Below are 55,400 nucleotides of genomic sequence, written 5' to 3'. Positions count from 1 at the left end.
GGTGCAGGGCGCGAAGCTCAAGACCAAGCGGGAAATCCGCGTCGCCACGCTGTTCCGCGACTGTGCGCCGGAATTCCTGAAGATGATCGTGGTGCACGAACTGGCCCACCTGAAGGTGCGTGACCACGACAAGAGCTTCTACGCGCTGTGCGAGCACATGGAGCCGCGCTACCACCAGTACGAATTCGACCTCAGGCTGCACCTGACCTGTCTCGACCTCGCCGGCCGCGCTGCGTGAGCGGCGCCGGCGCTACACTGCGCCGATGGACATGACCCAGCGCGCGACCACCGTTTCCCTCGTGCTCGGCTCCGGCGGCGCCCGCGGGCTGGCCCACATCGGCGTCATCCGCGAACTGCAGGCGCGCGGCTACGACATCCGCGCCATTTCCGGCTCGTCCATGGGCGCGGTGGTCGGCGGCATCCACGCCGCCGGCGGGCTGGATGCCTACGAACAGTGGGTGACCGGGCTGGCGCAGTCCGACGTGTTCCGGCTGCTGGACTGGACCCTGTCCGGCGGCGGACTGATACGCGGCTCGCTGCTGATGAGCCGGCTGCGCGATCTGGTCGGCGACTGCGACATCGAAACCCTGCCGCTGGCCTATACCGCGGTGGCGGTCGATATCGAGCGCGGGCGCGAAGTGTGGTTCACCGACGGCCCGCTGTTCGAGGCGATGCGCGCGTCGTTCGCCGTGCCGTCCATCTTCACGCCCCACCCCTACCGCGGCCGCATGCTGGTCGACGGCGGCCTGCTGAATCCGGTGCCGGTGGCACCCACCCAGCGCACGCTGACCGACCTTACGGTGGTGGTAGACCTGAATGGCGAGTCGGTCGAGCCGCCGCCGCTGCGCAAGACCGCCGGTGACGATGCGCCCGGCCTGCTGGCGCGTCTGCGCGCCTATCTGCCGGGCAACGGCGGCGACACGCAGGTCGCGGCAAGCCGGCTCGCGGTGTCCGACGTGCTGATGCGTTCCCTCGAAACCATGCAGTCGGCCATTACCCGCCAGCATCTGGCCTCCTTCTGGCCGGACGTGGTGGTTTCGATACCGAAGAACGCCTGCGCCTTCCACGAATTCCATCTGGCCGCGCCGCTGATTGCGCTCGGCCGAAAGCTGGCCGTCGACGCGCTCGATGCGTTCGAGCGCGGCCGCGCCCGCAACGGTCACGCGCCACTGCGCACCGACCGCGCGCAATGATCCGGAGACTGGCGATGAAGGCGATGCATGCCCTGATGCTGGCCGCGCTGTGCTCAGGCTTCGCACACGCGCAGCAGGTGATCGATCCGGCGCACGCGAGCTGGTTCACCCCGCCGCCGCTGCCGGCGGTGAAGGCGGCCTGGCTGGCCGGCAGCGAAGCCGGCGCCGCCCCCTACCTGCTGCGGGTGCGTCTGGCAGCCGGCGGGCGCATTCCGCCGCACACCCATCCGGACAGCCGCTACACCACGGTGCTGTCCGGCACGCTTTACGTCGGCTTCGGCGACGCGATGGACGAGACGCGGGCGGTCGCGGTGCCGGCCGGCGCGGTGTACGAAGCGCCGGCCGGTGTCCGCCACTGGGTGTGGGCGAAGGACGGCGACGTGGAATACCAGGAATCCGGCGTCAGCCCGACCGCCACCCATTTTCCGCACTGAATCGGCTCATCGCGTCCGGCGACGCGGCGCCCTGAACCCCGCCCGATCAGGACAAAAAGAAGCCCGGTTCGGCTTCGAACCGGGCAAGCGCAGGGAGGAGGATGGCGCCCCCAGGAGAGAAGGCGCCAGATGAATCCGGGCGGGGCAGCCCGATGCGTTACATCTTTTCCTGGACGTTGCGGGCCGCGTCCTGAACCTTCTCGCCGCCGGCCTCGATGTCCTTGCCGGCGCCGGCGATCGTGTTGCAACCTGCCAGCGCGAAGCCGGCGCACATCATCAGCAGCGTGATCAGTCGTTTCATGAGGGTCTCCTGTCAGTCATTCGGCATTCAGCTTCAGGTCCGGCTGCGCAGCTGCGCAGCGGTCGGGCGGAAATCGCCCTCGTCATCGATGTCCAGCGTCAGCATCAGGCCGTCCTCGACCGGCTGCAGCCGGTAGTCCGGTACCGCCAGCCTGAGCCCGGCATCGCTGCCGCGGGAGATGCGCACCATCGCGTAACGGGCAGCGCGGTCGCCGTGGCGGGCGGCGATGGTCTGTTCCACCACGCCCACGGTGGCGCCATCGGCGTCGAACACCTCGCGTCCGTCCATCGCGGACTGCGCAAGGACGGCGGCCGTGGGGACGGGCTCGGCGCTCCGGTTGCCGCGGCCCAGCTGGTAGGCGGCCAGCAGTGCGATCACCGCCAGGGCACCGGCCAGTGCGGCCAGGAACATGCGAACTTTCATCGTCGGCCTCCGTCTTCACGACACGATGTCAGTATGCGAACTCCATCCTTCCCCGCCTGTCGTCCGGCGCGGCGGGACGATGTAGGACAAATCCTGCACGGCCGGGCCGCGCTAGCATGGCCCTTATTCGACGAATGCCGGGCCGCCGCCCGGCCGGAGGCTGGACGGATGGCGGCACTGATTGCAGGACTGTTGCTGGTGATTGGCGTGCACGCGCTGCGCCTGGTCGCGCCCGATCTGCGCGGGCAGGTGATCGCGCGCCACGGTGCGTGGCTGTGGCGGGCCGCGCATTCGCTCGCTTCGCTGGCCGGTTTCGCGTTGCTGGTGTGGGGTTACGGCCAGACCCGGGCCGATCCGCTCTGGCTGTGGCTGCCACCGCCGTGGTCGCGGCATGCCACCGCCGCACTGATGCTGCCGGCCTTCGTGCTGCTCGCGGCGTCTCTGCTGCCCGGCTCGCGCATCGCAGCCCGGCTGCGCCAGCCGCTGGCGGCCGCGGTCGCGCTGTGGGGCGGCGCCCACCTGCTGGCCAACGGCACGCTGGCCGACCTGCTGCTGTTCGGCAGCTTTCTGGTCTGGGCGCTGGTCGATTTCGTGCTGCTGCGCCGGCGGGAAAGCGATGACGCGCGCGCGGCGCCTGGCGTGGTGCGCGATCTGCAGGTACTGCTCGTTGGCGTGGCCGGCTGGGCCGCGTTCGCATTCTGGCTGCATGGCCCGCTGATCGGCGTGCGGCCTTTCTGAAGGAGTGTCCGCTTCATGATGACCGTGCATATCGAAAGACTGCGCCCGGGCGACGACCTGCGCCGCAGTCTGGAAGCGTGGGCCAAGCGCCAGGATCTGGGCGCCGCCTTCGTGCTGTCGGCGGTCGGCAGCCTGTCGCCGGCCCTGCTCAGGCTGGCTGGCCGCGATCGCCCGACCGTGATCGACGGCGACAGCGAACTGCTCACGCTGTCCGGCACGATCAGTGCGCAGGGCGTGCATCTGCACATGTCGGTGGCCGATGCCGATGGCAACGTGACCGGCGGTCATCTGCTGGCCGGCAGCATCGTGCGCACCACGATGGAACTGGTGCTCGGCATCGCCAGCGGCTGGCAGATCCGGCGCGAGATCGACCCGGTCACCGGCTATGAGGAAATGGTGGCCGAGAACCATGACGAACTGCTGGGCGCACGCGGCCCGGACTGAGGCACCAGGCGGTCGCGCCTGCCCCGGCCGGACACCGCCACGCAATTATTTCGTCACCGCTGCCCAATAAATAGGCAACACCGTTGACATCGGCCCCCGGCGGTCGATTGCTGCGGCTATACATTTTTCGCTCACACAGTTGTCCACAGATGCTGTGGATGGCGCCTCCGCCGACCCGCATCGTCATGCCGTCCGCATCGCTGCCTGTGGATGAATGCGGACACGGTGGTGCCGGAGCACCCGCTGCCTAAAAATGAGGCAACCCTATTGACTCCCGCCTCCGGCGCGGGTGACGTCGTGTGCGGGTGCATCTTGTCCACAGAAGTTGTGGATAAGAAAAGGAGGCGGGGCAGCGGGGGGGGTGCCCTCCGGTCTCCCCGAGGCGATACGGTCGGGCTGCGCCGCGGCCCGGGCGCCGCGTGTAAGCTCGCGGCTTTCCGAATCAGGACTTCCGGACGTGGCGAAAGTCATTCCCGACGGCTGGCGCGAACTGGCGTCTGCCGATGCCGGCGGTGCCGCCGAGCGCGAACTGGCCACGCTGGCGCTGCTGGAGCGCGGGCTGCCCGCCGACTACACCGTCTATCACGGCGTGCACTGGACCCGGCTCGACGAAGGTGGCTTCTCGATCTACGGCGACATCGACTTCGTCGTGGTCAATGCCGCCGGCGACCTGCTGGCCATCGAACAGCGCAGCGGTTTCCTCGAAGAAGGGCCGCACGGCCTCAGTTCGCGCCGGCGTGGCCGTGACCGCAATGTCGCGGTCGGCATCGCGCGCGCGCGGCACGCGCTGTCTACCCGGCTGGCCGCCCGGCTGGGCGGCAGTGCGCCGCGCATCGAATACCTGCTGTACTGCCCGGACCATTTCGTCCGCCAGGCGCACACCGCCGGCATCGACGCGGAACGCATCGTCGATGCCGCGGTGCGTGACCAGTTCATTCCGCGCATACGCGCCATCCTGCCGCCGGGCGAGCACAGCGGCCACGGGCCGGAGGTGCACCGCTTCCTGCGCGACGAAATCAAGCTGGAGCCGGACGTCGCCGCACGGCTGGGCATGGCGCGCGAACGCATCACCCGCGTGTCCGGCGGCCTCACCCAGTGGGCGCGCGCGCTCGACTTCCAGCCCTACCGGCTGCGCGTGGTCGGCACCGCCGGCTCCGGCAAGACCCAGCTCGCGCTGGCCGAATACACCGCGGCGATCGAGGCCGGCCGGCGTCCGCTCTACGTGTGCTTCAACCGGCCTCTGGCCGACCACCTGGCGCAGATCGCGCCGGAAGGCGGCCTGGCCTGCACCTTCCACCATCTGTGCGAACGGGTGCTGGCCGCCCACGGTGAGCGCCCGGACTACGCCAAGCCGGACGCCTTCGACGCGATGATTGCGCGCGCCGGAGAACTGCCGGTGCCGGACGACCTCATGTTCGACGCCCTCGTCGTCGATGAGGGCCAGGACTTCAATGCCGACTGGGCCGACCAGCTTTGGCGGCACGCGCGCGACGGTGCGCGCCGGCTGTGGCTGGAAGACCCGATGCAGAATCTCTACGCGCGTCCGCCGGTCGAACTGCCCGGCTGGGTGACGTTGCACGCGCACAGCAATTTCCGCAGCCCGCGGCCGGTGGTGCGCATGCTGCAGACGCTGATGGAAGGCGTGATGCCGGGCGCCGAGCGCATCGAGGCGGCGTCGCCGTTTGACGCCGACGAGGTGGCGGTGCTGGCCTACTCGCAGGCGCACCCGCTCACCCAGCGGGTGAAGGAGGCGATACGGCTGTGCTTCGCCGCCGGCTTCCACGCGCAGGACGTGGCCATCATCAGCTGGCGCGGCCGCGACCAGTCGGAACTGCTGCGCCACGACCGGCTGGGCGCCAATGCGCTGCGCAGCTTCACCGGCCAGTACGACCTGCTGGGCCAGCCCGAGTACTCGGGCGGCGAGGTGCTGATCGAATCGGTGTATCGCTTCAAGGGCCAGTCGGCGCCGGCGGTCATCCTGGCCGAAATCGATTTCGACACGCTGGACGAACGCACGCTGCGCAAGCTGTTCGTCGGCGCCACCCGCGCCATGATGAAGCTGGTGCTGGTGGCCAGCGAACGCGCCGCCGACACGCTGGCGGAACGGCTGGGGCCGCAGGCATGAGCGGAGCGATACCCAAGGCGCTGATGATCCAGGGCACCACCTCGGACGCCGGCAAGAGCACGGTCGCCGCCGGCCTGTGCCGCAGCCTGCACCGGCGCGGTCTGCGGGTGGCGCCGTTCAAGCCGCAGAACATGGCGCTGAACAGCGCGGTCACCGCCGACGGCGGCGAAATCGGCCGCGCCCAGGCGCTGCAGGCCCAGGCCTGCGGGCTGGCGCCGCACACCGACATGAATCCGGTGCTGCTCAAACCCAATTCCGACACCGGCGCCCAGGTCATCGTGCATGGCCGCGCGCTGGCCAATATGGAAGCGCGCGCCTACCACGACTACAAGCGGGTCGCGATGGAGGCGGTGATGCAGTCCTGGCAGCGGCTCACCGCGCAGTACGACTTCGTCGTGGTCGAGGGCGCTGGCAGTCCGGCGGAAATCAATCTGCGCGACCGCGACATCGCCAATATGGGTTTCGCGCTGCCCAACCGCTGCCCGGTGGTCATCGTCGCCGACATCGACCGCGGCGGCGTGTTCGCCCATCTGGTCGGCACGCTGGACTGCCTGTCGGACGAGGAGCGCGCGCTGGTGCGCGGCTTCGTCATCAACCGCTTCCGCGGCGACCGTGCGCTGCTGCGCTCCGGTGAGGACTGGCTGGAGCGGCGCACCGGCCTGCCGGTGTTCGGCGTGCTGCCCATGCTGAAGGGCCTGCACCTCGACGCCGAGGACGCGATACAGACCGGTCAGTCGTCGGCCGGGCCGGGCGCGCGGCTGCGCGTGGTGGTGCCGGTGTTCCCGCGCATCAGCAACCACACCGATGTTGACGCGTTGCGCGCGCATCCGCAGGTCGATCTGCTGTTCGCACCGCTGGACCGTCCGCTGCCCGCCTGCGACCTGGTCATCCTGCCCGGCAGCAAGAGCGTGCAGGGCGATCTGGCGGCGCTGCGCGCCCACGGCTGGGACACGCAGATCGCCCGCCACCTGCGCTACGGTGGCCGCGTGCTCGGCATCTGCGGCGGCATGCAGATGATGGGCCGCATGCTGCACGACCCGCTCGGCCTCGAAGGCGCGCCGGCCAGCGTGGCCGGACTGGGCCTGTTCGACTACGACACCACGCTGGCGCCGGAAAAGCAGTTGCGCGTGGTCGAGGGCCGGCTGCGGCCGGGCGGCCAGCCGGTGCGCGGTTACGAAATCCACATGGGCGTGAGCACCGGCCCGGCGCTGGCGCAGCCGGCGGTCGATCTGGCGCACGGCCCGGACGGCGCCCGCTCGGCCGACGGCCAGCTGATGGCCACCTATGTGCACGGCCTGTTCGACGCACCGGACGCCTGCGCCGCGCTGCTCGACTGGGCCGGGCTGCAACAGGCGCAGCCGCTCGACCTCGCGGCGCTGCGCGAAGCCAGCCTGGACCGGCTGGCCGACTGCCTGGAAGCGGAAATCGACATCGACCGGATGTGCGGCCGCGCCTGAGGGCGCGGGTGGAGCGCCTGGGGCTTCGGTGGGAGCGGCGACCCCGCCGCGATGCGGCCTTCGGTTACGCGCGGTCTCCGGTTCAACGTCGCCATCGCGGCGAGGCGCCGCTCCCACGGATCTTTGTCCGGTCTCCGCATCGAGCGCAGCCCTCCGCCGGTTTGGGCCTTCTGCCGCCCGGTGGTATCGTGCGCGGCTGTTCCGCCTTGGCGGAACCCGCATTCGAGGTGCCCGACGCCGTTCCGGCCGAGGGTTGAACGGGAAGCAGGTGCGCGAGCTCCGCTCGCAAGGCCTGCGCTGCCCCCGCAACGGTAAGCAGATGACGCGCATCGACACGCCACTGGGCTTCATGCCTGGGAAGGCGGTGCGCCGCGACGGTTCCGCCGTCGCCCCTGCGAGCCCGGATACCGGCCCCGGATGCACGAGCGGTCATGCCCGGGGTGCGGCATCGCGACGGAGGCGTGCTCGCCTGCGTGGTGTGCGATCCCCGTCATGGCTTCATGACATCGCGGTCGTTCGGGGACGGACGGCCGCTGCAGGGAGCACAACAGCAATGCCTCGCCTCACCCCGGTCGCCGCGCTCGTCGCGGGCGCCGCCACGCTTCTTTCCCATTCCGCAGCCGCCCAGCAGACGATGCATCCGGTGGTCATCACCGCCAACCGCGTCGAGCAGCGGGTACAGGACACGCTGGCCGACGTGACCGTACTGGATCGCGAACAGATCGAAACCGCCGCCCAGTCCACGCTGACCGAACTGCTGGCCCGCCAGCCGGGCATCCAGATGACCAGTCAGGGCGGCCCCGGCGCCAGCACCGACTTCTTCATCCGCGGTGCCGATACGCGCCAGAGCGTCGTGCTGATCGATGGCGTGCGGGTCGGGTCCGGCTCCAGTGGTACGGCTGCGCTGCAGTACCTGCCGCTGTCGCAGATCGAGCGCATCGAGGTGCTGCGCGGTCCCGCGTCCGCGGTCTATGGCGCTGACGCGATCGGCGGCGTGATCCAGATCTTCACCCGCCGCGGCGAGCCCGGTCTGGACTTCGACCTCTTCACCGGCGCCGGCAGCTACGGCACCAGCGACAGCCGGGTCGGCCTGCGTGGCGGCAACGGCGTGATCGACTTTTCGCTGGCCGGCAGCCTGTATCACACGCGCGGTTTCAGCACGACCAATCCGGACATCAATCTGGGCGTGGCCGCCTCCCGCCGCAACTACAACCCGGACCGCGACGCCCACCTGAACCGCAGCGTGAGCGGCTCGGTCGGCGTCACGCCCCAGGCCGGCACCCGCCTGACGGTCAGCCTGCTCGACAGCGAGGGCTACAACGAATACGACTCCGGTCTGGCCTTCGTGAATACCCGCAATGTGTTCAACAACAGCGTGCTCACCGCCGCCGCCGAACACGCGTGGACCGACTGGCTCACCACCACGCTGCGCTTCGGCCGCAGCATCGAGGACTTCACCAGTTACGCGCGTACCTCGCCACTGGGCAACGGCTTCCGCACCGAACAGACCACGCAGGCGCTGGAGGCGCGGGTGAAGCTGCCGCTGGGCACGCTGTTCGGCAGCATCGAGCGGCTGGAGCAGGACGTGCTGTCGGTAACGCCCACCGCGGTGAACCTCGACCAGACGCGCCGGGTCGATTCCGGCCAGCTGGGCTGGACCGCACAGATCGACCGCCACCTGCTGCAGCTGAACACCCGGCACGACCGCTACACCGGTGGCTCGGGCAAGGCCACCGGCAATGCCGGCTACGGCTATCGCCTGACCGACGACCTGACCGCACGCGTCGCCTACGGCACCGGCTACCGGCTGCCCACCTTCAACCAGCTCTACTTCCCGAACTTCGGCAATCCGGATCTGAAGCCGGAGTCGTCGACCAACCGCGAGATCGGTCTGGCCTGGCAGCGCAAATCGACGCGTTTTGCGGTTACCGCCTACGACAACCGGGTGCAGAACCTGATCAATTCGCGCGCCCCGCTGGTGAACGTGGCCGAAGCGCGGCTGAAGGGCGCCACTTTCGAGGCGGCTACCTATGTGTTCGGCCACACCGAAGTGCAGGGCAGTGTGGACATCCTGAGTGCGCGTGACGAGGACACCGGCCTGCGCCTGCAGCGTCGCGCCGCACAGACCGCCACGGTGACGGTGCAGCAGCACATGCTGGCCGGGCGGGTGGGGGTCGAGGTGCAGGCGGTGGGTGACCGCTGGTCCGAGCCGGGCGAGCTGCGCCGCATGGGCGGCTATGCGCTGCTCAATCTGTTCGGCGTGTGGAAGGCCTCGCCCGAGGTGTCGGTCGAAGCGCGGGTGAATAACGTGAACGACCGCCGCTACACCTCGGTATTCGGTTACGAAACATCGGGCGCGAACGCTTTCGTCGGCGTGCGTTACACGCCGCGTTTCTGAGCCTGTCGCCGCCGCTGGGTACACTGCCTGCATGAGCCGCCATCCCCCCGCCGCTGCCCTGCCATCGCCTGCCGCCCTGAGCGCGGGTCGGCGGCGTGCGTGGGTGCTGCCGGCGCTGCTGCTGGCACTGGTCGCCGCCTTCGCGCTCACGCTGGCGGTGGGCAGCGTGACCGTCAGTGCGGCCGAGCTGTGGCAGATCGTGACCGGGGGTGACGCCGGCACCGCAGGGGCCATCGTCACCTCGCTGCGTCTGCCGCGTGCGCTGGCCGCGGCCGCCTGCGGCGGCCTGCTGGCGCTGGCCGGTGCGCTGATGCAGGTGCTGCTGCGCAACCCGCTGGCCGATCCCTATGTACTGGGCATTTCCGGCGGTGCAGCGGTGGGCGCGCTGCTGGCCATGCTGGCCGGTGTGGCCGGCATGCTGCTGGAGCTATCCGCCTTCGTCGGTGCGCTGGGCGCGATGGCGCTGGTGTTCGGGCTGTCGCACGGGCAGGGCAGCCGCACGCCCACCCGCCTGCTGCTGACCGGCGTCATCGTGTCTGCCGGCTGTGGCGCGGCGGTGTCCTTCATCCTCGCGGTAGCGAGCGAACAGTCGCTGCGCGGCATGCTGTTCTGGCTGATGGGCGACGCCAGCACCGCCAGCCGCCCGGGCGTGGCGGTGGGTGCGCTGGTCGCCGGGCTGATCGCCTGTGCGCCGCTGGCGCGTGACCTCAATCTGCTGGCGCGCGGCGACGCCACTGCGCAGACGCTGGGCGTGCCGGTCGCCCGCCTGCGCCTCATGGTCTATCTGCTGGCGTCGGCGCTGACCGCGATTGCGGTCACCACGGTGGGGTCGGTCGGCTTCGTCGGTCTGGTCGTGCCGCACCTGATCCGGCTCGCCTTCGGCAACGACCAGCGCTTGCTGCTGCCGGCCAGCGCGCTGGCCGGTGCCACGCTGCTGCTGCTGGCCGACACCGCGGCGCGCACCGTCATCGCGCCGGCCCAGCTGCCGGTCGGCGTGCTGACCGCGCTGCTGGGCGTGCCGGTGTTCCTGTTCCTGCTGAACCGCAACCGATGAGCGCTGTCGCCCGCACGCCGCTGCTGTCCGCCCGGGGCCTCGACGTGTCGGTGGCCGACCGCGCGCTGTGCACCGGCCTCGATCTGGACGTGCGGCCGGGCGAACTGCTGGCCATCGTCGGCCGCAACGGCATCGGCAAATCGACGCTGCTCGGCACGCTGGCCGGGCTGCGCGCACCGTCGGCCGGCAGCGTGGCGCTGGAGGGCCGCACGCTCACCGACTGGCCGGCGCGCGAACTGGCGAAACGGCGCGCGCTGCTGGCGCAGTCGCACGAGGACCACTTCGCCTCCACCGTGCTCGACACCGTGCTGGTCGGTCGCCATCCGCACATCGGCCGCTGGTCGGACGAGAGCGATGCCGATGTCGACATCGCGCTGGCGGCGCTGGCGGCGGTCGCGCTGCGCGGCTTCGAACTGCGCGAGGTGCGCACGCTGTCCGGCGGCGAGCGGCAGCGCGTGGCGATCGCAGCACTGCTGGCGCAGCAGGCGCCGGTCTGCCTGCTGGACGAGCCGGTCACCCATCTCGATCTGGATTACCAGATCGAAACGCTGGCGCTGTTCGCAAGGCTGGCGCGGGAAGAAGGGCGGGCCGTGGTGGCGGTGCTGCACGACCTGAATCAGGTGCTGCGCTTCGCCGACCGCGCGCTGCTGCTGACCGGCGGCGGTGAATGGGTGTGCGGGCCGGTGGATGAGGTGCTGCAGGCAGAGGTGCTGTCGCGCGCTTTCTGCCATCCGCTGAAGGAATTGCGCGACGACGGCCGGCGCTATTTCGTGCCGGCGTGAGCGAGAGAAGTGAGTGAAAGGAATGAGGAAACCGTCATGAGTGATCTCGACGAGCGCCATGAAACGCGCATGAAGCGCAAGAAGGAGGTGGTCGATCAGGCCATCGCCGCCGCCAAGGTCGAGCGCGGCGTGCTGGTGGTGAACACCGGCACCGGCAAGGGCAAGTCCAGCGCCGCTTTCGGTGTGGTCGCGCGGGCGCTGGGCCACGGCATGAAGGTGGGCGTGGTGCAGTTCATCAAGGGCCGCTCCGACACCGGCGAAGAAGCCTTCTACCGCCGCCAGCCGGACGTGCAGTGGCATGTGTCCGGCGAAGGCTTCACCTGGGAAACCCAGAACCGCGCGCGCGACGTCGCCACCGCCGAAGCGGCCTGGGACCAGGCGCGTGCCTTCCTGCGCGATCCGGCCATCGGGCTGGTGGTGCTGGACGAACTGAATATCGCGCTGAAGTACCACTACCTCGACGTTGCCGCCGTCATCGCCGACCTGCAGGCGAGGCCGGCCATGCAGCACGTCATCGTGACCGGTCGCGCCGCGCCGCCGGAACTGGTCGAGGCCGCCGACACGGTGACCGACATGACCATGGTGAAACACGCCTTCAAGGCCGGCGTGAAGGCGATGCCGGGGCTGGAGTGGTGAGCGCGGCCGCGGACACGCGTCGCTGTCCGGCGCTGATGGTGGCGGCGCCCGCCTCCGGTCAGGGCAAGACCACGGTGGTCGCCGCGCTCGCGCGGCTGCACCGCTCCCGCGGCCGCCGGGTGCGCGTGTTCAAGTGCGGACCGGACTTCCTCGATCCGCAGATCCACGCGCTGGCCAGCGGTGCACCGGTGTGCAATGTCGATCTGTGGATGACCGGCGACGCCGACATCGCCGCCCGGCTGTACGAGGCGGCGGGCGACGCCGATCTCATCCTGGTCGAGTCGGTCATGGGCCTGCACGACGGCAGCCCGTCCAGCGCCGACATCGCGCGCCGCTTCGGTCTGCCGGTGCTGGCGGTGATCGATGCGCGCGCGATGGCGCAGACCTTCGGCGCGCTGGCGCACGGCCTGAAGCACTACCGCGACGGCGTGAACCTGACCGCGGTGATCGCCAACCGGGTCGGCTCCGCCCGCCACATCGACATGCTGCGCGACAGCCTGCCGGCCGACATCGCCTGGTACGGCGGCCTGCCGCGCGACGAACGCATCGCGCTGCCGGAGCGCCACCTCGGCCTGCTGCCGGCGGCCGAGATCGAGGGGCTGGACGCCCAGCTCGACATCGCCGCCGAACTGCTCGGCGCCTCGACCACCGCCGACCTGCCGCCGGCGGTGGATTTCGCCCCGGTCGAACAGACGGCGCTGCCGCGCCTGCTCGACGGCGTGCGCATCGCGCTGGCGCGCGACGACGCCTTCTGCTTCATCTACCCGGCCAATCTCGACTGTCTGCGCGCGCTTGGCGCCGAGCTGGTCGAGTTCTCGCCGTTGAATGACGCCGCGCTGCCGGTCTGCGACGCCGTGTGGCTGCCCGGCGGCTACCCGGAACTGCACGCCGCGCGCTGGGCCGCCAACACCGCGCTGCACGCCGCGCTGCGCGCCCATGTCGATGCTGGCCGGCCGCTGCTGGCCGAGTGCGGCGGCATGATGAGCCTGTTCGACACGCTGACCGACAAGGCCGGCGTCACCCACGCCGGCGCCGGTCTGCTGCCGGGCGCGGTGCGCATGCAGACCCGGCTGGCCGCGCTCGGCCTGCAGCAGGTCGAGCTGCCGGAAGGCCGTCTGCGCGGCCACACTTTCCACTACTCCACGGCCGACACGCCGCTGGCCGCGCTCACCCACGCGCGCACCGCCGACGGACGCGACGGCGAGGCGGTGTATCGCCGCGAGCGGCTCACCGCCAGCTATGTCCATCTGTACTTCCCGTCGGACCCGCAGGCCGTGGCGGCGCTGTTCCGGAGCTGACGGGTGACGCGCGTGCTGCGCCTGCTGATGTCCTGCCTGCTGCTGCTCTGCGCGGGGCAGGCGCTGGCCGCCACCGTGTTCGGCGTGCTGTCCGAACGCGCGGCGCCGGACGTGGCCGAGGCGGTGCGTGCACTCGGCCCGGCGCTGCGCGGCCACACCTTCAGGCTGCGCACGCCGTCGCAGGTCGAGGCGCTGTCGCCGGCCGAACTGAGGCGCGAACTGGAGCGCGCCGACACCGTGTTCGCGGTCGCCGCCTTCGGCGAATCCGGCCCGCGTCTGCGCGCCGCGCTGGAGGACGTGAAGCGGCCGCAGGCGGTGTTCGCCTTCAATGCCGAAGGGCCGGGCGCGCTGGCCACGCTGAGCCGGCGCGGCGATGCACGGCTGGACCGCTACAGCGCCGACGAACTGGCGGCCCTGCTGCGCGGCACGCCCGATCCGGCGCTGGCCGCGCGCGCCGGTGCCGACCCGCTGTTGCGCGAATGGCAGGCGCTGCGTGCGCTGTGGCAGGCCGGCGGGCCGGACAACCTGTCGGCGCTGCTGCGCCACTTCCTGCAGCCGGGCGCGCTGCCGGCGCCGCAGCCGGCGCCCGACCTGCTGTGGCGGGTGGCCGGCCGCAACCTGCCGGACGCCGAGCGTCTGCCGTTCGCGTCCGGTGCACCGGTGGTTGCGGTGATCGATCTGGTGAATCAGGACGCGCGCATCGCCGACGCGCAGTGCGCCGCCATCGCTGCCCGCGGTACCGGCTGCGTCGCGGTGCTGGCGCGCTGGGGCGAGCCGTCGCGCCGTGCGGTCGACGCGCTGGCCGCGCGCATTTCGCCGGCGCGCCTGGTGTCGGCAGTGGTGCTGCAGGATTTCGTGCTCGGCGCCGCCGAGGGCCGCGAATCGGTCACCCGCGCGCTGCAGGCGCTGGACGTGCCGGTGTTCAAGGCGGTTCGCATGCACGACCGCAGCCGCGCCGAGTGGGCGCTGTCGGCCGACGGCCTGCCGGCGCCCAGCGTGCAGTACCGCATCGCGCTGCCCGAACTGCAGGGCATCGGCCAGCCGCAGGTGGTGGCGGTCGCGGGCGCCCAGCGCACCGATGCGCTGACCGGCGTGGCGCTGCGGCCGCCCGAGCCGCTGGCCGACGAAATGCAGCGCCTGGCCGCGCGCGTCGCCCGCTGGCAGGCGCTGCGCGCGAAAGCCAACGCCGACAAGCGCATCGCGCTGGTCTATTACAACCACCCGCCGGGCCGGCAGAACATCGGCGCCGACAACCTCGACGTACCGGCTTCGCTGCTGCAGATGCTGCGCGCCCTGCGCGATGCCGGCTATGACACCGGCGAACTGCCGGACAGCGCCGAGGCGCTGCTCGACCTGCTGATGGACCGCGGCGTGAACCTGCCGGAAAACGGCGCCGAACTGGCGCGGCTGGCGCGCGAGGTGCCGTCGCTGCCGGCCGCCGACTACGCGCGCTGGTACGACACGCTGCCGCTGGCCATCCGGCTGGAAGTCGCCGAAGGCGCGCCCGGCCGCATCCACGGCGACGTGATGGCGGCGCGCGAAGCCGGTCTGCCGGCCACCGGCCGCGCGCGCATCGCGCACGGCGTGGCCGAACTGCGCCACCTGCTCGAAGGGCTGGACCACCCGCGCCGCGACCGCGCGCTCACCCTGCTGGCGAAGATAGAAACCGCGTGGAACCGCTGCGTCGCCCGCGAGCCGGGCGAACACTGCGCGCAGGCGGCGAATCTGCGCCGCGCCATCGTCGCCCTCGGCATCCCCGGCCTGCGTGGCTGGGGTCGCGCGCCGGGCAGGGTGATGGTGCAGGCGTTGGGGGGAAAGGACTCAGGAGAACATGGCGGGCGCCTGCTGGTGCCCGGCCTGCAGTTCGGCAAGGTGTGGGTGGGCCCGCAGCCGCCGCGCGGCTGGGAGGTGGACGAGGAGCTGCTGCACGCCAACACCAGCATTCCGCCGCCGCACCAGTACCTCGCGGTGTACCGCTGGCTGCACGCGGTGTTCCGCGCCGACGCGCTGGTGCACGTCGGCCGCCACTCGACCTACGAATTCCTGCCGGGCAAGGCGGTCGGGCTGTCCGCCACCGACTACCCCTCGCTGATTGCCGGCGACCTGCCCGGCATCTATCCCTACATCGTCGATGGTGTCGGCGAGGGCACGCAGGCCAAGCGGCGCGGCGGCGCGGTCATGGTGGACCACCTGACGCCGCCGCTGGCCGCCACGCCGCTGTATGACCGCCTGCTCACGCTGCGCCAGCTGGTCGAAAGCTTCGAAAGCTCCAGTTCAGACGAACTGCGCGCGCGCGCCGCGAAGGAAATGCGCAGCCAGGTCGAGGCGCTCGAACTGCGTGCCGAGCTCGAAGCCAGCATGGCCGACGTGCTCACCGTGCGCGGCCTGCGCTTCGAACAGGTGGACGACGAACTGCTGGCGCACGAGATCGGCCACTACCTGACCAAGCTGCAGGAGAAGTTCATGCCGCTGGGCCTGCACGTGTTCGGCCGGCCGTGGTCGGCACAGGCGATCGACACCATGATGGGTTCGATGGCGCGCGGCGACGACGCGGAGCCGGTGCGTGCGCGGCTGATCGCGTCGCCGGCGGCCGAAATGGCCGGCCTGCTGGCCGGGCTGGACGGCCGCTACATCGAGCCGGGCAAGGGCAACGACCCGCTGCGCGCACCGGACGCGCTGCCCACCGGCCGCAACTTCCACGCGGTCGATGGCGATGTGCTGCCGACCCGGCTCGGCTACGCGCTGGGCCGCGAACAGGCCGGCCGCGTGCTGGCGAAGCCCTCGGCCGGCGGTTCGGAAGGCGTGGTCATGTGGGCGTCGGACGCGGTGCGCGACGAAGGCGTCATGCTCGCCTTCAGCCTCGCGCTGATGGGTGTCGAGCCGCAGTGGAACGCGCGCGGCGTGGTGCAGGGGCTGGCGCTTGCGCCAGCGCCTGAAGGCGGCCGCCGCGACGTCATCGTCACTACTTCGGGGCTGTTCCGCGACCTCTATCCCAATCTGGTGAACATGCTGGACCGCGCCGGCCGCATGGCGCTGGCCGCCAGCGCCGGCACGCTGCTGGCGGACGACGCCGCGCTCGCACCGGCGCTCGACGCCGCGCTGGCGCCGCTGCCCGAGCTCGCACGCGGCACTGAGCCGCTGGCTGGCAATGCGGTGGCGCTGCAGTGGCGGGCGCGCGTGGCGACGCTGCTGCAGGCTGGCCACACGCCGGAGCGCGCCGGCCGTGAAGCCGCCTGGCGGGTGTTCGGCGACGCGCCCGGCGCCTATGGCGCCGGCGTGAACCGCATGGCCGAACGTTCCGGCAGCTGGACCGCGCGCGAACAGCTGGGCCGCGTCTATCTGCGCCGCATGGGCCACGCCTACGGCATGGATGCCGGCGGCGAGCCGGCGCACGCCGCTTTCGACGCCGGCGTCGTGCAGCTGGCGCGCACCTATCACGGCCGCGCCAGCAATCTGTACGGCCTGCTCGACAACAACGACGCCTTCGACTATCTCGGCGGTCTCAGCCTGGCCGCCGAAACGCTGACCGGCCGCGTGCCGGACGCGCGCGTGCTGTACAACGCCGACGCCGCGCACGCCAGCGTCGAGCCGCTGGAAAGCGCGCTGCTGTCGGAACTGCGCGGCCGCTACCTGAACCCGGAATGGATACGCCCGCTGATGGGCCACGGCTACGCCGGCGCCCGTACCTTCGGCCAGGAGTTCATGGAAAACCTGTGGGGCTGGCAGGTGACGCGGCCCGACCTGATCCGCGACTGGGCGTGGAACGAGGTGAAGCGCGTGTATATCGACGACGGTCACGGCCTCGGTCTGCCCGCCTTTCTCGAACGCGGTCACAACGGCCACGTGAAGGCGCAGATGCTGGCCATCATGCTGGTCGCCGCACACAAGGGTTTCTGGAAGACCGACGCCGCCACGGTGCGCGATCTGGGCACGCAGCTGGTGCGCCAGATCCGCCGCACCGGCCTGCCGGGCAGCGGCCACACTGCGCCCGACCACGCGATGTGGGACTGGCTGGCGCCGCAGCTGTCGGCGGACGACGCGCAGGCGCTGCGCGCGGTGCTGGCGGGTGCGCAGATCGACGCCGTGCAGCCGCTGGCCGCTCCCGCCGCACCGGCGCAGGCGACCGTGCCGGCGGCGCCACCCGCGGACATCACCGCTGACGCGACGGCGGCGGACGCCGCACCGGCGCGCTGGAGCGAACTGAAGGCGGTGGCCGCCGCCCCCGCGGCCACGCCGCCCTGGGCCGCATTGCTGGCCGGTGCTGCGCTGCTGTTCGCTGCCGGTCTGCGGCGTGGCGCGCGCGCCGCATGAAGAACACGCAACAATGAACAGGTGAGGATGAGGACATGACCGATCTGGGCTGGGTACACGAAGGCGTCAAAATGCTGCTGCTGCCGGTGATCGCGGTGCTGCTCGCCGCCTGCGCCGCGGCGCTGCTGGAAGCCGGGCTGGCGCTGGGCGAACGTCTGCGCGGGCTGGCCGCACTGCGCCGGAGTGGCGACGCGCAGGCGATCGAGAAGCTGGCGCGCCGCCGGCTCGAACGCGCGGACCTGCTGGCGCGGGTGCCGCCGATGCTGGGCCTGATGGCCACCATCATTCCGCTCGGCCCGGGTCTGGCCGCGCTCGGCCGCGGCGAATCGCAGGCGCTGGCGCAGGCGGTCACCGTGGCCTTCGACGCCACCGTGCTCGGTCTGATTGCCGGCATCGTCGGCCTGTGGGTGGGCCGGCTGCGCCGCCGCTGGTACGAAGAACTGCTGGACGAGATCGAAACCGCCGGAGCGGCACGGTGAGTCTCGGTCGCAGCCGCCGTCGCCTCGGTTCGCGCTTCGACGGTGCCGACGAGGATCCGCGCGCCAGCCTGGTCAATCTGGTCGACGTGATGCTGGTATTCGTGTGCGGCCTGCTGGCGGCGCTCACCGCCGGCGGGCAGGCGGTGCTGCGCCCGGTCGAGGTCGAGCGCGGCCGCGAAATCGCGCCGCCGGATCAGGGCGCCCAGGTGCAGGGCGCCGGCATGAAGGCGCTCGGTCAGGTCTATCTCGACCCGCAGACCGGCAAGATGATCCTGATCGAAAGCCCCGCCGGAGCCCAGCGATGAGTGACGCCACCGCAGCGCTGCCCTACGACGACGACGCGCGCGCGGCGGTCTATCGCGTCATCGCCGAGCGGCGCGACATGCGCCACTTCCGCCCTGACCCGGTCGATCCGGCGGTGCTGCGCCGCCTGCTGTGGGCCGCCCACCACGCGCCCAGCGTCGGCTACATGCAGCCCTGGCGCTTCGTGCGCGTGACCGACGCCGCGCTGCGCGACGGCATCCACACGCTGGTCGACGAGGAGCGCATCGCCACCGCGCGCGCGCTCGGCGAGCGAGAGGAAGCCTTCATGCGGCTCAAGGTCGAAGGCATACGCGAATGCGGCGAACTGCTGGTGGTCGCGCTGTGCGAAGGGCGCGAGCGCCACGTGTTCGGCCGCCGCACGCTGCCGGAAATGGACCTCGCCTCCTGCGCCTGCGCAATCCAGAACATGTGGCTGGCGGCGCGCGCCGAAGGGCTGGGCATGGGCTGGGTGTCCATCTTCGATCCGGACAGGCTGGCGGCGCTGGTCGGCATGCCCGAGGGCGCGCGGCCGGTCGCGGTGCTGTGCATCGGTCATGTCGAGGCCTTCTACCCGGCGCCGATGCTGGAACTGGAAGGCTGGGCCTCGCGGCTGCCGGAAGACGTGCTGATCGGCGAGAACCGCTGGCCGGAGGGCGGCGCATGAACTTCGGACTGGTGCTGGCGGCGGTCGCCGCGGTGGTGCTGGACCGCCTGCTCGGCGAGCCGCGCCGCTTCCATCCGCTGGTCGGCTTCGGTGCGCTGGCCGCGCGACTGCAGGCGCTGCTCAATCCGCCGCTGACGCAGGGCGACCCGGCCACCCGGCTGCCCGGCCTCATCGCCTGGGCGCTCGCGGTGCTGCCTTTCGTGCTGGTCGCGCTGTGGCTGCGCAGCGCCGGCGGCATGCTGCAGGCGCTGGTCGATGTCGGGCTGCTCTATCTGGCGATCGGCGCGCGCAGCCTGAGCGAGCACGCGCAGGCGGTGTCGCGTCCGCTGGCCGCCGGCGATCTCGACCAGGCGCGTGCGCGGGTGGGCTGGATGGTGAGCCGCGACACCACGCAGCTCGATGACAGCGGCGTGGCCAAGGCGGCCACCGAATCGGTGCTGGAAAACGGCAACGACGCGGTGTTCGGCGCGCTGTTCTGGTTCTTCCTGCTGGGCGGGCCGGGCGCGCTGCTGTTCCGGCTGGCCAACACGCTGGACGCGATGTGGGGCTACCGCACGCCGCGCCTGCGCTATTTCGGCTGGGCGGCGGCGCGCATCGACGACCTGCTCAATTTCGTGCCGGCGCGGCTGACCGCGCTGAGCTATGCGCTGTGCGGTTTCAGCCGCGCGGCCACCGCACGCGCGCTGGCCTGCTGGCGCGCGCAGGCGAAGGCCTGGGACAGCCCGAACGCCGGCCCGGTGATGGCGGCCGGTGCCGGCGCGCTGGGCGTCGCGCTGGGCGGCGCCGCCATCTATCACGGCGAACTCGAACAGCGGCCGCCGCTGGGCGAGGGTGCGCCACCGGCCGCCGCCGACATCGACCGCGCGGTGGCGCTGGTGCAGCACGCGCTGTGGCTGTGGCTGGCGGTCGCCACGGCGCTCGGCCTGTGGAGCCTGCTGTGAGCGCCCGCCCGCTGCATGGCGGCCGGCTGCAGGAAGCGGCCCGCCGCTACGGCATCGATCCGGCGGCCTGGATGGATCTGTCCACCGGCATCAATCCGCAGCCCTGGCCGGTGCCGCCGGTGCCGCAGTCGGTGTGGCAGCGCCTGCCGGAAGACGACGACGGGCTGGAGGCGGCCGCGGCCGCCTTCTACGGCAGCGACGCACTGCTGCCGCTGGCCGGTTCGCAGGCGGCGATACAGCTGCTGCCGGTGCTGTTTCCGCGCAGCCGGGTGGCCATTCTGTCGCCCACCTACAACGAACACCCGCACGGCTGGATACAGGCCGGGCACGCGGTGCGCGCGGTCGCACCGGCCGAGGTCGAGTCGGCCGTCGACACGGTCGACGTGCTGCTGCTGGTGCAGCCGAACAATCCCTGCGGCACGCTGTTTCCGCCGGCGCAGGTGATGGCGTGGCAGGCGCGGCTGGCGGCGCGCGGCGGCACCCTCATCGTGGACGAGGCCTTCATCGACGCCACGCCGGACGCCAGCGTGGTGCAGCACGCCGGCCGGCCCGGTCTGGTCGTGCTGCGCTCGCTCGGCAAGTTCTTCGGCCTGGCCGGCGCGCGCGTGGGCTTCATGTTCGCCGAACAGTCGCTGCGCGACGCACTGGCGCTGAAGCTCGGGCCGTGGCCGGTGGCCGGCCCGTCGCGTTGGGTGGCGCAGCGTGCGCTGGTTGATCGCGACTGGCAGGCGGCGCAGCGCGCCCGGCTGGCAACCGAGGGCGCACGGCTCGAAGCGCTGCTGCGCGCCGCGGGCTGGGGCGAAGTGAGTGGCTGCGGTCTGTTCCAGCGCGTGCTGACGAAGGATGCCGCCGCGCTGCACGAAGCCTTCTGCCGGCGCGGCATCCTGCTGCGCCTGTTCGACGCGCCGGCCGCGCTGCGCTTCGGCCTGCCGGCGGACGAGGGCGAGTGGCGGCGGCTGGAACAGGCGATGGACGAAGTGGCTGCCGATGGGCGCGGAGCTGCGCACAGTCCGGTGGGAGCGGCGCCCTCGCCGCGAAGGGGCCTGCGATAAGGGCTCGCGATCGCGCACTGTCCCGGCTTCACGGCTGCAATCGCGGCGGGGGCGCCGCTCCCACGGCTCCGTCGCCACACCATCGAATCGAGGAATGACGGAATGAAGAAAGCATTTTTCCTGCTGCTCGCTGCGCTGGCGCTGCCGGCCGCGGCGGAACTGCGGCTGACCGATGACGCTGGCCGCAGCGTGGTGCTGGCCGCACCGGCGCAGCGCATCGTCAGCCTGGCGCCGCACGTGACCGAACTGCTGTTCGCCGCCGGTGCCGGCAGCAAGGTGGTCGGTGCGACCCAGTACAGCGACTACCCGGACGCGGCGAAGAAGATTCCGCGCGTCGGCGGCTACACCTCGGTGGATATGGAAGCGGTGGTCGCGCTGAAGCCGGATCTGGTGATCGCGTGGAAGAGCGGCAACCGCAACCAGCAGTACGACAGGCTGGAAAAGCTCGGCATACCGGTGTTCGTGAACGAGCCGCGCAGCCTGGACGACGTGGCGCGCGCGCTCGAAACCTTCGGCCGCATCGCCGCCACGCCGCGCGAGGCGGACGAGGCGGCGCGTGCCTTCCGCGCGCGACGAGACGCGCTGGCGAAACAGTACGCGACGCGGCCGCCGGTCGCGGTGTTCTACCAGATCTGGAACAAGCCGCTGATGACCATCAACGGCCAGCATCTGATTTCCGACGTGATGGCGCTGTGCGGCGGCCGCAACGTGTTCGCCGGCCTGCCGATACTGGCGCCGACGGTGACCGAGGAGGCGGTGCTGGCGGCAGCGCCCGAAGTCATCGTCGCCAGCGGCATGGGTGAGTCGCGGCCGGAGTGGCTGGACGCCTGGCGCCGCTGGTCCGCGCTGCCGGCGGTGAAGGGCGACAACCTGTATTTCATTCCGCCGGAAATCCTGCAGCGACACACGCCGCGCATCCTCGACGGCGCGCAGAAGCTGTGCGATCAGCTGGAACAGGCGCGCCAGAAGGCGGGCCGCAAGTGAGCACCGGTGACCTGTATCCCGAACGCATCGCCTGCCTGTGCACCGAAGCGGTCGAAGTGCTGTACGCGCTGGGCGAAGCCGACCGCATCGCCGGCATTTCCGGCTTCACCGTGCGGCCGCCCGAGGCGCGTCGCGACAAGCCGAAAATCAGCGGCTTCTCGTCCGGCAAGCTGGAACGCATCCTCGCGGTCGAGCCGGATCTGGTGCTGGCCTTCTCCGATCTGCAGGCCGACATGTGCCGCGATCTGGTGCGCGCCGGCGTCGAGGTGCACGTGTTCAACCAGCGTTCGATCGCCGGCATCCTGCGCATGATCGTGACCACCGGCGCGCTGGTCGGCCGCGCGGCCGAGGCACGGGCGCTGGTGACGGATCTTTCGCGCGGCCTGGAGGCCGCCCGCGCGCGCGGCGAAGCGCGCATCGCCCGCCACGGCCGCCGGCTGCGGGTCTATTTCGAGGAGTGGGACGAACCGCTCATTTCCGGCATCCGCTGGGTGTCCGAACTGATCACGCTGGCCGGCGGCGAAGACGTGTTCGCCGATTTCGCCACCCGCCACAGCGCGAAGGAGCGGCGTATCGAGGATCCGCTCGAGGTGGTCGCGCGCGCGCCCGACATCATCATCGGCTCCTGGTGCGGCAAGAAATTCCAGCCGGATCACCTGCGTGCCCGGCCAGGCTGGGCCGCGGTGCCGGCGGTCGCCAGCGATCGGCTGTACGAGATCAAGTCGGCGCTGATACTGGCGCCGGGCATTGCCGCGCTGACCGACGGACTGGCGGCGCTGGAAGCCTGTCTCGACGGTTGAAGGAAAACGTCCGCACGCCGTGGTCCGGCGTGGGTGTGTGGACCGGTTGTCGCGCCGGGCAATGAGGTTACAGGTGTCCGTCGTCCTTCAGGGCGGCGGGTGAAACGGGAACGGGGTGAGCGCGGCGACGCGCAAGGCCCCGACTGCCCCCGCAACGGTAGGCAGGTGCGGGTGCGTCACGGCGGCTCCGACGGAGCGGCCAGCCACTGGGACAACCCGGGAAGGCGGCGCATCAAGACCTGCAAGTCCGGAGACCGGCCTGTGACCGGGGCGACCGCCCTGCGGTCGCGACTGCAACGAGCTGTCCGCGGGGTGGCGGAGGCCGGCGATGAAGCGCGCCCCTGGAGGTGCGCCACGCGGGCCGAAGCGTGCGGATGGCTGACAGGGAGAGATTCATGCCGAACCCGTACCGGCCCGCCGCCACGCTGGCAGCGCTGGCAGCGCTGAACCTGCAGACGCCGGCCTTTGCCGACGATGTGCCCACGCTCGAACCGGTGCTCATCGAATCCGACCGCCACGATCTGGTCGGCGCCGCCGATACCGCCAGCGAAGGCGTGGTGGGCGCCGACCAGCTGGTGCACCGTCCGCTGCTGCGTCCGGCCGAGGCGCTGGAGGCGGTGCCCGGCCTGATCGTTACCCAGCACTCGGGCGACGGAAAGGCCAACCAGTATTTCCTGCGCGGCTTCAACCTCGACCACGGCAGCGATTTTTCGACCCATGTCATGGGCATGCCGGTGAACATGGTGAGCCACGGCCACGGTCAGGGCTATATGGACCTGAATTTCCTGATCCCGGAACTGATCGGCACGCTGCGTTACCGCAAGGGCGTGTACGCCGCCGAGGACGGCGATTTCGCCACCACCGGATCGGCGCGCATCGACTACGCGCGCAGCCTGCCGGCGCCCTTCGCCGACGTGAGCGTCGGCGGCAACGGTTACCGTCGCGCGCTGGCAGCCGGCAGCCACGAGCGCGAAGGCCTGACCTGGCTGGCGGCGGTCGAATTCACCCGCAACGACGGGCCCTGGGTGCAGCCGGAACAGCTGCAGAAGGAAAACGCGGTGCTGCGGCTGTCGTCCGGCACCGCATCGAACGGCTTCTCGCTCACGGCCATGGTCTATCAGGCGCGCTGGTACGCCACCGAACACGTGCCGGAGCGTGCCATCGACAGTGGCGAGATCGACCGCTACGGCGCGCTGCTGCCGAGTGACGGCGGCCATACCCACCGTCACAGCCTGTCCGGCGAATGGGCGCGCGAACAGGCCGGCGGCGAGCTGCGCGCCAGCGCCTACGCGATCGACTACGACCTGAACCTGTTCAGCGCGCCCTCCGGCTTCATCAAGGGGCCGCAGGGCGACCAGCACGAACAGGCGGACCGTCGCCGCGTGTTCGGCGGCGAACTGGTCCGCACCTGGCGGCCGGCGGACAGTGCCAGCGAATGGAGCGCCGGCCTGCAGCTGCGCCACGACCGCATCGGCAGCGTCGGCCTGTACGACACGGTGGCCCGTGCGCGCACCCACACCGTGCGCGAGGACCGCATCCGTCAGACCGGTGTCGGCTTGTTCGGCGAACTGCGCACGCAGTGGCAACCCTGGCTGCGCAGCGTGCTGGCGCTGCGCCACGACGACATGCGCGCCGAGGTCGACCCGCTGGCCGGCACCTTCAACGCCGGCAACGGCGGCCGGGTGCGCGACCGTCAGACCAGCCCGAAGCTGTCGCTGGCTTTCGGGCCCTTCGGACCGTCCGGCCGCACCGAGTACTACGCGAGCTGGGGCCGCGGCTTCCACAGCAATGATGCACGGGGCGCCACCGCGCGTACCAATCCGCAGGACGGCACGCCGGCCGATGCGGTGCCGCTGCTGGTGCGCGCCGAGGGCAGCGAGATCGGCCTGCGCACCACGCCGCTGCCCGGCTGGAACACGAGCCTGGCGGTCTGGCAGATGGACCTGGCGTCGGAACTGGTGTTTGTCGGCGACGAAGGAGTGACCGAACCCAAGGGCGCGTCGCGCCGGCATGGCGTGGAGTGGTCCAATCACCTGATGCCGCTGCCCGGCCTGTCGATCGACGCCGACGTGGCGGCTTCCCATGCGCGCTTCACCGCGCCCGATCCGGGCAACGGCGGTCGCCATGTGCCGAATGCCATTCCGCTGACCGCCTCGCTGGCGCTGACGCTGGACCGCGGCGGGCCGTGGTCGGGCGGACTGCGCCTGCGCTACATCGGCGCCTACGCGCTGGAAGAGACCGGGCGCGAGCGCTCGGAGGCGTTCTGGATGGTGAATGCGCGCGCCGGCTACCGCATAGACCGTTCGCTGCGCCTGACCGTCGATGTGCTGAACCTGTTCGGCAGTCGCGCCCACGACATCACCTACTGGGGCGGAGCCTGCTCGCGCGCTGACGGTGCAGGCTGCAATGGCGGCGACGGCATCGACGGCCGGCTGGTGCATCCGCTGGAGCCGCGCACCGTGCGCGTGGCGCTCAGGATGGGCTTCTGAGCGCCACGCCGGCGGGCAGGGTCAGAAGCGGTAACCGAGGCCGACCGACAGCAGCAGCGGGTCGATGTCCAGCTTCGTGACCGGAACGCCGGCACCCTTCACCTCGATGTCGCTGTCTATTTTCACGTACTTCGCATCGAGGTTGAGGAACCACTGCGGCGCCAGCCGGATGTCTACGCCGAGCTGGGCCGCCCAGCCGAAGCTGCTGCGGTCCATGGTCAGCGGCACGCTGCCGCCGAGTACGGTGCCGGCATCCAGCTTCACGCTGGAGAAGCGGGTGTAGTTCAGGCCGATGCCGGCATAGGGCCGCACGCTGCCTTCCGGATTGAAGTGGTACTGCAGCGTGAGCGTCGGTGGCAGGTGCTTCACCGAACCGATGTTCACGCCGCCCAGTTCGACATCGTGCTTCTGCGGCACGGTCAGGATCAGTTCGGCCGCGATGTTGGGCGTGAAGAAATAGCTGATGTCGACTTCCGGGAACAGCTTGTCTTCGGCCTTCACCTCGCCCAGCGCCGGCACCACCGTGGTGGTCGAATTGTCATTCGACGGACTCATGTGCAGCGCGCGCACCCGCACCAGCCAGTCGCCCTCGGCCGCCTGCGCGCATCCGGCCCACGTGCCTGCGATCAGCGCTGCCGTCGCGGCGCGGCCGGCCCAGTCCCTTTTTGTCATGTCTGTCTCCCCGGGTGACGCGTCCGCGGCTGCGGGCGCTGAATCACTCTAGGAAGGCCGACCGGCGACGAAAAATAGGATTTTTTGCGGCGCGCATTGGGTTCGGCTTATGGCTCGGCAGCGCTTCGTGTGTCACGGCCGTATCGCGGCGGGGGCGCCGCTCCCACAAAGCCATCGCCGATGCCCCCGGTGGGAGCGGCGCCCTCGCCGCGATGCGGCTTTTGATCATGCGCTGTGTCTGGTTCAAGGCCGCGATCGCGGCGAGTCGCCGCTCCCACCAAATCTCGCCCAGTCCCTTGTGGGAGCGGCGCCCCCGCCGCGATCGGGCTGCGGTGCAGCCGGTGCGTGTCCGGGCCGGCGCGGCATCACGCAGGGGTGTCCCTTCAGCTCGCTGTCGTTCAGGCCTTGCCGCTCAATCGGCCCGCAGTCGCGCCAGAAAGCGGTCGAGCGCACTGGCGAAGGCGCGGGTGTCGGCGGCCGAGAAAGCAGAGGGGCCGCCGCTCATGACGCCGCTGTCACGCAGGTCGTTCATCAGCGCGCGCATCTGCAGCCGCTCGTGGATGGTGTCTGGCGAAAACCACTCGCCGCGCGGCTCCAGCGCGTGCGCGCCGCGCGCGAGTACGGCGGCGGCCAGCGGAATGTCGGCGGTGATGACCAGATCGCCGGCGCTCACCGCCTCTTCGATGTAGCGGTCGGCGGCATCGAAGCCGTGTGCCACCTGCACCGCACGGATGTGCGGCGACGGCGGCACACGCAGCAGCCGGTTGGCCACCAGCGTGAGCGGGAGCCCGGTGCGGTCGGCGGCGCGGAACAGCGTGTCCTTGACCGGTGCCGGGCAGGCGTCGCCATCGACCCAGAGCGCGATGCGGGCGCTCACGTCAGCCACCACACGAACAGTGCCGCCAGCACCCCCGCCATGCCGGTGAAGGCCACCGCCTCTTCGCTGTGCGGCTCGCCGCGCGGCGGCGGATAGCGGCCCAGCGTGAGCACGCGCAGCAGCAGCCAGCCGGGCAGGTAGAACAGCCCGACGGTCAGCAGATTGAGCAGGAAGATGGCGCGCAGCACGGCCGGCTTCAGTCCAGCGCCTTGCCCAGCAGTTCGGTCACCAGTTCGTTCAGCGACAGCTCGCGCTCGGTCGCCACATCGCGCAGGCGGGCGGCCAGATCGGACGGGATCTTGACCGCGAACGGCACCAGACCGCGCTCGGCGTCGATCCGGCGCTGTTCCTTGCGGTCCAGTGCAGGGGCCCCGCCCAGCGCGGTTTTCGCACCGGCGGCATGCTTCATCTGGGCCACCACCTTCAGTCTTTCATTCTTGTACAGATCGGTTTTCTTCACGTCGGTATCCTGTGCGGTCTTTCGAATCGCGCACATTGTCGGCCATGGCCCTGAAATCCACCATCTACAAGATCAAATTGAACGTGTCCGACATGGACCGGCCGCATTACGGTGAGTACGCGCTGACCGTTGCCCGCCACCCGTCGGAGAGCGACGAACGCATGATGGTGCGCGTGCTGGCCTTCGCGCTGCACGCCGACGAGGACCTGCGCTTCGGCCGCGGCCTGAGCACCGAGGACGAAGCCGACCTGTACGCTCAGGACCTGACCGGTGCGATCCGGCTGTGGATCGACGTCGGTCTGCCGGACGAACGCCTGGTGCGCAAGGCCGCCGGCCGCGCCGACCAGGTGGTGGTGCTGAACTACGGCCGCACCGCCGGCCAGTGGTGGGAACAGTCGAAGGCCACGCTGTCGAAACTGGCCAATCTCACCGTGTACCGCCTGTCCACCGCCGACAGCCAGGCCCTGGCCGGCCTCGCGCAGCGGGGCGCCGACCTGCAGTGCATCGTGCAGGAAGGACAGCTCTGGCTGGGTGACGACGGCGGCATGCTGCAGCCGGTGCTGGAGACGGTGTTCGGCCGGCGTTGAAGCGGGGGCATGAGGAAAATGTCAGAGTCATTGCTGTGCGATGATCCGTCTTCGTTTCACAAGGCGGAGTTGCGCGCATGGCGGACGAAGACGGTTTCCTCACTCTGCTGGTGGGCTGGCTGATCGATGCAGGGCTGATGCGTCGAAACTCCGGCATCGCCAGATACTTCAAGGTTCTGAGCGGCGTGCTGCTCTGGATCGCCATCCTGCTGCTCGTGTTCCTGACAATCCGCTACAGCTGAGGCCGGGCAAGCATGGGCAGGATGATTGCGCGTACGGTACACATGGATCGGGTGTTCGACCTGCATCGCCTGCAGGATGACGGCCATCGCTTCACCTTGTTCAGCTTCGAAACTGGCGGGCGCCGCCACTTCGGCATCCGGACCTTCGGCTGGCCCGATATCCGCGAAGGCATGACGGTGACTGCGTTGGTGGATGAAGAGACGGGATGGAACGGACTCTTCGGCTGGTTCGAGCACGAGGCGGGGGTCTGGCACCTGCCTTCGATTGCGCTGTCGATGCTCCACTGCGCCGTGGCACTGTCAGCGGCGATCTTCTTCCTCGTTGAAGGTACTGAGCCCGGACACGGCCCGATGTGGCACATCGGCAGCGCCGTCTGGGTCATCCTTGCCGTGATGACGGCCAGCTTACTGCTGTCCGCCTTGATCAACAGCAGGCGCCTGCGCGCTGCCGTGAAGGCGCTTGGCTTACCAGCGCAGCGTTGAGCCTTCCGTACTCAGCCCTTCTTCGCCACCCTGCGCCGCCCGGCCTGTGCCTGCGCGCGCTGCATGCGCATCAGCCGCTGGCGTACGCCGTCGGAATCCATCCACACGTCGCTGCCCTTCAGGATGCGGCCGATCTCGCTGTCGCTGAGGAAGGGCGAGCACAGCCGGGTCATCATTTTCTCGAACCAGCTGCTCACCGCAGCCACCTGCGCCTGCTGTTCGCTGCCGCGGCCGTCCAGGCTGCCGGAATAGGTGTGGAACATGAGCTGGCAGTTGTCGTGCACCACCAGTTCATCGCCGCTGAGGAAGATGAAGGCGGCCATCGAGAAGGCGCGCGCTTCGAGTACGGTGACCACGTGTGCTTCCGAGGCGCGGATGTTGTTGATGATCTGCAGCCCGGTATCGAATTCGCCGCCCGGTGAATTCAGGTGCAGATAGATGAGGTCGGTCTCGCTGGCCGTGCGCAGCGTGTAGAACAGATCGGTGTAGTGGTGCGGCTCGCGGATTTCGCCGCACAGATAGTAGGAAATCTGGTGGATGGGCATCTGCCGCTCGTAGCGCGCCAGACCGCTGAAGGGGGCGCTGGCTGTCAGATCGTCGTCTTCGTCGTCGTCCGGCTGGGCAGGGTGGCGCGGCATCGTGGCTTCCTCCGGTGTGCGCCCAGGATTATCGGCTCAGGTGCGCCGATGGCCACGCTGCGGTGCGGCAAGGCAGGTGGATAATGCCAATTCATTTGACATAATGCGTGCTCCACTTCACCGGAGCGTCCTGTCATGAATGCACCGCTTGCATCCGTCCCCGGCGATCTGCCGCCTGCGTCCATCAGCCGGCGCCTGCTGGCGCAGATCATCGACAGCGTGATCGCGCTGCTGGGCGCCGTCGTCGTCCTTCTGATCGCACGTGCGTTCGGTCTGAGTGAATCTTTCAGCGTGCTGGCCTGGCTGCTCTACATGCTGCTGTCGGATGGTCTGCCCGGTGGACAGAGCGTCGGTAAGCGGGTGATGGGCATTGCGGTGCTGCATGCCGGGAGCCACACGGCCTGCTCGTGGGGCCGCTCCTTCCTGCGCAACGCCACGCTGCTGGTGCTGGGCGTCATCGACATCGTGTTCGCGCTGGGCAGCAGCCGGCGCCGACTGGGCGACCGGCTGGCCGATACTGTGGTGGTGCGCGCGGGTCCGTCTGCCCCGTTGCCGGCATGACGAAAGCCCGGTGGGCCGCTCCTAGGACGGGTAGTAGGCCCCGACCCGGAAGAATTCCTTGATCAGGAATTCCTCCAGTTCCTGCTGGTGTTCGGGCCGCGCTGACAGCACCACGGTGCGGCCCAGGCGCATCGATTCCCAGTTGAAGTTGCCGTTGTAGTAGCGGCGTATCAATTCGATCATCTTCTGCACGATGGCGCGCTCGATGTCGCCGCCCAGACCGGCATCGACTTCGATGAATTCGCGTCGCGCGTTGCCGGCGTCGGTGGTCCAGCCGCGGAACACGAAGGCAGCGGTGCGCACGCTCTTGCGGGTGATCTGGAACACGCCGTTGGTACCCGGCTGCTGCAGGTTGCGCTTGATATTGGCAGCGGCGACGTCGTCGGCCGACGGGCCGCGTTCTCGGCCGCGGGCGGCGGCGTTCTCGGCGGCTGCGGCCTCTTCGGCGAGCCGGCGCTTCTCGCGCTGTGCGGCGACGAAGGACGCCATGTCGACCGGCGCATCCGGCGAAGGCGCGGCCTTGGGCGGGGGCGGCGGCGGGGCCGGTTCGGGCACCGGCACCCGGGTTACCCGGGGCGTTTCGGGTTCGGTCGGGCGCGGCGGCGTGCGCTTGGCGTCGCGCTTCTTCTGCGGCGGCTGTTTCTTCGGGCGCGGTGCGGGCGGCGTGGGGGCGGCGGCGGGCGGCGGTTCGGCGGCCGATTTGCGGGGGGCATCCGGCGTGATCATGCGCACGCTGATCGGCTGGTTGGCGCCCAGCGGCTGTTCCGGCTCCGCCTTCGGCCGCATCACCCACCATACCGCGCCGATGTGCAGCAGCAGCGCCAGCACCAGCGCGACCAGGCCGCTCGGGCGCACCCGGAAGTGCAGGCTGGTGTCGCCCAGCACTGACCGTTCGACGCTCAGCGAAAAGGGCGCCAGGCTGTCGGTACGACGGCGGTTGCGCGGATGTTCGGGGTGCTGGCTGTGCATGGGCTGTTCAGGCGTCTGCGGACGGGCGTCCTGTCCGTGTGCCGGCGCCGGAGGCGCCCGCCGCAGTGAATCCTTCATTCCTGTTCAGCGTAAGTTCTGTCGTGGTGCGGGATGACCCGGCGCGCTTACTGACCGGCCGGGCGCAGATTACCGCAGTCGGCAGCCAGCCAGCGGGCGTCGGTGTCCGATTTCATCGACCCCTGGGCGGACTGCATGTTCATTTTGGTGCGGAAGCGGGTCGGGCTTTCGAGCAGCGCCTCGAACTCGCCGCTGGCCTTCGGATCGGTACAGACCACCTTGCCCTTCACCGAGTTCGCGGTCTGGCTCACGTCGGTGTAGCGGCAGTTGCCGTCGCGGCGGCCGGTGTAGAGGTCGGTGCGCTTGGCGTCCTCCGGCGAGATGCACACCTTGATCGCGCCGCCGTCGCCGGGGGCGACTCCGCGGGCTGCCATCTGCTGTTCCATCATGCGTCGCGTTTCCGGCGGCAGCTTTTTCATCTCTTCCTGCATGCGCGCCATCTGTGCGGCCATGTCCGGCTGGCCCGGCATGTTCATCTGCGAACGGAATTCCCACAGGCCGGGCTTGATGTCGGCCGCGTGCACGGTGCTGACGCCGGCCAGCGCCAGCAGCACGGCAAAAATCGGAGTTTTCATCGGGTGTCCTCGTTCTCGGATGAAGTGCCGGGCGGCACCGGGGCCAGGTAGCTGGCGGCCAGGATGAGCACGCCGATGCCCAGCAGCGAGCTGGTCCATTCGGCCGTGCCGGCACCGGCCAGATCGACCATCAGCATCTTGGCGCCGACCGCCGCCAGCAGCGCGAAGCCGGCGAACCACAGCGTGCGCGCGCCGCGCCGGGTGGCCCACACCATCAGCGCCAGCGCGCTCACCGTCCAGGTCAGCGACAGCGTGGCCTGTAGCAGGGTGGATTGGAACATGGCGGCGGCCGACCACGCCACCCCGGCGAGGTGGTGCACGCCGCGTGCGGCCAGCGCGGACACCCACAGCAGGCCGGCGGCGCCCACGGCCGGCCCCGGCAGCAGGCGGCTGCGCGCCAGCCATCCCAGCGCGGCGATGCTGGCGATGTCCAGCGCAGAGGCCAGCGGCAGATAGGGCAGGGCGGAGCTGCCGTCGTGCGCGAACTGCAGCGCCACCACGGTCAGCAGCAGCAGCAGGCCAACCGGCCGCAGCAGCGCCTGCCGCCAGGCGTCGGGCGCGACCGCCCAGGGCCAGCGCTCGTCTGCGTCGCTGGCGGAGAGCGCGGCCTGCACCGTGCGGGCCGCCAGCCCCCAGACCGCGATCCAGGCCAGCCAGCGCCACAGGTCCTGACCGGGCAGCCACAGTTCGAGCCAGCTGCCGGCTTCGATGCCGGCCGACAGCAGCAGCGTCCACGCGCCGGCAATGTGGCGCGGCGTGTTCAGCAGTGCGCAGCCGTCCTCGTCCTGCCGGCGCAGCACCCACAGGTGGGTGGCCCAGGCCAGCGGCAGCGCGAGCGCCATCGCGCCGGCCAGCAGATGGCCCTGATCGTCCCAGGCGAGCAGGCTGCCGGCCCACAGGATGGGCAGGGTGAGTGCGGCCAGTGCCCGGGCGGTGGTGAAGTCGCGGCTGCGGCCCTGGTTTTCGGCGAAGGCGGCACTGGCGATGCCGAACAGCAGCGCGACCGCCGGCTGCAGCGTCTGCGGCACGAAATCGTCGATGTCGGACAGCCCGCCGAACAGCCACCAGCCGGCCAGCCACAGCGTGAACAGGTCGGGCAGGCGTTCGCCGCCGGCGCCGTGGATGCGCAGCACCCGCACCGACGCGAGTGCTGCGCCCGCAAGCAGCAGGCAGCCCAGCGTGCGACCGTTGGCCAGCGGCCAGAGCACCGTGAGGCCGTCGAGCGCGGCGATCAGGCACAGGCCGGCCAGCAGCTGCAGCAGCGCACCCGACCACAGCGTGAGCCGTGAGCCGCGCACGCAGCCGTACCAGAGCGCCGCCGCACCTTCGACCGCGTAAAGGGCGGCGGTCATCTGCAGGTCGCAGGCCAGCGGCACCGCCAGCGTGAGCAGCGCCGCACCGATGCCGGCGTGGGCGCGGAAGGTGAGCGTCTGGTCCGGCGCCCGGGCACGCAGCAGGCCGGCCAGACCGAGGTAGTACAGGCCCGCCAGCGCAGCGCTGATTGCCGCGCCATATTCAAAGGGCTGGACCAGCGCCGACTGCAGCATGCCGGCGGCCAGCGGCGGCCCGAACAGCAGGCTGCCCGACTGCCAGCCGGCCGCGCCCGGCGCGCGCAGCACGGTCTGCGCGACATGGGTGGCGGTGAACAGCACGAAGAAGACGATCAGGAAGGCCTGCACCGTCAGGTAGTCAGCCGGCACATAGCTGCGCAGACCCCAGCCGGCGCCGATGGCGAAAGTGAACAGGAAGCCGGCGAAAATGAGCGCCCGCCAGGCGCGCTGCCAGCTCAGCGCGATGATGAAGGCGTCGAGCAGCAGGTAGTAGCTGAACAGCACCACGTACTGGCCGCTGCCGGAGGACGCCAGCATCGGCGCGACGAAGGCGCCGGACAGGCCGAGCAACGCCAGCACCTGCGACGCCTGCCGCGCCGCGCACACCGCGCAGGCCACGCCCAGTGCCGCAAACAGCAGGAAGGCCGGTGCCGGCCCGATGAAGCCGTAGCGCGCCAGCGCGAAATACACCGCCAGATAGAGCAGCGCAAAGCCGCCGCCCTGTATCGCCAGCGCGAACATGCGACGCGGCCCTTCGCCCGGCATGCGCAGGCCGAAGGCGATCAGCGCCAGACCGGTCGCCACGGCTGCCGCCAGCCGGAGTTCCGGCGGCAGCCAGCCCGCCTGGGCGGCCAGCCGCAGTGCCGACGCGACGCCGAAGAACAGCACGATGACGCCGATGCGCGCCAGCGGATTGCTGCCGAGCAGGCGTGACCACAGCGACGGACCGGCGGGCTCGGCCTGTTCCGCGGCCAGGTCGGGGTCGGCGGCCGGGGCGGCGGCTTCCGCGCTGCGGTTCAGGCGTACGCCTTCGGCGTACAGCGCGTCGAGCGGCGCGGCCTGGGCGCTGATCGCGGCGGCGGGCGCCTGCGTGGGCTCTGACCGGATCGGTGGAGGTGCCGCGGGCGCAGCGACCTCCGCCTCAGCCGGTGTGTCGATTCCGGTCGCGGCCGGCGACGCCGACCGCGTTTTCAGTTCGTCGTACAGCCAGCGGGTCTTGCGCTCGAGGTCGTCCAGCGCCTGCTGGACCGCCTGCTGCCGCGCGCGCTCGCGGGCGGCGATCCACAGACCGGCCACCAGACCGGCCACGGCGCCGGCCAGCGCTTCGCCGGCACCGTGAGCGCTGCCGGCGATCAGGCCAAGCAGGGCAAGAATGGCGGTCAGCATGGGAAACCTCTTCTTTCGGGGCGTGCGTCTGACGGAGGGGTGGCCGGCGATGCAGCCGGGTGGTGCCTGCGGTGGGTCACCGGCGGTCTCCGCGCAGCCCGGCGACGATGCCGTGCAGGGCGTCCGGTGTTGCGACCTCCGGTGCCACCGCCTCGCCACCCACCAGTTCGATCCGGCTGAACAGGCCGCGGCGCAGCGGCCGGCTCATTGCCGGGCCGTCCTTGCGCGAGAAGAAACTGCCCCACAGCCCGCGCAGCGCCAGCGGCACCACCGGCACCGGAGAGCGTTCGACGATGCGGCGAATGCCGGCGCGGAAGGGCAGCAGTTCGCCGGTGTCGGTGATCTGGCCCTCCGGGAACAGGCCCACCAGTTCGCCGGCCGTGAGCGCGGCGGCGATGTCGTCGTAGGCGCGTTCGAGCAGCGCCGGATCTTCCTTTGCCGGTGCGATCGGGATGCAGCGGCTGGTGCGGAACAGCCAGCCCAGCAGCGGCGTGCGGAAGATGCGGTGGTCCATCACGAAGCGGATCGGCCGGCGGCAGGCGGCGGTGATCACCAGCGCGTCGACGAAGCTCACGTGATTGCACACCAGCACCGCCGGCCCGTCCTCGGGGATGGCGTCCAGCTTCTTCGCGTCCAGCCGGTACACGGTGTGGATGAGCAGCCACACCACGAAGCGCAGCAGGAATTCCGGCACCAGGGTGTAGATGTAGATCGCCACCACCGCGTTGAACAGCGCGGCGGCGAGGAAGAGCTCCGGAATGCTCAGGCCGAGCGCGAACAGGCCGAGGGTGACGCCGGCCGATGCCACCATGAAGGCGGCATTCAGAATGTTGTTGGCCGCGATCACCCGCGACTGGTGGCTCTTTTCGCTGCGCGTCTGGATCAGCGCGTACAGCGGCACGATGTACAGGCCGCCGAAGAAGCCGAGTGCGGCGATGTCGGCCAGCAGCCGTGCGTGGGTGGCCAGGGCGCCGGCCAGTGTGAGTGCGCCTGACGGCGCGTCGGGTGAAGCGAGCCAGAGGTCGATGCCGAACAGCGTGAGGCCGATCGCGCCGAAGGGCACCAGACCGATTTCCACCTTGCCGCCCGACAGCTTTTCGCAGGCCAGCGAGCCGACGCCCACGCCCAGCGAGAACACGGTGAGCAGCAGGATGAATACCGACTCGTCGCCACCCAGCACGTTGCGCGCGAAATTCGGGAACTGGGCCAGCAGCGTGGCGCCGTAGAACCAGAACCACGAAATGCCCAGCAGCGACAGCCATACCGTGCGGTTGCCGTGAGCGAAGCGCAGGTTGCGTACCGTTTCGGTCAGCGGGTTCCAGTTCACCCTCAGCCCCGGGTCGGCGGCCGGCGACTGCGGAATGCCGCGGCTCACCCACCAGCCCAGTACCGCCAGCGACAGCACCACGCCGGCCACCAGCGTGCCGCTGTCGGTGACCGACACCAGCCAGGCACCCAGCACCTGGCCGATCAGGATGGCGACGAACGTGCCCATTTCCACCATGCCGTTGCCGCCCACCAGTTCCTGCGGCCGCAGGTGCTGCGGCAGGTAGGCGTACTTCACCGGTCCGAACAGCGTGGAATGCAGACCCATCAGGAACAGCGCGGTCACCAGCGGCCACAGCAGGTGGGCGACGAAGCCCCAGGCCGCCAGCGCCATCACCGCGATTTCGAACAGCTTCACGAAGCGCGCGACGGCCGCCTTGTCGTACTTGTCGGCGAGCTGGCCGCAGGTGGCCGAGAACAGGAAGAAGGGCAGGATGAACAGGCCGGGCAGCAGCGTGGCCAGCATCGCGCCATCGAGCTGGGTGAGCTGGCCGGCGCGGAAGGTGACCAGCGTGATCAGTGCGGTCTTGAACACATTGTCATTGAAGGCACCCAGGAACTGGCTGAAGAAGAAGGGGCGGAAGCGGCGCTCCTTCATCAGCTGGAACTGGCTGCTCATGCGGACCTCAGCGGCGAAGGATGCGGGACAGGACGAAGGCGGCAACGGCGGCGAGACCGGCCAGCCAGACGATGAGGGCGCGGCGCGAGGCCGGCAGCGGCTCCTTCGGCGCCTGCGGGTCGCGCAGCGCCTCCGGGAAGTCGCGCGGCGGTGCCGGGCGCACGATCCACTGGCTGCGGTCGGCCGGCACCCGTGCCATGTACTCCTCGTACGAGGCCACCGGCTCGCGGCCGAAGGCGCGTGAGGACGGGATCTGCGGCACGCGCACGAAGATGAGCGCCTCCAGGTCGTCGGCCAGCACCTTCTCCAGCCCGCTGTCGCCGCTGTGGCCGGTCGCCAGCCGGCCGACCAGATCGCTGCCGGCGACATTGAAGGCGGCGAACGGGAACAGGCCGCTGCGCTCCGCCATCATGTACTCGTAGGCCTGCAGGCCGCTCGCCACGCTCATGTCCTTCACCGTCATCCAGGGCAGGCCGAGCCAGGCTTTCGCCTTCGACGTGGGGCCGAGCAGCGGCAGCCCCCAGCCGAGCGCGCGCAGCGTGTCCAGACTGATGCTGGCGCAGTTGGCGGTGGCGTGCCGGTAGCTGAAATCGTGGCGGTAGAAGTGGTTGAACACCCGTGCCAGGCCCTGGTCGACCAGCCGCGGTGCGCGGTCGTCGCGCAGCACCGCCACCAGCATCCACGAGGGCCGGTACCAGCTCTGGCCGCTGTTCAGATCGGTCAGGTAGGCATCCATCGGCAGCATCGACGCGACGATGCCCTTTTCGCTGTGGATGTCGAGGTTGTAGAAATTGGCGACCAGCCAGTCGCGCCAGCGACCCTGTTCGCCCATCAGGCCGGTGGCCAGCGCGAAGTGGCCGCCGTGCGCCTCGTCGTCGTCGCCCTGCGCGCCATTGAGCATCAGCGCGAGCACCGGCTTGCCGACCGCGGCGGCCGCGGCGCCCGGTTGCCGTTCCCACAGCAGGCGGGACGAAGCCGGTAGCTGAGCGCCGCCCTGGTCGGCGCGCACCAGCGCGGCCAGCGTTTCGCCGGCCTGCAGCGGGTGCGGCTTCAGCGCAGCGAGATCGATGTCGAAGGACGAAGGCCAGATCGTGCGCGCGGTGTAGCGGTCGGCGTCCGCGCTGCCGCGCAGTGACAGCGACTGCCCCTGCAGCCAGCGCACGCTGTCCGCGTTGAACCACGACACATTGGTGGGCAGCTGCGGCACCAGCGCGAAGTCGCTGCGGCTGCCGTCGGCGAAGCTGAGCGTGCGGCCCTCGGCGTCCAGCCGTGCGCCGTCTGCCTGCTGCGGCGAACCGAGCCAAATCAGCGCGGGCTTCTGCGCGTCCGGCTGGCCGTCGCGCGCGATCACCCACTGTTTCACGTCGTCCTGTGCGCTCAGCGCAGGATCGAAACCGGCGGCGTCACTGCGCGGAACCGTGATGGCGGCGTCCTGGAAGTACCACAGCGCCTGCGGCGGCGTCGGGCAGTCGCTGCAGCGGCCGGTGGTCGCACGGAATTCGCGCGCGTCGTACAGGCCCAGCCGGCCTTCGGCCAGGGCGTCCTGTGCAGCGGCTGCAGTGTGGGCGGCGCTCGTCATGAGCGCCAGTGTAAGCAGGGGGGCGGCAATGCGCATGCGGTGAAATCCGGTCAGGCGGAAGGAAAGATGCGTGCGGCTTCGAACACCGCATCGGCAAAACGATGGCGCCCGTCGCGCAGCAGGCGCTTGAGCATGAAGTCGAACAGCAGCGGGTTGTGTTCGCGCACCTGTTCCAGCACCGGCGTGGCGACTGCGTCGAGCAGTCCGGCATCTGCCAGTGCTGCCGGCGACATCAGCGGCAGGATGCCCGGCAGCGGATAGTCGGAGCCGTACAGCAGGCGGTCGTGCCAGTCGTCGCGGTGCAGCAGCGTGCGCACCACGGCGAGATCGCGGTTGCGCAGCGTGATCGCGGAAATGTCACCGTACAGCCGGCCGCCATGGCGCTCGCCCATCAGCCGGGTGAACAGTTCGAAGCTGCTGCGTACCGGCGCGCTGCGGCCGGCGTCGAGGTCGACGTCGCGACCCAGGGTTGCGCAATGGGCGACAACGACGCTGACGCCGTGGTCGAGCGCGCGACGCAGCCTGAGCGGATTGCCCAGTGCCTGACCACCGGCGCCATGCACCGCCTTTTCCTCGCCCGCGTGGCTGATCAGCGGCAGGCCGAGGCGGGTGGCGGCGGCATAGAAGCGGTCGCAGCGCCGGGATGCCGGATCGATGCCCATGGCCGGCGGCAGCCACTTGATGGCGCGCGCGCCGTCGCGTGCGGCCGCTTCCAGCGCCTCGACCGCGTCCTCGCGGTAGGGGTGAACCGAGCACACCCATTCGAAGTGGTCCGGGTTACCACGGGCGACATCGCGGGCATAGGCGTCCGGCACGTGGAAGGCGGTGTGTTCGGGCAGAGGACGTCCGGCTTCGTCGTAGGCGCGCTCGAACGCGAACAGCATCAGCTTGAAGCCGGCCGGCAGCGTCTCGACCAGATTGTGCAGACGGTCCACATAGCTCGCGTCCACCCGGCCCGGATCCTGATGCGCGCAGCCGGCGTTCAGGTAGAACAGGCGTTGTACATACTCGGCCGGGTGCAGCGGGCTCAGCATGCGCGGCGTCATTTCGATGCCGCGGCCGGAGTCGCCGGTGCCGGCGAGGTGCACATGGACGTCGCGCAGCAGTGTCGGGTCGAGTCCGTCGAAGGCCTGTGCGATCAGCTCATGACCGGCCAGTGCTGGCGGCAGCGCGGCGCGGCAGGGATTCATCAGCCGGCTGCGCGCATAGACGCTGAGTGCGCCGGCGCTGGCGAGGCCGGCACCGATCAGCAGTCCGCGCTTGAGCAGGCGACGACGCGAGGCGTCCATGTCAGGCGCTCTCCGCCATCTTCTTCAGCGTCACGTAATCGGTCTTGCCGGTGCCCAGCAGCGGCAGGGCGTCGACCACGACGATCTTGCGTGGCACCGCGATTTCCGGCGCGCCGCGATCGCGGGCCGCGGCCTGCAGCGCGTCGCGGCCGAGCACGGCGTCGGTGGTGAACAGCACGATGGTTTCGCCACGCGCCGGATCGGGCTGGGTCGAGGCGGCGTGCTGGGCGGCCGGGCTGGCTGCGGTGGCGAGCTTTTCAACGGTTTCCAGCGAAATCATTTCGCCGGCCACCTTGGCGAAGCGCTTGACGCGGCCGACGATGCGCACGAAGCCGTCGTCGTCGAATTCGATCACGTCACCGGTGTCATACCAGCCGTCGCCGGCGTCCGATGACGGCGTCTGCAGCACGCCGGGCCTGTCCCATTTCAGATAGCCGCTCATCAGGTTGGGACCGCTCACGTGCAGCACGCCGCCACGGTCGATGCCGGCGACAGGCATCAGTTTCGCGTGCAGGCCCGGCAGCAGCTGACCGACGGTGCCGCTGCGGTAGGCCATCGGCGTGTTGACGGCCAGCACCGGCGCGGTTTCGGTCGCGCCATAGCCTTCGAAGATGCGCAGGCCGAACTTCTCGAACCAGGCGCTGCGCACCGATTCCGACAGCTTCTCGGCGCCGGCGATGACATAGCGCAGCCGGTAGAAGTCGTAGGGATGGGCGAACTTCGCGTAGTTGCCGAGGAAGGTGCTGGTGCCGAGCAGCACGGTGCAGTTGCGGTCGTAGGCCAATTCGGGAATGACCCGGTAGTGCAGCGGCGACGGGTAGAGGAATACGTTGGCGCCGGTGAGCACCGGCAGCAGGCCGCCTGCGGTGAGGCCGAAGGAGTGGAACAGCGGCAGCGCGTTCAGGATCTTGTCGTCGACCGAAAAGTCGATCACCGCGCGGATCTGCGCGATGTTCGCCAGCAGCGCGCGGTGCGACAGCACCACGCCCTTGGGCTTGCCTTCGGAACCGGAGGTGAACAGCACCACCGCCGGCGCTTCCGGCGATACGGCTGCGGCTGCCAGACGCGGCGCGCGCATCGCCCACAGCACCAGCCACAGCTTGTCTGCCAGCGTGATCGTTTCGCGCAGGTCTTCCAGATAGTGCAGTTCGACGCCCTGCAGCGCCGCCAGCTTGTCGGCCAGCTTGGCCTGTTCGGCGAAGGCGCGCGAGGTGACGATCACCCGCAGTTCAGCCGCGGTGCAGGCGGCCTGCATGCCGTCGACACCGGCGGTGTAATTGAGCATGGCCGGCACCCGACGGTGGGCGTTCAGGCCGAACACCAGACCCAGGGTCGGCGCGAGATTGGGCAGCAGCACGCCGACCCGCTCGTCGGGACGCGTGATGCGCGCGACCACGCGGCCGAGTGCCAGCGCCATCTTCAGCAGATCGCCGTAGGAATACTCGATCTGCTTCATGTCCTCGATCAGGCGCCGGCTGCGGCCGTGGATTTCGGCGGCGTCGCACAGCGCGTCGAACAGCGTCTGCTGCGGGCGCGACGCGAAAATCATTTCCTGCATCAGCCGGCGCATCGCTTCGCCGGCGCGGCGGCGGCGTTCCTTCGCGGAGGGCGCTTCCGGCATGACGATCTTCGTTTCCGGCAGCACGGTGAGCGCGATGCGCGGAAACAGCGATTTCGGATAGCGGCCGGACACGCGCGAGAAATAGCTGCGCGAGGCGCCGTCCAGGCGCACCGGCAGCACGGTGGCGCCGGTCTTCGCGGCGACGAAAGCCGGGCCGTCATACACCTTCATCAGGCTGCCGGTGGTGGTGATGCGCCCTTCCGGAAAGATGACCACCGGGCGTCCGGATTCGAGCAGACGGATCACCTTCTTCATCGCCATCGGGCTGGTCGGGTCTACCGCGAGGTAATCGACCATGCACAGCAGCACGCGGAAGAACGGATTGCGCGCGATGCCGGTATGCACCACGAACACCGGATCGATGGGCAGGAACAGGCCGAGCAGCAGACCGTCGAGAAAGGACTCGTGGTTGGCGACGACCAGCAGGCGGTCGCGCTGCGCTGGCAGTGCAGCCGGCGGCTCGATGCGGAACAGCAGACGGCAGACAAGTACCAGCAGGGGACGCAGGATGCGGCGCATGAATGCTCCGTGGGTTCAGAAAAGAAATTCGGCTGGCGGCGGATGGCCGAGGAAATTCACCGGGCTGGCGCTGGCGCCGTAGGCGCCGGAACAATGCACCACCAGCAGGTCGCCCGGCCGCGCGCGCGGCAGTTCGATGTCGCGTGCCAGCACGTCGAAGGGCGCGCACAGCGGGCCGGCGATGCTCACCCGTTCGCGTTCGCCGGTGGCCGCATGCGGGTGCAGCGTCATCGGAAAGTTGGCCGGCTGTAACCGGTCCGGTTGCAGCGTCGCCTGCAGATGCTGGTGGGCGCCGCCATCGACGATGAGCCAGGTGCGGCCGCGCATGGTCTTGCGGTCGATCACGCGGCATATGTAATGACCGGCTTCGGCCACCAGGTAGCGGCCGGGTTCGAGCGCGAGCCGGGCGTCCGGATGGGCGGCGCGCAGGCGCGCGTCGAGCATGTGCAGGTTCTCGGCGACCGGCGCGAAATCCAGCGCGCGCTCGTCGGCGGCGACCGGGACGCCGAAACCGCCGCCCAGATTGAGCCAGGCCAGGGCGACGCCAGCGCGCGCGCAGATCGCCAGTGCCTCGTCGGTACAGCGGTCGTGCAGCGCGACGATTTCGGCCGCGTCCAGCATGCGCGACGCGCAGTAATAATGCAGGCCGGCGAACGGCAGGCCGCGGCTGCGCAGCAGCGCGATCGCGTCCGGCAGGTCTTCGCTGGCGATGCCGAAGAAGCTGTCGCCACTCATGCGCACCCGGCTGCCGGTGATCGCGAGATCGGGGTTCGCGCGCAGGGCGACCCGCGCGGTGCGGCCGAGCCGCGCGCAGTGCCCGGCAATGCGTTCGATTTCACCGGTCGATTCGGCGCAGATGCGCACGCCGGCGTCGATCGCTGCGCTCAGTTCCGCGTCGCGCTTGCCGGGGCCGGTGAAGCCGATGTCGTCGGCTGCGAAGCCGGCTGCCAGTGCGCGCGTCAGTTCGCCGGCCGAACTGACGTCGGCGCCGTCTACACGGGTTGCCAGATGCTGCAGCAGCGCCGGCAGCGGATTGGCCTTGACCGCGAAGCACAGCTGCAAAGTGGCCGGCAGCAGTGCGCGCAGTGTGGCGATCCGCCCATCGACCGCATCCCGACCGATCGCGTAGAAAGGCGTGTCGCCGGCCTGCGCCAGCAGTGCGTGCAGCACGTCCGAGGTCAGCCGGGCGTTCAACGGTGGGCCTCGAGATAGTCGATGACGGTGCGCAGGCGTTCGATCAGCGCATCGGCACGCAGCCGGAAGTGCATTTCGCGTCCGTGGCGGGTGCGTTCCAGCACGCCGGCTTCGCACAGCAGCTTCAGATGGTGCGACACGGTGGGCCGGCTCAGCGCGGACGCACGGGTCAGTTCGGTCACGTTCAGGCTTTCGCCCGGCTCGAAACTGAGCAGGATGCGCTGGCGCTCCGGATCCCCCAGTGCCGCGAACAGACCCGAATATTCGAGCCACTGCGACGGAATGGTTTGCGCATAATCTTTTCTCATGTCGAAAAATATCGACTAATTGAGCCGCTTCGTCAAGACGGGATGAGACGCCTAATCCATACGGACGAGGAACGGCGGGACGAGGAAGGGCGGGAAGAGAACGCAAGGCGGCTCGGACAGGGGGCAAAGAAGGCCGGATCGGGAAAATCCGAGCAAAGTCTGGAACTTATTGACCCTGGCTGTAAGCGTATGTATCATCGAGGACTTTGCGCGCGTTGCCGTGCGGTTTCGGCTCGTCGCAGTGCGAACACTTGTGTCTTATAGATGACCTGCGTTCGCGAACGTTGGGTGGCAGGAATGCGTGAAGTGATGGCTTCTGGGATGGCTGCATGTTGAAGGCGATCATGCTGCAGCTGTCGCTGGTGCTGGTAGTGACCGGCATCGCGCTGTTCGCTGGCGGAATGGTTGCCGGCGTGTCCGCCCTGCTCGGTGGCCTGAGTTATGTGCTGCCCAGCCTTCTGTTCGCGATCCGGCTCGGGCGTCTGTCGCATGTGGCGGCGCACGGGAAAGTGTCGTACCCGGTCGAATTCTTTGTCGGCGAGGCGATCAAGGTCGTTTCGACGATTGGGCTGCTGTTGCTGGGTCACGCCCTCATGCCCGGCCTGATGTGGGGCTGGTTCCTGGGAGGTCTGGCTGCAGCGCTGCAGGCAGGTTTTTTTGCTTTTTTGTTCAAACACTGACATGGCATCCGGAACCGAACTGGCGACTGAAGTGGCCCATCATGGCCCGACCCCCGGTGAGTACATCGCTCACCACCTGACCTTCCTGAACAACACCGGCGAAAAGCAGGCGGAGTTGATCAACTGGAATCTGGTCAACCTCGACACCGTTTTCTACTCGGTCATTCTGGGCGTCATCGCTCTGTTCGTGCTTTACCGCGCCGCGGCGAAGTCCACGTCCGGCGTGCCCGGTCGCTTCCAGGCTGCGGTCGAAATCCTGGTCGAGATGGTGGCCGATCAGGCCAAGGGCCTGATCCACAGTGAAGAGTCCCGTCGCACCGTGGCTCCGCTGGCGCTCATCGTGTTCGTCTGGATCTTCCTGATGAACGCGATGGACTTCCTGCCGCTCGACCTGCTGCCGCGCATCTGGGAAGGCATCTACGCATCCGCCGGCCATGATCCGCACCACGCCTACATGCGTGTCGTGCCGACCGCCGACATCAACGCCACCATGGGCATGTCGATTGCCGTGCTGCTGGTGTGTCTGTACTACAACGTGAAGATCAAGGGCGCCGGCGGCTGGGCGCACGAGCTGATTTCGGCCCCCTTCGGCGACAAGCTGATCCTGGCGCCGTTCAACTTCGCGATGAACGTCATCGAATTCCTTGCCAAGACCGTGTCGCACGGCATGCGTCTGTTCGGCAACATGTTTGCCGGCGAACTCATCTTCATGCTGATCGCGCTGATGGGTGCTGCCTGGACGGGTGCCAACGCGCCGAGCTTCCTGCTCGCCTTCGGTCACGTCGTTGCAGGCTTCGCATGGGCGGTGTTCCACATCCTCGTGGTCGCGCTTCAGGCATTCATCTTCATGATGCTGACGCTGGTGTACATCGGCCAGGCACACGAAGGTCACTAAGAAGAAGACGTTTTCCCGGTTTTTGCAGTCGGTTTTGTTGTTTTCGTTTCTTTTCTAAATCTAAGGAGTTGCTGTCATGGAACAAGTGTTCGGTCTCGTCGCCCTCGCCTGCGGTCTGATCATCGGTCTGGGTGCTATCGGTGCATGTATCGGTATCGCACTGATGGGCGGTAAGTACCTCGAAGCCTCGGCCCGTCAGCCGGAGCTGATGAACGCGCTGCAGGTCAAGATGTTCCTGCTGGCTGGCCTGATCGACGCCGCTTTCATTATCGGTACCGGTATCGCCCTCTGGTTCGCCACCTCGACCTTCCTGAAGTAAGAACGGCTTTCCTCCCCAACACCGATTTAATGAAGGGAAAGTTGCCGTGAATTTGAACGCAACGCTCATCATCCAGATCGTCGTGTTCCTGACGTTTGTGTGGTTCACGAAGAGTTTCGTGTGGCCGCCGATCGTCAAGGCACTCGACGAGCGCGCGAAGAAGATCGCTGACGGGCTGGCGGCTGCGGACAAGGCAAAGGCGGATCTGGCGAATGCCGAGAAGAAGTCGGTCGAGGAACTGCGCTCTGCGCGCGAGTCCGCGGCTGAACTCCGTTCCGGCGCCGAGAAGCAGGCTGCGAAGCTGGTCGAGGATGCTCGCGCTGAAGCGAACCGCATCGTCGCAGCGGCCCGCGAAGCGGCTGGCAACGAAGCAGCTGCGGCTGCGCAGAAGGCGAAGGATGCCCTGCGTGACCAGGTTGCCCAGCTGGCTGTCGCAGGCGCAGAACGCATCCTGCGTCGCGAGATCAATGCCCAAGTCCACGCCGATCTGCTTGCCAACCTGAAGCAGGAACTGAGCTGACACCATGGCAGAGAACGTCACCATCGCGCGACCCTACGCCGAAGCCGCGTTCCAGCTGGCCAAGGAAGGCGGCGCGCTGGCAGCCTGGGCTGATGCCCTCGGCCTGATGGCCGCCGCTGCCGGCGACCCGCAGGTCAAGCAGCTGCTGGCCGATCCGACCCGCACCTCGACCGACCGTGGTTTCCTCTTCCTCACCGCAGTGCCCGGCGAGATCGCCGACGAGCATCGCAGCTTTGCGCGCGTGCTGGCGCAGAACGGCCGTCTGGGCGTTCTGCCCGAGATCGCCGAGCTGTTCGTCGAGCTGAAGAACGAGCACGAGAGCAGCGCCGTCGCCCACATCAGTTCGGCATTCCCGATGGACGACGCCACGGTGTCGCGCCTGCTGACCGACCTCGAGCCGCGTTTCGGCCGTCGTCTGGAAGCCCGTGTGTCGCTGGATCCCGAGCTGATCGGCGGTGTGAAAGTTGCGGTCGGTGACGAAGTGATCGACGCCTCGGTCCGCGGCAAGCTCGCCGCCATGGCCACTGCGCTAAAGAACTAGGAGTTTTTTGATGAACCTCAATCCGTCTGAAATCAGCGACCTGATCAAGAGCCGGATCCAGAACCTGCAGCTGTCGGCGCAGTCGCGTACCGAAGGCACCGTGGTTTCGGTGACCGACGGCATCGTGCGCGTGCACGGCCTGGACGACGTCCAGCAGGGTGAAATGCTGGAATTCGAAGGCAACACGTTCGGTCTGGCGCTGAACCTCGAGCGCGACTCCGTCGGCGCCGTGGTTCTGGGTGACTACGAACACATTTCCGAAGGCCAGACCGTCAAGTGTACCGGCCGCATTCTCGAAGTGCCGGTCGGCCCCGAGCTGATCGGCCGCGTCGTGAACGCGCTGGGTCAGCCGATCGACGGCAAGGGCCCGATCAACGCCAAGCTGACCGATAAGGTTGAAAAGGTCGCTCCGGGCGTGATCGCACGTCAGTCGGTTTCGCAGCCGGTGCAGACCGGCCTGAAGTCGATCGACTCGATGGTTCCGGTCGGCCGTGGCCAGCGCGAGCTGATCATCGGTGACCGTCAGACCGGCAAGACCGCGGTCGCCGTCGACGCCATCATCAACCAGAAGGGTCAGAACATGACCTGCATCTACGTCGCGGTGGGCCAGAAGGCCTCGACCATCGCGAACGTGGTGCGCAAGCTGGAAGAGTACGGCGCGATGGAATACACCATCGTGGTCGCCGCCTCGGCTTCCGATTCGGCCGCCATGCAGTTCCTGGCACCGTACTCGGGCTGCACGATGGGCGAATACTTCCGCGATCGCGGCGAAGACGCGCTGATCGTGTACGACGATCTGTCCAAGCAGGCCGTTGCCTACCGCCAGATTTCGCTGCTGCTGCGCCGTCCGCCGGGCCGTGAAGCCTACCCGGGTGACGTGTTCTATCTGCACAGCCGCCTGCTCGAGCGCGCAGCCCGCGTGAACCCCGACTACGTCGAGAAGTTCACCAACGGCGAAGTGAAGGGCAAGACCGGTTCGCTGACCGCGCTGCCGATCATTGAAACCCAGGCCGGTGACGTGTCCGCCTTCGTTCCGACGAACGTGATCTCGATTACCGACGGCCAGATCTTCCTGGAAACCGATCTGTTCAACGCAGGCGTCCGCCCGGCTATCAACGCCGGTGTGTCGGTGTCCCGCGTCGGCGGTGCGGCCCAGACCAAGATCATCAAGAAGCTGGGTGGCGGTGTCCGTCTGGCTCTGGCCCAGTACCGTGAGCTGGCTGCGTTCGCGCAGTTCGCCTCCGATCTGGACGAAGCGACCCGCAAGCAGCTCGAGCGTGGCCGCCGCGTGACCGAACTGATGAAGCAGCCGCAGTACTCTCCGCTGTCGGTCGCCCAGATGGGTATTTCGCTGTACGCCGCGAACAACGGTTACTTCGATGACATCGAAGTGCCGCGCGTGCTCGCCTTTGAATCGGCCCTGCATCAGTTCCTGCAGCAGAAGTACGCTGATCTGGTCACCAAGATCGAGACCTCCAAGGATCTCGACGGTGAGTCGGAAAAGGTGCTCGCTGCCGCGGTGGCCGAGTTCAAGAAGAGCTGGGCGTAAGCGCGGACGGAGATAACCATGGCCAGCGGAAAAGAGATCCGTTCCAAGATCAAGAGCGTGCAAAACACGAAGAAGATCACCAAGGCGATGGAGATGGTGGCTGCATCCAAGATGCGCAAGGCGCAGGACCGGATGCGTGCCGCCCGGCCCTACGCCGAAACGATCCGCCGTCTTGCTGCCAACCTGTCTGCCGCAACGATCAGCGACTACAAGCATCCGTTCCTCGCGACGGTGGGTCAGATCAAGCGCGTGGGTGTCATCGTCGTCACGACCGACAAGGGTCTGTGCGGCGGCATGAACACCAACGTGCTGCGTCTGGCGACCAATGCGATGAAGGAGTGGGAAGCCAAGGGCGCCACCGAGATCCGCGTTGCCGCAATCGGCAACAAGGGTCTGGGTTTCATGCAGCGCGTGGGCGCCAAGGTGGTGTCCCAGGTGACGCAGCTCGGCGATACGCCGCATCTGGAAAGACTGATCGGGCCGGTCAAGGTCATGATCGACGCTTTCCAGGCCGGCGAGATCGACGCGGTGTACCTCTCCTTCACCCGCTTCATCAACACGATGAAGCAGGAGCCGGTGCTTGATCAGCTGCTGCCGCTCACGGGCGATCGTCTGGGTACGCCGGAAGGCACCTGGGATTACCTGTACGAGCCGGACCCGCAGGTGGTGATCGACGAGCTGCTCGTTCGTTACGTTGAAGCGCTGGTGTATCAGGCGGTCGCCGAAAACATGGCGTCCGAACAGAGCGCACGTATGGTGGCGATGAAGGCCGCGTCCGACAACGCAGGCAATGTCATCGGCGAACTGCAGCTGGTCTACAACAAGACCCGCCAGGCGGCGATTACCAAGGAGCTGTCCGAGATCGTCGGCGGCGCCGCGGCAGTCTGATCGCGCAAACGAATTTTTGTATTGGGGATAGACGATGAATACCGGAAACATCGTTCAGTGTATCGGCGCCGTGGTGGATATCCAGTTCCCGCGCGACTCGATGCCGAAAGTGTTTGAAGCGCTGCAGCTCGACGAAGCCGATGGTTCGCACACGGCCGAAGCGGGTCTGACGTTCGAAGTCCAGCAGCAGCTGGGCGACGGCGTGGTGCGTACGATTGCGCTGGGTTCCAGCGACGGTCTGCGCCGCGGCATGAAGGTGAAGGGTACCGGCGCCGCGATCAGCGTGCCGGTCGGCACCGCCACGCTGGGTCGCATCATGGACGTGCTCGGCCGTCCGATCGACGAAGCGGGCGACATCGCCACCGCAGAACGTCGTGCCATTCACCAGAAGGCACCGAAGTTCGACGAACTGAGCCCGTCGGTTGACCTGCTGCCCACCGGCATCAAGGTGATCGACCTGATCTGCCCGTTCGCCAAGGGCGGCAAGATCGGTCTGTTCGGCGGTGCCGGTGTGGGCAAGACCGTGAACATGATGGAACTCATCAACAACATCGCGAAGAGCTACGGTGGTTACTCCGTATTCGCCGGTGTGGGTGAGCGCACCCGTGAGGGCAACGACTTCTACCACGAAATGGAAGAGTCGAAGGTTCTCGACAAGGTGGCGATGGTGTTCGGCCAGATGAACGAGCCGCCGGGCAACCGTCTGCGCGTGGCGCTGACCGGTCTGACCATGGCCGAGAAGTTCCGTGACGAAGGCCGCGACATCCTGTTCTTCGTGGACAACATCTACCGCTACACGCTGGCCGGTACCGAAGTGTCCGCACTGCTGGGTCGCATGCCGTCCGCCGTGGGCTACCAGCCGACGCTGGCCGACGAAATGGGCCGTCTGCAGGAGCGCATCACCTCGACCAAGGTCGGCTCGATCACGTCGATTCAGGCCGTGTATGTGCCTGCGGATGACTTGACCGACCCGTCGCCGGCAACCACCTTCCAGCACTTGGACGCCACCGTCGTGCTGTCGCGTGACATCGCTTCGCTGGGTATCTACCCGGCGGTCGATCCGCTCGACTCGACCTCGCGTCAGCTTGATCCGCTGATCGTTGGCGAAGAGCACTACTCGGTTGCCCGCAAGGTGCAATCGACGCTGCAGCGCTACAAGGAACTGCGCGACATCATCGCGATTCTGGGCATGGACGAACTGTCGCCGGAAGACAAGCTGGCCGTGGCGCGCGCCCGCAAGATCCAGCGTTTCCTGTCGCAGCCGTTCAACGTGGCCGAAGTCTTCACCGGTTCGCCGGGCAAGATCGTGCCGCTGGCCGACACGATCAAGGGCTTCAACATGATCGTGAATGGCGAATGCGACCACCTGCCGGAACAGGCCTTCTACATGGTCGGCGGCATCGAGGAAGCGTTCGAAAAGGCGAAGTCCCTGCAGTGATGACGCGACGTGCCTGATCCTGCGGAAGCGGGGTCGGGCACAGCTTTCACGGAGTAACCATGGCTATGACCGTACATGTCGACGTCGTCAGCGCGGAGGAGAAGATTTTCTCCGGGCTGGCTGAATTCGTCGCGCTGCCGGGCGAAAGCGGCGAGCTGGGCATCCTGCCCGGCCACACCCCGCTGATCACCCGCATCCGTCCGGGCGAAGTCCGCATCAAGGTGCCGAATCAGGCCACCGACGAGCTGATCTTCGTGGCCGGTGGCCTGCTGGAAGTTCAGCCGGGCCTCGTGACCGTGCTGGCGGATACCGCCATCCGCGGCCACGATCTGGATGAAGCGAAGGCGAACGAAGCCAAGCGTCAGGCCGAAGAAGCACTGGCCAATCGTCAGGCGGGTGTGGATTACGCAGCGGCCCAGGCGGAACTGGCTTCGGCCATCGCCCAGCTGGCGGCGATCCAGAAGCTGCGCAAGCGTCACTGAGCGCAGTTTCAAGCAGGTCCGGAAAGGCACGCTACGGCGTGCCTTTTTGTTTTTGGCGTCCCGGGCGCAGAATCCGGCCATGTCCCGGGATAGCTGTGACCTGCTCATTGTCGGTGCCGGCATCAATGGCGCCGGCATCGCACGCGATGCCGCGTTGCGCGGCTTCGACGTCGTCGTCTGCGACCGCGGCGACATTGCCGGCGCCACCTCGTCGGCCTCGACCAAGCTCATTCACGGCGGACTGCGCTACCTTGAACAGGGCGCCTTCGGTCTGGTGCGGGAATCCCTGCAGGAGCGCGAAACACTGGGCCGCATCGCGGCGCATCTGGTGCGTCCGCAGCGCTTCATCGTGCCGCATACCGGCGAGCGACCGGCGTGGATGCTGGCCGCCGGTCTGACGCTGTACGACCTGCTGGCCGGCACTACCTGTCTGCCGCGATCGCAGCGGTTGCCTCCCGGCTTTCCCCTGCTGGGCAGGCTGCAGCCGGCTGTCGGCGCCGCACACGCCTATTACGATCTGTGGGTGGACGATGCACGGCTCACGCTGTGCACACTGATCGACGCGCAGGCGCTGGGCGCCCGTGTGCGACCCCGCAGCGCGCTGATCGGGGTCGCACCCGATGGCGACCGCTGGCGCTGTACCGTGCGCGACGCCGCAGGAGAGGCCACGGTGATGGCGCGCTGCGTGGTCAATGTCGCCGGGCCGTGGATGAGCGCGGTCGAGGCGCTGCGCGGTGTGGTGGCGCCACCGGTACGGCTGGTGCAGGGCACGCACATCGTGGTGCCGCGTCTGCATGATGGTGAAGACGCCTGGCTGCTGCAGCAGCCGGACCGCCGTGTCGTGTTCGTCATTCCGTTCGGTGATGACGCTCATCTGGTCGGCACCACCGAAACGGAGCTGCCTTCTCCGGACTTGCTCGGTGCAACGGACACAGAGCGCCGCTATCTGATCCACTGTCTGACGCGAGCCTTCGGTCAAACTCCGTCGGAGCGGGACATCCGCTGGGAATTCAGCGGCATGCGGCCGCTGGTCGGCGGTGGCGGCAGCGCCCGTACCGCCAGTCGCGAATACCGGATGACGATGGACGGCGAGCGCGGAGGCCGCGGCTGGATGTCGATACAGGGCGGCAAGCTCACGACGCACCGCCGTCTGGCGGAGCAGGCGCTAGACCGCCTGACTGTCTTTTTCGGATCGGATGCGCGCTGTGGCACTGCCGACCGTCTGTTGCCGGGCGCTGAGGATGCGGACGCGGCGCAAAGACCGGACCTGGCGCGCAGGCTGAGCGAGCGGCATGCCGATCTGCCGGCCGGCTGGGTGAATGCGCTGGTCGGGCGACATGGCAGCATGACATCGACGCTGCTCGAACAGGCGGCGTCGGGCGGGGCAGGGCGGGATTTCGGTGGCGGCCTGTACGAGGCCGAAGTGCGCTGGTGCGCGCGCCATGAATGGGCGCACAGCGCCGACGACCTGCTCTGGCGAAGAACGAAATGCGGTGTCGGGATGAGTCCGGCGCAGCGGGAGGCGTTCGCGCGCTGGTGGGCGGATCAGCGACCGGGCTGAGCGCGCCGCTCCAGCAGTTCGATGCGCTTCTGCAGCCGTGCGAGGTCGTCGCGCAGCGTGTCGACCTCATCGCTGAAAACCGCCGTCGCCACCGGGCGCACGAGCAGTTGTGCTTCGTCCGCCACGTACTCGCCGGCAGAGGCGGCCAGCCGCGCGCCAAGATCGCGTCCACCGGCCAGGGCTGCACGGGCGCCGCCGACCACGCGTTCGGCCGCAGCGTCGCCGATCAGCCGGCTCAGATCCTCTGCGGCGTCCCAGCGCAGGCCGCGCAGCACCTGCCCGAGCGTTTCGGCCAGCGCCGCGTCGCCCTCGATGCGCGCATCGCGCAGCACGGCGTCACCTTCGTGCATCCGCTTCAGCAGCGCATCGGCAGGCAGTCGCAGCGTGACCGACGGTGGCTGTCCGCCGTCCGCGAGCAGCCGGCCGTCTTCACCGATCAGGAAGCTCATGCCGACGCCGCCCAGCTCAAGCCGCGCGACCGCTCCGGCGTGGCGCTGCAGCCGGGCGTGGGCGCCCGGCGCCTGATCGAGCAGGTGATTCAGGACGGGCAGCGCGGCGCCGGTGATCATGACTTACTGCAGCTGCTGGATGCCGGCAATGACCCAGCCGCGCTCGCCGGATACCGGCTTGGCCAGGTGCCACACCTCGTCGAAGCGCTCCGGCGAGGCGTCCGCGTCTTCGCGCAGCAGTCCGCCGAAGCGCACGCTGGCGACGTACTGGCCACCTTCGGTCACCAGATCAACCAGCGCTGCGTCGAGCTGCACCACGTCGATGTGCTGCTGGACCGGGCCGCGTTCCTGGATCTGCATGCGGATTTCGGCGAACACTTCCGGGCTGGTGAACTGGCGGATGTCTTCCACGTCACCCTTGTCGTTGGCCGCCTGCAGACGGACGAAATTGAGCTTGGCCTGACGCAGGAAGCCCTCGACATCGAAATCCGCCGGAATGTCATTCACCGCGGTCGCTACGCTGCCTCCGGCCACCGGGGCGGCGGCTTCGAAGCGGGCAGGCTGCTGGCTGGCGGCACCGGAGGTCGCGCCGGCGTACTGCATGCCCTGCTGCTGCTGCGCGGCGCCGCGACGGGCGGCAAACATGCGCCAGACGAACAGTGCAGCCATCACCAGCAGCGCGATCATCATGAAGGACGCCATTTCCTCGCCGAAGCCGAGGTGGGAGGCGAGGGCGGCCAGGCCGATACCGGCAGCCAGACCGGCCAGCGGGCCCATCCACGAGCGCTTGGCCGGCTGCGCAGCACCGGCCGCCGCCGGCTGTGCCTGGCGTTGCATCGCGCCGGCATTCTGCGGGCTGGACGGCGTCGGGGCCGCGTCGCGCTGCATGGTGTTCGAGTCGCGCTGGCTGCCGAAGGACTTGCCGCCACCCATGCGCTTGGCGGCTTCGGCATCGTGCAATGCACCGCCGAGGCCAACCATGGCCACACACAGTGCGAGCAGGAATTTCTTCATCTGGACATCTCCGGATAAGGGTGGGAAGAGGGGGGAGGGCATTAAAGTTAGCACACGAAGTGACCGTGAAGCCGGACTTTGGTTCTACCGTCCTGTGTCCTTTCCTTCCTGTCAGGTCGGCGGCGACAGGCCGCACGACCGGGATTTCAAATCTTGAAGCCGCGGTGCAGGGCCACTACGCCGGCGCTCAGATTGAAATACTCGACCCGGCCCAGCCCCACGTCGCGCATCATGCCGGCCAGCGTTTCCTGGTCCGGATGCATGCGGATCGATTCGGCCAGATAGCGGTAGCTCGCCTCGTCATTGGCCACCTTCTTGCCAAGCCAGGGCAGCACCTTGAACGAATACAGGTCGTAGGCCTTTTCCAGCGGCTTGGCCACGCGCGAGAACTCCAGCACCAGCGCACGGCCACCCGGCTTCAGCACGCGGCGGAACTCGGCCAGTGCGCGGTCCTTGTGGGTCATGTTGCGCAGGCCGAAGGCCACCGTGACGCAGTCGAAGTAGTTGTCCGGGAAGGGCAGCTTTTCAGCGTCGCACAGCAGGCTGGGCAGCACCAGGCCGACATCGCGCAGCCGGTCGCGGCCTTCGCCCAGCATTTCCGGGTTGATGTCGGTGTGCCATACCTCGCCGCTGCTGCCGGCGCGCTTGGCGTGGGCGATGGTGAGGTCGCCGGTGCCGGCCGCCACGTCGAGTACGCGCTGGCCCGGCCGCACGCCGGCCATCTGGATGGCGAAGGCCTTCCAGGCGCGGTGCAGGCCGGCCGACATCAGGTCGTTCATGACGTCGTAGCGGCGCGCGACCGACGAGAACACGCCGGCCACGCGGCGCGCCTTGGCGCCCTCGGGCACGCGTTCGAAGCCGAAATCGGTGGAGTTGTCGCTCATGGCCGCCTCAGTGGTGATGGCCGCAACCGCCGCTGCCACAGCCACCCTTGGGCGCGGCCGGTGGCACCAGGGCCGGGTCGCGGCTGGCGCCGGCGGCGGCCAGGCGGTGCAGGTAGTCCTCCCACAGCGCCTGCTGGTTCTCGCCCAGCAGGTAGAGGTAGTCCCACGAATAGATGCCGCTGTCGTGACCGTCGGAAAACACAGGTTTCACCGCATAGGCGCCCACCGGTTCGACCCGCACGATGTCCACGTCGCGCTTGCCCACCTGCAGCGTTTCCTGCCCCGGGCCGTGGCCGCGCACTTCGGCGGACGGCGAGCACACGCGGAGGAATTCGAAGGTGAAGCTGAAGCTGCTGCCATTGTCGAAGCTGACTTCCATCACCTTCGACTTCTGCTGCACCTTGATTTCGGTGGGGATGGGGGTGTCTTTGTCCAGTCCTGCCATGATGTCCTGCGAGCGATGCGAAGAATGCGGATGATACCCCTCGCGGGTCGCTGCCGCCCTTTCCAGGCAGCGCCGCAGCGCTCCGCGACATCGTATTGAGGCGAGGGTTTCCCCTGTCACTAAACCGTCACCATACTGAAATAGACTGCGTCGCGTTCCCGTCACAGCCCGCACGCAAACCCGTCATGGCCCGCATTCTTGTCGTCGAGGACGAACCGTCCATCCAGGAACTGATCAGCGTCACGCTCACCCGCACCGGGCACGACCCGCTGCGCGCGCCGGACGCGGAAACCGCACTGCGCCTGCTGCAGGCCGAACTGCCCGATCTGGTGCTGCTTGACTGGATGCTGCCGGGCCAGAGCGGCATCGATCTGGCCCGTCGCCTGCGTGGCGACGAGCGCACCCGTGGCGTGCCCATCATCATGCTCACCGCGCGTGGTGACGAACAGTCCAAGGTGACCGGTCTGGAAACCGGCGCCGATGACTACGTGACCAAGCCTTTCTCGCCGCGCGAACTGGCCGCCCGCATCAAGGCGGTGCTGCGCCGGCAGAAGCCGCAGGCGACTGAAGATCCGGTCGAGATCGACGGTCTGCGGCTGGACCCGGCCACCCACCGCGTCACTGCACGCGGCGCGGCGGTGGTGCTGGGCCCGACCGAATTCCGTCTGCTGCACTTCTTCATGACCCACGCCGAACGCGTGCACTCCCGCGCCCAGCTGCTGGACAGCGTGTGGGGCGACCACGTGTTCGTCGAGGAGCGCACGGTGGATGTGCACATCCGCCGTCTGCGCGGCGCGCTGGAAGCCAGTGGCCACGACGCGCTGATCCAGACCGTACGCGGCAGCGGCTACCGCCTCTCCTGCCAGAAGGACTGAACGGCACCGGCGCGTCGCCGGTCGTGACGGTCGCGCCCGTCTGCGCGACCGCGCATAATCCGGCGCCGTGACCGCCTGCTGACCTTCCCATGCGTGAATTCTGGTTCCGTGCGGTGCTCCGCATCGCCTTCGTCGCCCTGTGCGCGCTGATCGGCTACGCCGCCGACCTGCTGGTGCCGGCGCTGATATTCGCCTGCGCGCTGCTGCTGATCGGCAGCCTGCGCGACCAGTTCGAGATCG

The 55,400-nt window shown here is 69.0% G+C and carries 57 protein-coding genes and 2 riboswitches (2 of these 59 running past the window's edge); of the genes, 37 read left to right on the top strand and 20 right to left on the bottom strand.

Annotated features, from left to right (window positions below; all coding sequences use genetic code 11):
* The 3 genes in view from METUNV2_RS0118345 to METUNV2_RS0118335 are tightly spaced (at most 31 nt apart) and all read left to right on the top strand, a layout consistent with a single transcriptional unit that may run on beyond the window.
* Positions 1–238 carry the 3' end of a YgjP-like metallopeptidase domain-containing protein gene (locus METUNV2_RS0118345; RefSeq protein WP_018230937.1) on the top strand. It extends 266 nt beyond the left edge of the window, so the window shows 238 of its 504 coding nt (coding positions 267–504); its start codon lies beyond the left edge, outside the window; the stop codon is at positions 236–238.
* Between the two features lie 31 nt (positions 239–269).
* Complete coding sequence (locus tag METUNV2_RS0118340) at positions 270–1,193, top strand: patatin-like phospholipase family protein (RefSeq protein ID WP_036271423.1); 924 nt, start codon at positions 270–272, stop codon at positions 1,191–1,193.
* A 14-nt stretch (positions 1,194–1,207) separates the two neighbouring features.
* On the top strand, positions 1,208–1,627 hold the full coding sequence (locus METUNV2_RS0118335; RefSeq protein WP_018230935.1) for a cupin domain-containing protein: 420 nt from the start codon (positions 1,208–1,210) through the stop codon (positions 1,625–1,627).
* 157 nt (positions 1,628–1,784) lie between these two features.
* Here METUNV2_RS0118335 and METUNV2_RS0118330 read toward each other — a convergent pair whose 3' ends face one another.
* A complete protein-coding gene (locus tag METUNV2_RS0118330) occupies positions 1,785–1,928 on the bottom strand; it encodes an entericidin A/B family lipoprotein (protein WP_018230934.1) in 144 nt (47 codons plus the stop codon).
* 33 nt (positions 1,929–1,961) lie between these two features.
* Positions 1,962–2,351, bottom strand: coding sequence for a hypothetical protein (locus tag METUNV2_RS0118325; RefSeq protein WP_036271228.1), 390 nt, complete (start codon positions 2,349–2,351; stop codon positions 1,962–1,964).
* 168 nt (positions 2,352–2,519) lie between these two features.
* Here METUNV2_RS0118325 and METUNV2_RS0118320 point away from each other — a divergent pair, with 168 nt between their 5' ends.
* The 18 genes from METUNV2_RS0118320 to METUNV2_RS0118235 all read left to right on the top strand — a co-directional run bounded on the left by METUNV2_RS0118320 (position 2,520) and on the right by METUNV2_RS0118235 (position 25,306).
* Positions 2,520–3,089, top strand: coding sequence for an NnrU family protein (locus tag METUNV2_RS0118320; protein WP_018230932.1), 570 nt, complete (start codon positions 2,520–2,522; stop codon positions 3,087–3,089).
* 15 nt (positions 3,090–3,104) lie between these two features.
* The gene (locus METUNV2_RS0118315) at positions 3,105–3,533 is read left to right on the top strand and encodes a PPC domain-containing DNA-binding protein (protein WP_018230931.1); all 429 of its coding nucleotides are present in this window, start codon (positions 3,105–3,107) and stop codon (positions 3,531–3,533) included.
* 457 nt (positions 3,534–3,990) lie between these two features.
* Positions 3,991–5,658, top strand: a complete 1,668-nt coding sequence (locus tag METUNV2_RS0118310) for an ATP-binding domain-containing protein (protein ID WP_018230930.1) — start codon at positions 3,991–3,993, stop codon at positions 5,656–5,658.
* On the top strand, positions 5,655–7,115 hold the full coding sequence (locus METUNV2_RS0118305) for a cobyric acid synthase (RefSeq protein WP_026188278.1): 1,461 nt from the start codon (positions 5,655–5,657) through the stop codon (positions 7,113–7,115). The genes METUNV2_RS0118310 and METUNV2_RS0118305 overlap by 4 nt, the downstream gene beginning before the upstream one ends.
* A gap of 208 nt (positions 7,116–7,323) precedes the next feature.
* A riboswitch (cobalamin riboswitch) is annotated at positions 7,324–7,545 on the top strand.
* A 123-nt stretch (positions 7,546–7,668) separates the two neighbouring features.
* On the top strand, positions 7,669–9,513 hold the full coding sequence (locus METUNV2_RS0118300) for a TonB-dependent receptor domain-containing protein (protein WP_026188277.1): 1,845 nt from the start codon (positions 7,669–7,671) through the stop codon (positions 9,511–9,513).
* Positions 9,514–9,544: 31 nt separating this feature from the next.
* On the top strand, positions 9,545–10,567 hold the full coding sequence (locus METUNV2_RS0118295) for a FecCD family ABC transporter permease (RefSeq protein WP_026188276.1): 1,023 nt from the start codon (positions 9,545–9,547) through the stop codon (positions 10,565–10,567).
* Positions 10,564–11,349, top strand: a complete 786-nt coding sequence (locus tag METUNV2_RS0118290) for an ABC transporter ATP-binding protein (RefSeq protein WP_018230926.1) — start codon at positions 10,564–10,566, stop codon at positions 11,347–11,349. The genes METUNV2_RS0118295 and METUNV2_RS0118290 overlap by 4 nt, the downstream gene beginning before the upstream one ends.
* A gap of 9 nt (positions 11,350–11,358) precedes the next feature.
* Positions 11,359–11,985: a cob(I)yrinic acid a,c-diamide adenosyltransferase gene (cobO, locus tag METUNV2_RS0118285; protein WP_269745071.1), complete on the top strand. Its 627-nt coding sequence runs from the start codon at positions 11,359–11,361 to the stop codon at positions 11,983–11,985.
* Between the two features lie 35 nt (positions 11,986–12,020).
* Positions 12,021–13,283, top strand: coding sequence for a cobyrinate a,c-diamide synthase (locus METUNV2_RS0118280; protein WP_081618575.1), 1,263 nt, complete (start codon positions 12,021–12,023; stop codon positions 13,281–13,283).
* A 3-nt stretch (positions 13,284–13,286) separates the two neighbouring features.
* Positions 13,287–17,594, top strand: coding sequence for a cobaltochelatase subunit CobN (locus METUNV2_RS0118275; protein ID WP_018230923.1), 4,308 nt, complete (start codon positions 13,287–13,289; stop codon positions 17,592–17,594).
* Positions 17,595–17,629: 35 nt separating this feature from the next.
* On the top strand, positions 17,630–18,073 hold the full coding sequence (locus METUNV2_RS0118270) for a MotA/TolQ/ExbB proton channel family protein (protein WP_018230922.1): 444 nt from the start codon (positions 17,630–17,632) through the stop codon (positions 18,071–18,073).
* The gene (locus METUNV2_RS0118265) at positions 18,070–18,378 is read left to right on the top strand and encodes a hypothetical protein (protein WP_018230921.1); all 309 of its coding nucleotides are present in this window, start codon (positions 18,070–18,072) and stop codon (positions 18,376–18,378) included. The genes METUNV2_RS0118270 and METUNV2_RS0118265 overlap by 4 nt, the downstream gene beginning before the upstream one ends.
* Positions 18,375–19,040 carry a 5,6-dimethylbenzimidazole synthase gene (gene bluB / locus METUNV2_RS0118260; RefSeq protein ID WP_018230920.1) on the top strand — a complete coding sequence of 222 codons (666 nt, stop codon included), beginning with the start codon at positions 18,375–18,377 and terminating at the stop codon, positions 19,038–19,040. The genes METUNV2_RS0118265 and bluB overlap by 4 nt, the downstream gene beginning before the upstream one ends.
* Complete coding sequence (gene cbiB, locus METUNV2_RS0118255; protein ID WP_018230919.1) at positions 19,037–19,981, top strand: adenosylcobinamide-phosphate synthase CbiB; 945 nt, start codon at positions 19,037–19,039, stop codon at positions 19,979–19,981. Before bluB ends, cbiB begins: the two co-directional genes overlap by 4 nt.
* On the top strand, positions 19,978–21,033 hold the full coding sequence (gene cobD / locus METUNV2_RS0118250; protein WP_018230918.1) for a threonine-phosphate decarboxylase CobD: 1,056 nt from the start codon (positions 19,978–19,980) through the stop codon (positions 21,031–21,033). The genes cbiB and cobD overlap by 4 nt, the downstream gene beginning before the upstream one ends.
* A gap of 102 nt (positions 21,034–21,135) precedes the next feature.
* The gene (locus METUNV2_RS0118245) at positions 21,136–22,017 is read left to right on the top strand and encodes a cobalamin-binding protein (RefSeq protein WP_018230917.1); all 882 of its coding nucleotides are present in this window, start codon (positions 21,136–21,138) and stop codon (positions 22,015–22,017) included.
* Positions 22,014–22,817, top strand: coding sequence for an ABC transporter substrate-binding protein (locus tag METUNV2_RS0118240; protein WP_018230916.1), 804 nt, complete (start codon positions 22,014–22,016; stop codon positions 22,815–22,817). Before METUNV2_RS0118245 ends, METUNV2_RS0118240 begins: the two co-directional genes overlap by 4 nt.
* Positions 22,818–22,884: 67 nt before the next feature.
* Positions 22,885–23,082, top strand: a riboswitch (cobalamin riboswitch).
* Between the two features lie 130 nt (positions 23,083–23,212).
* Positions 23,213–25,306, top strand: coding sequence for a TonB-dependent receptor (locus METUNV2_RS0118235; protein ID WP_018230915.1), 2,094 nt, complete (start codon positions 23,213–23,215; stop codon positions 25,304–25,306).
* A gap of 21 nt (positions 25,307–25,327) precedes the next feature.
* Here METUNV2_RS0118235 and METUNV2_RS0118230 read toward each other — a convergent pair whose 3' ends face one another.
* The 4 genes from METUNV2_RS0118230 to METUNV2_RS0118215 form a co-directional block, all read right to left on the bottom strand.
* Positions 25,328–25,978 carry an OmpW/AlkL family protein gene (locus METUNV2_RS0118230; protein ID WP_018230914.1) on the bottom strand — a complete coding sequence of 217 codons (651 nt, stop codon included), beginning with the start codon at positions 25,976–25,978 and terminating at the stop codon, positions 25,328–25,330.
* 412 nt (positions 25,979–26,390) lie between these two features.
* A complete protein-coding gene (locus METUNV2_RS0118225) occupies positions 26,391–26,855 on the bottom strand; it encodes a YaiI/YqxD family protein (RefSeq protein WP_232415716.1) in 465 nt (154 codons plus the stop codon).
* The gene (locus tag METUNV2_RS0118220; protein WP_018230912.1) at positions 26,852–27,043 is read right to left on the bottom strand and encodes a hypothetical protein; all 192 of its coding nucleotides are present in this window, start codon (positions 27,041–27,043) and stop codon (positions 26,852–26,854) included. Before METUNV2_RS0118220 ends, METUNV2_RS0118225 begins: the two co-directional genes overlap by 4 nt.
* 8 nt (positions 27,044–27,051) lie before the next feature.
* Entirely contained in the window at positions 27,052–27,315 is a 264-nt protein-coding gene (locus tag METUNV2_RS0118215) for a hypothetical protein (protein WP_018230911.1), read from the bottom strand.
* Positions 27,316–27,359: 44 nt separating this feature from the next.
* On the opposite strand from METUNV2_RS0118215, the gene METUNV2_RS0118210 reads away from it, so the two are divergent.
* From METUNV2_RS0118210 to METUNV2_RS0118200, 3 genes are all read left to right on the top strand, one after another.
* A complete protein-coding gene (locus METUNV2_RS0118210; RefSeq protein WP_018230910.1) occupies positions 27,360–27,902 on the top strand; it encodes a YaeQ family protein in 543 nt (180 codons plus the stop codon).
* Positions 27,903–27,979: 77 nt separating this feature from the next.
* Positions 27,980–28,144 (top strand): hypothetical protein, encoded by a 165-nt coding sequence (locus METUNV2_RS19935; protein ID WP_018230909.1) that lies wholly within the window; start codon positions 27,980–27,982, stop codon positions 28,142–28,144.
* Between the two features lie 21 nt (positions 28,145–28,165).
* Entirely contained in the window at positions 28,166–28,627 is a 462-nt protein-coding gene (locus METUNV2_RS0118200; RefSeq protein WP_157281440.1) for a hypothetical protein, read from the top strand.
* Positions 28,628–28,638: 11 nt separating this feature from the next.
* On the opposite strand, the gene METUNV2_RS0118195 is transcribed toward METUNV2_RS0118200, so the two are convergent.
* Positions 28,639–29,265: a Clp protease ClpP gene (locus METUNV2_RS0118195; RefSeq protein WP_018230907.1), complete on the bottom strand. Its 627-nt coding sequence runs from the start codon at positions 29,263–29,265 to the stop codon at positions 28,639–28,641.
* 135 nt (positions 29,266–29,400) lie between these two features.
* On the opposite strand from METUNV2_RS0118195, the gene METUNV2_RS0118190 reads away from it, so the two are divergent.
* On the top strand, positions 29,401–29,826 hold the full coding sequence (locus METUNV2_RS0118190) for an RDD family protein (protein ID WP_018230906.1): 426 nt from the start codon (positions 29,401–29,403) through the stop codon (positions 29,824–29,826).
* A gap of 21 nt (positions 29,827–29,847) precedes the next feature.
* Here METUNV2_RS0118190 and METUNV2_RS0118185 read toward each other — a convergent pair whose 3' ends face one another.
* From METUNV2_RS0118185 to METUNV2_RS0118145, 9 genes are all read right to left on the bottom strand, one after another.
* Positions 29,848–30,795: a hypothetical protein gene (locus METUNV2_RS0118185; RefSeq protein WP_018230905.1), complete on the bottom strand. Its 948-nt coding sequence runs from the start codon at positions 30,793–30,795 to the stop codon at positions 29,848–29,850.
* Between the two features lie 125 nt (positions 30,796–30,920).
* On the bottom strand, positions 30,921–31,448 hold the full coding sequence (locus METUNV2_RS0118180) for a DUF3617 domain-containing protein (protein ID WP_018230904.1): 528 nt from the start codon (positions 31,446–31,448) through the stop codon (positions 30,921–30,923).
* A complete protein-coding gene (locus METUNV2_RS0118175; protein WP_018230903.1) occupies positions 31,445–34,165 on the bottom strand; it encodes a DUF2339 domain-containing protein in 2,721 nt (906 codons plus the stop codon). Before METUNV2_RS0118175 ends, METUNV2_RS0118180 begins: the two co-directional genes overlap by 4 nt.
* Positions 34,166–34,241: 76 nt before the next feature.
* A complete protein-coding gene (locus METUNV2_RS0118170; RefSeq protein ID WP_018230902.1) occupies positions 34,242–36,110 on the bottom strand; it encodes an MFS transporter in 1,869 nt (622 codons plus the stop codon).
* 7 nt (positions 36,111–36,117) lie between these two features.
* Positions 36,118–37,725: a hypothetical protein gene (locus tag METUNV2_RS0118165; protein ID WP_018230901.1), complete on the bottom strand. Its 1,608-nt coding sequence runs from the start codon at positions 37,723–37,725 to the stop codon at positions 36,118–36,120.
* Between the two features lie 14 nt (positions 37,726–37,739).
* Complete coding sequence (locus METUNV2_RS0118160) at positions 37,740–38,978, bottom strand: amidohydrolase family protein (protein ID WP_018230900.1); 1,239 nt, start codon at positions 38,976–38,978, stop codon at positions 37,740–37,742.
* 1 nt (position 38,979) lies between these two features.
* Entirely contained in the window at positions 38,980–41,118 is a 2,139-nt protein-coding gene (aas, locus tag METUNV2_RS0118155) for a bifunctional acyl-ACP--phospholipid O-acyltransferase/long-chain-fatty-acid--ACP ligase (protein ID WP_018230899.1), read from the bottom strand.
* A 15-nt stretch (positions 41,119–41,133) separates the two neighbouring features.
* Positions 41,134–42,312, bottom strand: coding sequence for an alanine racemase (locus METUNV2_RS0118150; RefSeq protein WP_018230898.1), 1,179 nt, complete (start codon positions 42,310–42,312; stop codon positions 41,134–41,136).
* Entirely contained in the window at positions 42,309–42,620 is a 312-nt protein-coding gene (locus tag METUNV2_RS0118145; protein ID WP_018230897.1) for an ArsR/SmtB family transcription factor, read from the bottom strand. The genes METUNV2_RS0118150 and METUNV2_RS0118145 overlap by 4 nt, the downstream gene beginning before the upstream one ends.
* A gap of 329 nt (positions 42,621–42,949) precedes the next feature.
* Between METUNV2_RS0118145 and METUNV2_RS0118140 the strand changes: the two genes are divergently transcribed.
* The 10 genes from METUNV2_RS0118140 to glpD all read left to right on the top strand — a co-directional run bounded on the left by METUNV2_RS0118140 (position 42,950) and on the right by glpD (position 51,493).
* A complete protein-coding gene (locus tag METUNV2_RS0118140; protein ID WP_018230896.1) occupies positions 42,950–43,300 on the top strand; it encodes an ATP synthase subunit I in 351 nt (116 codons plus the stop codon).
* Position 43,301: 1 nt separating this feature from the next.
* Positions 43,302–44,195, top strand: coding sequence for a F0F1 ATP synthase subunit A (gene atpB, locus METUNV2_RS0118135; RefSeq protein WP_018230895.1), 894 nt, complete (start codon positions 43,302–43,304; stop codon positions 44,193–44,195).
* A gap of 76 nt (positions 44,196–44,271) precedes the next feature.
* Complete coding sequence (gene atpE / locus METUNV2_RS0118130) at positions 44,272–44,514, top strand: F0F1 ATP synthase subunit C (protein WP_008063733.1); 243 nt, start codon at positions 44,272–44,274, stop codon at positions 44,512–44,514.
* A gap of 46 nt (positions 44,515–44,560) precedes the next feature.
* Entirely contained in the window at positions 44,561–45,034 is a 474-nt protein-coding gene (locus tag METUNV2_RS0118125) for a F0F1 ATP synthase subunit B (RefSeq protein ID WP_018230894.1), read from the top strand.
* A gap of 4 nt (positions 45,035–45,038) precedes the next feature.
* Complete coding sequence (locus tag METUNV2_RS0118120) at positions 45,039–45,575, top strand: F0F1 ATP synthase subunit delta (protein ID WP_018230893.1); 537 nt, start codon at positions 45,039–45,041, stop codon at positions 45,573–45,575.
* A gap of 10 nt (positions 45,576–45,585) precedes the next feature.
* Positions 45,586–47,124, top strand: coding sequence for a F0F1 ATP synthase subunit alpha (gene atpA, locus METUNV2_RS0118115; RefSeq protein WP_018230892.1), 1,539 nt, complete (start codon positions 45,586–45,588; stop codon positions 47,122–47,124).
* Between the two features lie 18 nt (positions 47,125–47,142).
* Positions 47,143–48,012: a F0F1 ATP synthase subunit gamma gene (gene atpG / locus METUNV2_RS0118110; RefSeq protein ID WP_018230891.1), complete on the top strand. Its 870-nt coding sequence runs from the start codon at positions 47,143–47,145 to the stop codon at positions 48,010–48,012.
* Positions 48,013–48,046: 34 nt separating this feature from the next.
* Positions 48,047–49,450, top strand: coding sequence for a F0F1 ATP synthase subunit beta (atpD, locus tag METUNV2_RS0118105; protein ID WP_018230890.1), 1,404 nt, complete (start codon positions 48,047–48,049; stop codon positions 49,448–49,450).
* 65 nt (positions 49,451–49,515) lie between these two features.
* Positions 49,516–49,932: a F0F1 ATP synthase subunit epsilon gene (locus tag METUNV2_RS0118100; RefSeq protein ID WP_018230889.1), complete on the top strand. Its 417-nt coding sequence runs from the start codon at positions 49,516–49,518 to the stop codon at positions 49,930–49,932.
* A gap of 79 nt (positions 49,933–50,011) precedes the next feature.
* On the top strand, positions 50,012–51,493 hold the full coding sequence (glpD, locus tag METUNV2_RS0118095; RefSeq protein ID WP_036271227.1) for a glycerol-3-phosphate dehydrogenase: 1,482 nt from the start codon (positions 50,012–50,014) through the stop codon (positions 51,491–51,493).
* Here the strand turns inward: glpD and METUNV2_RS0118090 are convergent.
* From METUNV2_RS0118090 to METUNV2_RS0118075, 4 genes are all read right to left on the bottom strand, one after another.
* Entirely contained in the window at positions 51,478–52,062 is a 585-nt protein-coding gene (locus tag METUNV2_RS0118090) for a ubiquinone biosynthesis accessory factor UbiJ (RefSeq protein WP_018230887.1), read from the bottom strand. The two genes, glpD and METUNV2_RS0118090, sit on opposite strands and share 16 nt — an antisense overlap.
* 3 nt (positions 52,063–52,065) lie before the next feature.
* Positions 52,066–52,956: a Tim44 domain-containing protein gene (locus METUNV2_RS0118085; RefSeq protein ID WP_018230886.1), complete on the bottom strand. Its 891-nt coding sequence runs from the start codon at positions 52,954–52,956 to the stop codon at positions 52,066–52,068.
* A 146-nt stretch (positions 52,957–53,102) separates the two neighbouring features.
* Positions 53,103–53,840 carry a bifunctional demethylmenaquinone methyltransferase/2-methoxy-6-polyprenyl-1,4-benzoquinol methylase UbiE gene (gene ubiE / locus METUNV2_RS0118080; protein ID WP_018230885.1) on the bottom strand — a complete coding sequence of 246 codons (738 nt, stop codon included), beginning with the start codon at positions 53,838–53,840 and terminating at the stop codon, positions 53,103–53,105.
* Between the two features lie 7 nt (positions 53,841–53,847).
* Entirely contained in the window at positions 53,848–54,285 is a 438-nt protein-coding gene (locus tag METUNV2_RS0118075; RefSeq protein ID WP_018230884.1) for a gamma-butyrobetaine hydroxylase-like domain-containing protein, read from the bottom strand.
* Between the two features lie 185 nt (positions 54,286–54,470).
* Here METUNV2_RS0118075 and phoB point away from each other — a divergent pair, with 185 nt between their 5' ends.
* Together phoB and phoR are read left to right on the top strand one after the other, a co-directional pair.
* Complete coding sequence (gene phoB, locus METUNV2_RS0118070; RefSeq protein ID WP_018230883.1) at positions 54,471–55,160, top strand: phosphate regulon transcriptional regulator PhoB; 690 nt, start codon at positions 54,471–54,473, stop codon at positions 55,158–55,160.
* A gap of 89 nt (positions 55,161–55,249) precedes the next feature.
* Positions 55,250–55,400, top strand: partial view of a phosphate regulon sensor histidine kinase PhoR gene (gene phoR, locus METUNV2_RS0118065; RefSeq protein WP_018230882.1) — the start only. 1,151 nt of this gene lie beyond the right edge of the window; 151 of the gene's 1,302 nt are visible here — the first part of the coding sequence; the start codon lies at positions 55,250–55,252; its stop codon lies off the right edge, out of view.

It is taken from the genome of Methyloversatilis universalis EHg5 (assembly GCF_000378945.1).
Classification (GTDB): Bacteria; Pseudomonadota; Gammaproteobacteria; order Burkholderiales; family Rhodocyclaceae; genus Methyloversatilis; species Methyloversatilis universalis_A.
Note: the sequence above shows the minus strand (reverse complement) of the source record. Positions and strands in the feature narration are given on the sequence as shown.

Coding starts and splice junctions, on each gene's coding strand:
- METUNV2_RS0118340 (WP_036271423.1), top strand. CDS start 270: ATGACCCAGCGCGCGACCACCGTTTCCCTCGTGCTCGGCTCCGGCGGC.
- METUNV2_RS0118335 (WP_018230935.1), top strand. CDS start 1,208: ATGAAGGCGATGCATGCCCTGATGCTGGCCGCGCTGTGCTCAGGCTTC.
- METUNV2_RS0118330 (WP_018230934.1), bottom strand. CDS start 1,928: ATGAAACGACTGATCACGCTGCTGATGATGTGCGCCGGCTTCGCGCTG.
- METUNV2_RS0118325 (WP_036271228.1), bottom strand. CDS start 2,351: ATGAAAGTTCGCATGTTCCTGGCCGCACTGGCCGGTGCCCTGGCGGTG.
- METUNV2_RS0118320 (WP_018230932.1), top strand. CDS start 2,520: ATGGCGGCACTGATTGCAGGACTGTTGCTGGTGATTGGCGTGCACGCG.
- METUNV2_RS0118315 (WP_018230931.1), top strand. CDS start 3,105: ATGATGACCGTGCATATCGAAAGACTGCGCCCGGGCGACGACCTGCGC.
- METUNV2_RS0118305 (WP_026188278.1), top strand. CDS start 5,655: ATGAGCGGAGCGATACCCAAGGCGCTGATGATCCAGGGCACCACCTCG.
- METUNV2_RS0118300 (WP_026188277.1), top strand. CDS start 7,669: ATGCCTCGCCTCACCCCGGTCGCCGCGCTCGTCGCGGGCGCCGCCACG.
- METUNV2_RS0118295 (WP_026188276.1), top strand. CDS start 9,545: ATGAGCCGCCATCCCCCCGCCGCTGCCCTGCCATCGCCTGCCGCCCTG.
- METUNV2_RS0118290 (WP_018230926.1), top strand. CDS start 10,564: ATGAGCGCTGTCGCCCGCACGCCGCTGCTGTCCGCCCGGGGCCTCGAC.
- METUNV2_RS0118280 (WP_081618575.1), top strand. CDS start 12,021: ATGGTGGCGGCGCCCGCCTCCGGTCAGGGCAAGACCACGGTGGTCGCC.
- METUNV2_RS0118270 (WP_018230922.1), top strand. CDS start 17,630: ATGACCGATCTGGGCTGGGTACACGAAGGCGTCAAAATGCTGCTGCTG.
- bluB (WP_018230920.1), top strand. CDS start 18,375: ATGAGTGACGCCACCGCAGCGCTGCCCTACGACGACGACGCGCGCGCG.
- cbiB (WP_018230919.1), top strand. CDS start 19,037: ATGAACTTCGGACTGGTGCTGGCGGCGGTCGCCGCGGTGGTGCTGGAC.
- METUNV2_RS0118245 (WP_018230917.1), top strand. CDS start 21,136: ATGAAGAAAGCATTTTTCCTGCTGCTCGCTGCGCTGGCGCTGCCGGCC.
- METUNV2_RS0118235 (WP_018230915.1), top strand. CDS start 23,213: ATGCCGAACCCGTACCGGCCCGCCGCCACGCTGGCAGCGCTGGCAGCG.
- METUNV2_RS0118230 (WP_018230914.1), bottom strand. CDS start 25,978: ATGACAAAAAGGGACTGGGCCGGCCGCGCCGCGACGGCAGCGCTGATC.
- METUNV2_RS0118210 (WP_018230910.1), top strand. CDS start 27,360: ATGGCCCTGAAATCCACCATCTACAAGATCAAATTGAACGTGTCCGAC.
- METUNV2_RS19935 (WP_018230909.1), top strand. CDS start 27,980: ATGGCGGACGAAGACGGTTTCCTCACTCTGCTGGTGGGCTGGCTGATC.
- METUNV2_RS0118200 (WP_157281440.1), top strand. CDS start 28,166: ATGATTGCGCGTACGGTACACATGGATCGGGTGTTCGACCTGCATCGC.
- METUNV2_RS0118195 (WP_018230907.1), bottom strand. CDS start 29,265: ATGCCGCGCCACCCTGCCCAGCCGGACGACGACGAAGACGACGATCTG.
- METUNV2_RS0118190 (WP_018230906.1), top strand. CDS start 29,401: ATGAATGCACCGCTTGCATCCGTCCCCGGCGATCTGCCGCCTGCGTCC.
- METUNV2_RS0118185 (WP_018230905.1), bottom strand. CDS start 30,795: ATGCACAGCCAGCACCCCGAACATCCGCGCAACCGCCGTCGTACCGAC.
- METUNV2_RS0118180 (WP_018230904.1), bottom strand. CDS start 31,448: ATGAAAACTCCGATTTTTGCCGTGCTGCTGGCGCTGGCCGGCGTCAGC.
- METUNV2_RS0118175 (WP_018230903.1), bottom strand. CDS start 34,165: ATGCTGACCGCCATTCTTGCCCTGCTTGGCCTGATCGCCGGCAGCGCT.
- METUNV2_RS0118170 (WP_018230902.1), bottom strand. CDS start 36,110: ATGAGCAGCCAGTTCCAGCTGATGAAGGAGCGCCGCTTCCGCCCCTTC.
- METUNV2_RS0118165 (WP_018230901.1), bottom strand. CDS start 37,725: ATGCGCATTGCCGCCCCCCTGCTTACACTGGCGCTCATGACGAGCGCC.
- METUNV2_RS0118160 (WP_018230900.1), bottom strand. CDS start 38,978: ATGGACGCCTCGCGTCGTCGCCTGCTCAAGCGCGGACTGCTGATCGGT.
- aas (WP_018230899.1), bottom strand. CDS start 41,118: ATGCGCCGCATCCTGCGTCCCCTGCTGGTACTTGTCTGCCGTCTGCTG.
- METUNV2_RS0118145 (WP_018230897.1), bottom strand. CDS start 42,620: ATGAGAAAAGATTATGCGCAAACCATTCCGTCGCAGTGGCTCGAATAT.
- METUNV2_RS0118140 (WP_018230896.1), top strand. CDS start 42,950: ATGTTGAAGGCGATCATGCTGCAGCTGTCGCTGGTGCTGGTAGTGACC.
- atpB (WP_018230895.1), top strand. CDS start 43,302: ATGGCATCCGGAACCGAACTGGCGACTGAAGTGGCCCATCATGGCCCG.
- atpE (WP_008063733.1), top strand. CDS start 44,272: ATGGAACAAGTGTTCGGTCTCGTCGCCCTCGCCTGCGGTCTGATCATC.
- METUNV2_RS0118120 (WP_018230893.1), top strand. CDS start 45,039: ATGGCAGAGAACGTCACCATCGCGCGACCCTACGCCGAAGCCGCGTTC.
- atpA (WP_018230892.1), top strand. CDS start 45,586: ATGAACCTCAATCCGTCTGAAATCAGCGACCTGATCAAGAGCCGGATC.
- atpG (WP_018230891.1), top strand. CDS start 47,143: ATGGCCAGCGGAAAAGAGATCCGTTCCAAGATCAAGAGCGTGCAAAAC.
- atpD (WP_018230890.1), top strand. CDS start 48,047: ATGAATACCGGAAACATCGTTCAGTGTATCGGCGCCGTGGTGGATATC.
- METUNV2_RS0118100 (WP_018230889.1), top strand. CDS start 49,516: ATGACCGTACATGTCGACGTCGTCAGCGCGGAGGAGAAGATTTTCTCC.
- glpD (WP_036271227.1), top strand. CDS start 50,012: ATGTCCCGGGATAGCTGTGACCTGCTCATTGTCGGTGCCGGCATCAAT.
- METUNV2_RS0118090 (WP_018230887.1), bottom strand. CDS start 52,062: ATGATCACCGGCGCCGCGCTGCCCGTCCTGAATCACCTGCTCGATCAG.
- METUNV2_RS0118085 (WP_018230886.1), bottom strand. CDS start 52,956: ATGAAGAAATTCCTGCTCGCACTGTGTGTGGCCATGGTTGGCCTCGGC.
- ubiE (WP_018230885.1), bottom strand. CDS start 53,840: ATGAGCGACAACTCCACCGATTTCGGCTTCGAACGCGTGCCCGAGGGC.
- METUNV2_RS0118075 (WP_018230884.1), bottom strand. CDS start 54,285: ATGGCAGGACTGGACAAAGACACCCCCATCCCCACCGAAATCAAGGTG.
- phoB (WP_018230883.1), top strand. CDS start 54,471: ATGGCCCGCATTCTTGTCGTCGAGGACGAACCGTCCATCCAGGAACTG.